Annotated in this window: 55 protein-coding genes and 1 other RNA gene (1 of these 56 only partly in view); 43 read left to right on the forward strand and 13 right to left on the reverse strand. The window is 46.9% G+C overall.

The genetic code is table 11. The features are described 5' to 3' along the window. Window positions 1-496: 496 nt before the first annotated feature. Complete coding sequence (locus ACV7NC_RS01480) at window positions 497-694, reverse strand: helix-turn-helix domain-containing protein (protein WP_458153667.1); 198 nt, start codon at window positions 692-694, stop codon at window positions 497-499. Between ACV7NC_RS01480 and ACV7NC_RS01485 the strand changes: the two genes are divergently transcribed. After that, a complete protein-coding gene (locus ACV7NC_RS01485) occupies window positions 684-1709 on the forward strand; it encodes a hypothetical protein (protein ID WP_458153668.1) in 1026 nt (341 codons plus the stop codon). The two genes, ACV7NC_RS01480 and ACV7NC_RS01485, sit on opposite strands and share 11 nt — an antisense overlap. A 70-nt stretch (window positions 1710-1779) precedes the next feature. On the opposite strand, the gene ACV7NC_RS01490 is transcribed toward ACV7NC_RS01485, so the two are convergent. The 6 genes from ACV7NC_RS01490 to ACV7NC_RS01515 form a co-directional block, all read right to left on the reverse strand. After that, window positions 1780-2991 (reverse strand): tyrosine-type recombinase/integrase, encoded by a 1212-nt coding sequence (locus tag ACV7NC_RS01490; RefSeq protein WP_458153669.1) that lies wholly within the window; start codon window positions 2989-2991, stop codon window positions 1780-1782. Window positions 2992-3154: 163 nt separating this feature from the next. Next, window positions 3155-3514, reverse strand: a transfer-messenger RNA (tmRNA) gene (gene ssrA / locus ACV7NC_RS01495). Between the two features lie 93 nt (window positions 3515-3607). Then, window positions 3608-4255, reverse strand: coding sequence for an HAD family hydrolase (locus tag ACV7NC_RS01500; protein WP_458153670.1), 648 nt, complete (start codon window positions 4253-4255; stop codon window positions 3608-3610). Between the two features lie 40 nt (window positions 4256-4295). Next, window positions 4296-5003: a bifunctional 2-polyprenyl-6-hydroxyphenol methylase/3-demethylubiquinol 3-O-methyltransferase UbiG gene (ubiG, locus tag ACV7NC_RS01505; protein WP_458153671.1), complete on the reverse strand. Its 708-nt coding sequence runs from the start codon at window positions 5001-5003 to the stop codon at window positions 4296-4298. A 12-nt stretch (window positions 5004-5015) separates the two neighbouring features. Then, window positions 5016-6350, reverse strand: a complete 1335-nt coding sequence (locus tag ACV7NC_RS01510) for a TRZ/ATZ family hydrolase (RefSeq protein WP_458153672.1) — start codon at window positions 6348-6350, stop codon at window positions 5016-5018. A 120-nt stretch (window positions 6351-6470) separates the two neighbouring features. After that, window positions 6471-7169, reverse strand: a complete 699-nt coding sequence (locus ACV7NC_RS01515) for an OmpA family protein (RefSeq protein WP_458153673.1) — start codon at window positions 7167-7169, stop codon at window positions 6471-6473. Between the two features lie 418 nt (window positions 7170-7587). Here ACV7NC_RS01515 and ACV7NC_RS01520 point away from each other — a divergent pair, with 418 nt between their 5' ends. From ACV7NC_RS01520 to ACV7NC_RS01565, 10 genes are all read left to right on the forward strand, one after another. Continuing rightward, window positions 7588-8316: an ABC transporter ATP-binding protein gene (locus ACV7NC_RS01520; RefSeq protein WP_458153674.1), complete on the forward strand. Its 729-nt coding sequence runs from the start codon at window positions 7588-7590 to the stop codon at window positions 8314-8316. A 16-nt stretch (window positions 8317-8332) separates the two neighbouring features. Further along, window positions 8333-9076 carry an ABC transporter permease gene (locus ACV7NC_RS01525; protein ID WP_458153675.1) on the forward strand — a complete coding sequence of 248 codons (744 nt, stop codon included), beginning with the start codon at window positions 8333-8335 and terminating at the stop codon, window positions 9074-9076. Window positions 9077-9095: 19 nt separating this feature from the next. Then, window positions 9096-10460: a GldG family protein gene (locus tag ACV7NC_RS01530; RefSeq protein ID WP_458153676.1), complete on the forward strand. Its 1365-nt coding sequence runs from the start codon at window positions 9096-9098 to the stop codon at window positions 10458-10460. Beyond that, a complete protein-coding gene (locus ACV7NC_RS01535; RefSeq protein WP_458153677.1) occupies window positions 10457-11332 on the forward strand; it encodes a DUF4340 domain-containing protein in 876 nt (291 codons plus the stop codon). The genes ACV7NC_RS01530 and ACV7NC_RS01535 overlap by 4 nt, the downstream gene beginning before the upstream one ends. Next, entirely contained in the window at window positions 11332-12162 is an 831-nt protein-coding gene (gene mutM, locus ACV7NC_RS01540) for a bifunctional DNA-formamidopyrimidine glycosylase/DNA-(apurinic or apyrimidinic site) lyase (protein ID WP_458153678.1), read from the forward strand. Before ACV7NC_RS01535 ends, mutM begins: the two co-directional genes overlap by 1 nt. A 38-nt stretch (window positions 12163-12200) precedes the next feature. Continuing rightward, window positions 12201-13013, forward strand: a complete 813-nt coding sequence (proC, locus tag ACV7NC_RS01545; protein ID WP_458153679.1) for a pyrroline-5-carboxylate reductase — start codon at window positions 12201-12203, stop codon at window positions 13011-13013. Next, window positions 12994-13143, forward strand: coding sequence for a hypothetical protein (locus ACV7NC_RS01550; RefSeq protein ID WP_458153681.1), 150 nt, complete (start codon window positions 12994-12996; stop codon window positions 13141-13143). The genes proC and ACV7NC_RS01550 overlap by 20 nt, the downstream gene beginning before the upstream one ends. 76 nt (window positions 13144-13219) lie before the next feature. Then, complete coding sequence (locus ACV7NC_RS01555; protein WP_458153682.1) at window positions 13220-13795, forward strand: YggT family protein; 576 nt, start codon at window positions 13220-13222, stop codon at window positions 13793-13795. A 12-nt stretch (window positions 13796-13807) separates the two neighbouring features. Further along, window positions 13808-14113 (forward strand): DUF167 domain-containing protein, encoded by a 306-nt coding sequence (locus ACV7NC_RS01560; protein WP_458153684.1) that lies wholly within the window; start codon window positions 13808-13810, stop codon window positions 14111-14113. Window positions 14114-14135: 22 nt separating this feature from the next. Continuing rightward, window positions 14136-14588 (forward strand): SixA phosphatase family protein, encoded by a 453-nt coding sequence (locus tag ACV7NC_RS01565; protein ID WP_458153685.1) that lies wholly within the window; start codon window positions 14136-14138, stop codon window positions 14586-14588. A 36-nt stretch (window positions 14589-14624) separates the two neighbouring features. On the opposite strand, the gene ACV7NC_RS01570 is transcribed toward ACV7NC_RS01565, so the two are convergent. Then, a complete protein-coding gene (locus ACV7NC_RS01570; protein WP_458153686.1) occupies window positions 14625-15572 on the reverse strand; it encodes a LysR family transcriptional regulator in 948 nt (315 codons plus the stop codon). Between the two features lie 126 nt (window positions 15573-15698). Here ACV7NC_RS01570 and ACV7NC_RS01575 point away from each other — a divergent pair, with 126 nt between their 5' ends. The 24 genes from ACV7NC_RS01575 to ACV7NC_RS01690 all read left to right on the forward strand — a co-directional run bounded on the left by ACV7NC_RS01575 (window position 15699) and on the right by ACV7NC_RS01690 (window position 43845). Continuing rightward, the gene (locus ACV7NC_RS01575) at window positions 15699-16589 is read left to right on the forward strand and encodes a pirin family protein (protein WP_458153687.1); all 891 of its coding nucleotides are present in this window, start codon (window positions 15699-15701) and stop codon (window positions 16587-16589) included. Window positions 16590-16603: 14 nt separating this feature from the next. Further along, window positions 16604-16978, forward strand: a complete 375-nt coding sequence (locus ACV7NC_RS01580) for a DoxX family protein (RefSeq protein ID WP_458153688.1) — start codon at window positions 16604-16606, stop codon at window positions 16976-16978. Between the two features lie 289 nt (window positions 16979-17267). Further along, window positions 17268-18062 (forward strand): PEP-CTERM sorting domain-containing protein, encoded by a 795-nt coding sequence (locus ACV7NC_RS01585; RefSeq protein ID WP_458153689.1) that lies wholly within the window; start codon window positions 17268-17270, stop codon window positions 18060-18062. 204 nt (window positions 18063-18266) lie between these two features. Next, on the forward strand, window positions 18267-19379 hold the full coding sequence (locus ACV7NC_RS01590; RefSeq protein WP_458153691.1) for a lipocalin family protein: 1113 nt from the start codon (window positions 18267-18269) through the stop codon (window positions 19377-19379). A gap of 35 nt (window positions 19380-19414) precedes the next feature. Then, on the forward strand, window positions 19415-19855 hold the full coding sequence (locus tag ACV7NC_RS01595) for a low molecular weight protein-tyrosine-phosphatase (RefSeq protein WP_458154810.1): 441 nt from the start codon (window positions 19415-19417) through the stop codon (window positions 19853-19855). Window positions 19856-20206: 351 nt separating this feature from the next. Beyond that, complete coding sequence (gene glmS / locus ACV7NC_RS01600; protein WP_458153692.1) at window positions 20207-22054, forward strand: glutamine--fructose-6-phosphate transaminase (isomerizing); 1848 nt, start codon at window positions 20207-20209, stop codon at window positions 22052-22054. A gap of 239 nt (window positions 22055-22293) precedes the next feature. Further along, window positions 22294-23592, forward strand: a complete 1299-nt coding sequence (locus ACV7NC_RS01605) for a polysaccharide export protein (protein WP_458153693.1) — start codon at window positions 22294-22296, stop codon at window positions 23590-23592. Window positions 23593-23613: 21 nt separating this feature from the next. Beyond that, window positions 23614-25887 carry a polysaccharide biosynthesis tyrosine autokinase gene (locus ACV7NC_RS01610; RefSeq protein ID WP_458153694.1) on the forward strand — a complete coding sequence of 758 codons (2274 nt, stop codon included), beginning with the start codon at window positions 23614-23616 and terminating at the stop codon, window positions 25885-25887. 12 nt (window positions 25888-25899) lie between these two features. Then, complete coding sequence (locus ACV7NC_RS01615; protein WP_458153695.1) at window positions 25900-27399, forward strand: MraY family glycosyltransferase; 1500 nt, start codon at window positions 25900-25902, stop codon at window positions 27397-27399. Window positions 27400-27471: 72 nt separating this feature from the next. Further along, window positions 27472-28752: a nucleotide sugar dehydrogenase gene (locus tag ACV7NC_RS01620; protein WP_458153696.1), complete on the forward strand. Its 1281-nt coding sequence runs from the start codon at window positions 27472-27474 to the stop codon at window positions 28750-28752. Beyond that, the gene (locus ACV7NC_RS01625) at window positions 28740-29849 is read left to right on the forward strand and encodes an NAD-dependent epimerase/dehydratase family protein (protein ID WP_458153698.1); all 1110 of its coding nucleotides are present in this window, start codon (window positions 28740-28742) and stop codon (window positions 29847-29849) included. Before ACV7NC_RS01620 ends, ACV7NC_RS01625 begins: the two co-directional genes overlap by 13 nt. Beyond that, the gene (locus ACV7NC_RS01630) at window positions 29846-30952 is read left to right on the forward strand and encodes a DegT/DnrJ/EryC1/StrS family aminotransferase (protein WP_458153699.1); all 1107 of its coding nucleotides are present in this window, start codon (window positions 29846-29848) and stop codon (window positions 30950-30952) included. The genes ACV7NC_RS01625 and ACV7NC_RS01630 overlap by 4 nt, the downstream gene beginning before the upstream one ends. A 1-nt stretch (window position 30953) precedes the next feature. Beyond that, window positions 30954-31523 (forward strand): acyltransferase, encoded by a 570-nt coding sequence (locus ACV7NC_RS01635; RefSeq protein ID WP_458153700.1) that lies wholly within the window; start codon window positions 30954-30956, stop codon window positions 31521-31523. A gap of 37 nt (window positions 31524-31560) precedes the next feature. After that, on the forward strand, window positions 31561-33021 hold the full coding sequence (locus ACV7NC_RS01640; RefSeq protein WP_458153701.1) for an MOP flippase family protein: 1461 nt from the start codon (window positions 31561-31563) through the stop codon (window positions 33019-33021). A gap of 128 nt (window positions 33022-33149) precedes the next feature. Continuing rightward, window positions 33150-34112, forward strand: coding sequence for a glycosyltransferase family 2 protein (locus ACV7NC_RS01645; protein WP_458153702.1), 963 nt, complete (start codon window positions 33150-33152; stop codon window positions 34110-34112). 8 nt (window positions 34113-34120) lie between these two features. Next, a complete protein-coding gene (locus ACV7NC_RS01650) occupies window positions 34121-34585 on the forward strand; it encodes an acyltransferase (RefSeq protein ID WP_458153703.1) in 465 nt (154 codons plus the stop codon). Between the two features lie 190 nt (window positions 34586-34775). Beyond that, entirely contained in the window at window positions 34776-35660 is an 885-nt protein-coding gene (locus tag ACV7NC_RS01655) for an ATP-grasp fold amidoligase family protein (RefSeq protein ID WP_458153704.1), read from the forward strand. Between the two features lie 21 nt (window positions 35661-35681). After that, window positions 35682-36089: a UDP binding domain-containing protein gene (locus ACV7NC_RS01660; RefSeq protein ID WP_458153705.1), complete on the forward strand. Its 408-nt coding sequence runs from the start codon at window positions 35682-35684 to the stop codon at window positions 36087-36089. Beyond that, entirely contained in the window at window positions 36086-37294 is a 1209-nt protein-coding gene (locus tag ACV7NC_RS01665) for a glycosyltransferase (protein ID WP_458153706.1), read from the forward strand. The genes ACV7NC_RS01660 and ACV7NC_RS01665 overlap by 4 nt, the downstream gene beginning before the upstream one ends. After that, window positions 37291-38385, forward strand: coding sequence for a glycosyltransferase family 4 protein (locus ACV7NC_RS01670; RefSeq protein ID WP_458153707.1), 1095 nt, complete (start codon window positions 37291-37293; stop codon window positions 38383-38385). The genes ACV7NC_RS01665 and ACV7NC_RS01670 overlap by 4 nt, the downstream gene beginning before the upstream one ends. A 156-nt stretch (window positions 38386-38541) precedes the next feature. Continuing rightward, window positions 38542-40509: an asparagine synthase (glutamine-hydrolyzing) gene (gene asnB / locus ACV7NC_RS01675; RefSeq protein WP_458153708.1), complete on the forward strand. Its 1968-nt coding sequence runs from the start codon at window positions 38542-38544 to the stop codon at window positions 40507-40509. A 113-nt stretch (window positions 40510-40622) separates the two neighbouring features. Further along, the gene (locus ACV7NC_RS01680; RefSeq protein WP_458153709.1) at window positions 40623-41642 is read left to right on the forward strand and encodes an EpsG family protein; all 1020 of its coding nucleotides are present in this window, start codon (window positions 40623-40625) and stop codon (window positions 41640-41642) included. Next, window positions 41639-42766 (forward strand): glycosyltransferase family 4 protein, encoded by a 1128-nt coding sequence (locus ACV7NC_RS01685; protein ID WP_458153710.1) that lies wholly within the window; start codon window positions 41639-41641, stop codon window positions 42764-42766. Before ACV7NC_RS01680 ends, ACV7NC_RS01685 begins: the two co-directional genes overlap by 4 nt. A 323-nt stretch (window positions 42767-43089) precedes the next feature. Continuing rightward, the gene (locus tag ACV7NC_RS01690; RefSeq protein ID WP_458153711.1) at window positions 43090-43845 is read left to right on the forward strand and encodes a YdcF family protein; all 756 of its coding nucleotides are present in this window, start codon (window positions 43090-43092) and stop codon (window positions 43843-43845) included. A 102-nt stretch (window positions 43846-43947) separates the two neighbouring features. Here the strand turns inward: ACV7NC_RS01690 and rfbB are convergent, their stop codons facing one another. From rfbB to rfbA, 3 genes are read right to left on the reverse strand one after another with little or no spacing between them, the layout of a single operon-like run. Beyond that, on the reverse strand, window positions 43948-45027 hold the full coding sequence (rfbB, locus tag ACV7NC_RS01695) for a dTDP-glucose 4,6-dehydratase (RefSeq protein WP_458153712.1): 1080 nt from the start codon (window positions 45025-45027) through the stop codon (window positions 43948-43950). 8 nt (window positions 45028-45035) lie between these two features. Continuing rightward, a complete protein-coding gene (gene rfbC / locus ACV7NC_RS01700) occupies window positions 45036-45608 on the reverse strand; it encodes a dTDP-4-dehydrorhamnose 3,5-epimerase (RefSeq protein ID WP_458153713.1) in 573 nt (190 codons plus the stop codon). Continuing rightward, on the reverse strand, window positions 45595-46482 hold the full coding sequence (rfbA, locus tag ACV7NC_RS01705; protein WP_458153714.1) for a glucose-1-phosphate thymidylyltransferase RfbA: 888 nt from the start codon (window positions 46480-46482) through the stop codon (window positions 45595-45597). Before rfbA ends, rfbC begins: the two co-directional genes overlap by 14 nt. 195 nt (window positions 46483-46677) lie before the next feature. Between rfbA and sdhC (ACV7NC_RS01710) the strand changes: the two genes are divergently transcribed. From sdhC (ACV7NC_RS01710) to sdhA, 7 genes are all read left to right on the forward strand, one after another. Beyond that, window positions 46678-47109, forward strand: coding sequence for a succinate dehydrogenase, cytochrome b556 subunit (gene sdhC, locus ACV7NC_RS01710; RefSeq protein WP_458154812.1), 432 nt, complete (start codon window positions 46678-46680; stop codon window positions 47107-47109). An 86-nt stretch (window positions 47110-47195) separates the two neighbouring features. Then, window positions 47196-47651, forward strand: a complete 456-nt coding sequence (locus ACV7NC_RS01715; RefSeq protein WP_458153715.1) for an NAD-dependent epimerase/dehydratase family protein — start codon at window positions 47196-47198, stop codon at window positions 47649-47651. Window positions 47652-47694: 43 nt separating this feature from the next. Further along, entirely contained in the window at window positions 47695-48177 is a 483-nt protein-coding gene (locus tag ACV7NC_RS01720; RefSeq protein ID WP_458153716.1) for an NAD-dependent epimerase/dehydratase family protein, read from the forward strand. Window positions 48178-48436: 259 nt separating this feature from the next. Continuing rightward, the gene (locus ACV7NC_RS01725; RefSeq protein WP_458153717.1) at window positions 48437-49627 is read left to right on the forward strand and encodes an ATP-binding protein; all 1191 of its coding nucleotides are present in this window, start codon (window positions 48437-48439) and stop codon (window positions 49625-49627) included. A 245-nt stretch (window positions 49628-49872) separates the two neighbouring features. Next, entirely contained in the window at window positions 49873-50262 is a 390-nt protein-coding gene (sdhC, locus tag ACV7NC_RS01730) for a succinate dehydrogenase, cytochrome b556 subunit (RefSeq protein ID WP_458153718.1), read from the forward strand. Further along, the gene (gene sdhD / locus ACV7NC_RS01735) at window positions 50256-50609 is read left to right on the forward strand and encodes a succinate dehydrogenase, hydrophobic membrane anchor protein (protein ID WP_458153719.1); all 354 of its coding nucleotides are present in this window, start codon (window positions 50256-50258) and stop codon (window positions 50607-50609) included. Before sdhC (ACV7NC_RS01730) ends, sdhD begins: the two co-directional genes overlap by 7 nt. 1 nt (window position 50610) lies before the next feature. Beyond that, a complete protein-coding gene (gene sdhA, locus ACV7NC_RS01740) occupies window positions 50611-52374 on the forward strand; it encodes a succinate dehydrogenase flavoprotein subunit (protein WP_458153720.1) in 1764 nt (587 codons plus the stop codon). Window positions 52375-52376: 2 nt separating this feature from the next. On the opposite strand, the gene ACV7NC_RS01745 is transcribed toward sdhA, so the two are convergent. Continuing rightward, window positions 52377-55103, reverse strand: a complete 2727-nt coding sequence (locus ACV7NC_RS01745; protein WP_458153721.1) for a cation-transporting P-type ATPase — start codon at window positions 55101-55103, stop codon at window positions 52377-52379. Between the two features lie 118 nt (window positions 55104-55221). After that, entirely contained in the window at window positions 55222-56007 is a 786-nt protein-coding gene (locus tag ACV7NC_RS01750; protein ID WP_458153722.1) for a thermonuclease family protein, read from the reverse strand. Window positions 56008-56372: 365 nt separating this feature from the next. Here ACV7NC_RS01750 and ACV7NC_RS01755 point away from each other — a divergent pair, with 365 nt between their 5' ends. Beyond that, a protein-coding gene (locus ACV7NC_RS01755; protein WP_458153723.1) for an alanine/glycine:cation symporter family protein crosses the window boundary here: on the forward strand, window positions 56373-57671 show its 5' portion. 150 nt of this gene lie beyond the right edge of the window; the window shows 1299 of its 1449 coding nt (coding positions 1-1299); the start codon lies at window positions 56373-56375; its stop codon lies off the right edge, out of view.

Here is a 57671-nt window from a genome sequence, read left to right on the forward strand (position 1 = left end):
GTTCAAGTGAAATCATTCATTCCAGTTGAGAGGAAATGGTCTCTAATTTGAGGGGAGAATAGGGTAACGAGAAAGTTGTGCGCAAAAGAATTCGAATTAGATGCGATTAGTCCAGTATTTGAACTGGAGCATACTATGATGGGAGCATTTTGGAGCTTGGAAATCAATGACAACAAGCAAAGGTAGGCTAGGGAGTACCAAGCGGACACTGTCGATCAGTGATTCCGGGATAGTGGGAAACTGACACAGAGACAAGAAGAAATTCGATAGTTTAGCCGCAGATCAAGCTGCTGGAGAGGGCAAAATACTAAAGGAAGCGGCGGTTTTTTCGCAAAAGAAACGAAGTGAAGTATTCGTTTATCGTCCAAAGGAAGAAGATCTATCCGGTTGGTTTGATGTGCCAACTCATAAGTTTGAATTGGAATGCCTACTATATTTATATCCGGTACATTCACAATTTTTTAAAAAATTTTAAGAGCTGATTAATTGCCTGGATTTATGATTTAATCAAAGAATTACGTACTTCGGAGGGAGTCAATCCATATCGTTGCTTGAAGATGCGGTTGAACCAGGAAATATTGTTGAACCCCATATCAAAAGCTAATGTGCTGATGCTTCTATCAATGTGTGAAGGATTGCACAGAAAACGATAAGTTTGCTCGAGACGTAATCCGGTAACGCGCTTGAATCGCACTTATCCCGGCAAAGCGGACACCGGTACTTTTATTCTGGATTTTTTCAATGAGCCGCAGGATATTCTCGATGCCTTTCAGCCCTATTACCAGACGGCGGAACTAGCGGATGTTTCCGACCCGGACTTGATTTTTGATCTGTTTGATAAACTCAAAGCTGCCGGTATATTCACTTGGAACGAAATAGAACAGTTCTGTGCTGCCTTCTTCACCAAAAACAAAAGCAATGCCGCCATTGCCAATATCTGCAAGCCTGCTGTAGAGCGCTGGCAGAAACGCTATCAATCAGCGCTGGAAGCCTACCGATTGGCGAAGGAAATGTTTGAGCGCAGCAAGAAAACCCGTGATGCAGTGCTAATCGCCAATGCGGAAAACAGCTTTAAGGAATGCAAGAAAGAGAAGGATGCGCTCGATATTTTTAAAAAGGATTTGGGTACTTTCGTGCGGTTCTATGAATTCATGTCGCAGATCGTCGATTACGACGATAAATCATTGGAAAAACTCAGCCTGTATGCGCGGCATTTACGCCCGATGCTGCGCGAAACCCTGATGGAAGAAGATGACATCGATTTAAGCGGCGTATTGCTCAGTCATTACCGCTTGTCCAAAATTCGCCAGCAGGACTTGAAATTACAACAAAATACCGGTGAATATCAGCTCAAACCCGGGGAGGGGCTGGGTACGGCCAGCGCTAAAGATAAGCAGGAAGAATTTCTGTCACAGATCATCAGCCGTTTAAATGAGCTTTTTATTACCGACTATCTGACAGAGAAAGACCTGGTGAATTACGCCTATACCATCCGGGATAAAGTCAGTGAGAATGCCTTGGTCATGAAGCAAATCGCCAATAATTCACCGGAACAAGCGATGCTGGGAGATTTTGTCGAAGCCGTGGATGACGCCGTCATAGATAGCGGCGAGGCGCATCAAAACCAGATGATGCAATTATTATCCGATCCTGCCAAATCAGCCCGTTTTGCCAAAGTGGTGTTTGATTTGTTGAAGCTGGCGAAGTGAGACTTGGTAGATTTGTTGAGCTTAGTTTTGCATAGTGATGTATGCATCGGCATTACACATGCAATTAGAATTAGGATTCTCGATGCATCGGTATAATTTCGGCACCGGTTTTTAGTTTATCCAGATAATCAGCCCATTGTTGCATCATCTTGCGTCGCTCAGGTAAGTGGGCTGTACGATTATAAGCGCGGCCATTAGGGTCACGTACCGAGTGAGCAAGCTGATGTTCGATAAAATCAGGGCGAACGCCTAAGACTTCATCAAGTATTGTTCGCGCTACTGCCCGAAAGCCATGTCCGCTCATTTCTTCTTTATCAATACCTAGGCGGCGCATTGCGGCAAGAATTGCATTGTCGCTCATCGGGCGGATAAAACTGCGTGCGCTCGGAAAAACAAACCGGCTGTTTCCGGTGAGTGGTTGCAATTCACGTAATATTTCTATGGCCTGGGTTGCAAGCGGAACGATATGCGGTGTATTGGTTTTAGTGACAAGGTAGCGCCATTCGGCTGCTTCAAAGTCGATATCCACCCATTGGGCGTTGCGTAATTCACCAGGACGTACAAAAACCAGAGGAGCAAGACGGAGAGCGCAGCGTACCGTAAGCGTGCCCGCATACTCATCCAATGCTCTAAGAATTTCCGCTACACGTTTTGGTTCAGTGGTAGCCGCAAAATGTGTGCCTTTGACTGGGGGTAATGCGCCTCGCAAATCACCGGATGGATCGCGTTGAGCGCGCCCGGTCGCCACGGCATAACGAAATACCTGCCCGCAATTACTCAACGCTCTATGTGCGGTTTCCAATGCACCCCGGTTTTCAATCCGACGCACTACAGTGAGTAGCTCAGGTGCATTAATCTCAGCAATAGGTCGTCCGCCAATCCAAGGAAAAATGTCTCGCTCAAATCGCCGGATGATACGGTCGCCGTGATGCGATGCCCAGGTTGAGGCGAATTTGGCAAACCATTCTCGTGCTATAACTTCAAAACTATTCGCAACTAGCTCTGCTCGTGCTGATTTCTGAATCTTGCGGTTTTCGCTTGGATTCACACCATTGGCGACCAATTTTCGAGCCTCATCCCGGCGCTCACGTGCATCTTTTAAACTGACGTCAGGATAAACACCCAGCGATAACAACTTTTCCTTGCCGTCAAACATAAAACGAAATCGCCACCACTTACCCCCGGTTGGGGTAACAAGCAGAAACAATCCTCGCTCGTCATATAGCTTAATTGGCTTCGCGCCTGGCTTTGCGTTACGAATTGAGGTATCAGTTAGTGGCATAGGGGTAACTCCTAAACATGAATTGGAGTTACCCCGGAGAGTTACCCCTATTAATTGCTGGATGCTATAGGATAATATTACCCAATATTGGACACAAATGGCAATAAAAAACCCGCACTTAGGCGGGTTCTAGGATGTTATTGGATTTCTTAAAACACTCAATTGGTGGAGACGGCGGGAATCGAACCCGCGTCCGCAAGCCCTCTACAGACAGTTCTACATACTTAGCCATGTTATTTAATTTGACCTGGCTACCGCCAACCGGCAGGCTGATGACAGGCGAGTCACCTATTATTTAACGTTCTATAAAGTGACCCTATAGAACGCGATCCCCGTTAGTGACTCTGCTGTCTGTTGCCAGACCCGGCGTTGAGGCCCACCGGTGCAGAGGCTAGCCGATTAAGCGGCTAAAGCGTAGTTTTCGTCGTTTGCGACTATTGTTTTCAGATGGATTTACGAGGTAATCTGATCCTCGGTATGCCCTGCGCTGCTTTGCAACCCACGTCGAAACCAGATCGTCCCCGGTATTCGTTTTGGTAGTGCATAGGATGGTGATGAAAGCTTAAAGTTCAAGTCCTATGCGTCGGCTATTCTAGCAGAAATAGCGCGCAATTCTTTAGAGATAAGCCAGAAGTTCTTCAGGGTGATCGATTAGATGCCGTGCACCCCAAGTTTCCGGCGGTTGTTCGTTACCGAGATAGCCGTAACGGGCGATAATCGGGTGCATGCCGGCAGCGAGGCTGGCTTGCACGTCACGAATGTCGTCACCCAGATAGATACAATTTGCGGGGGAGATATCAATTTTGCGGCTGGCGGTCAACAGCGGTTCCGGATGCGGCTTGGTATTGGCGATTTCGTCGCCGCAGATGATGCAAGCGACCTGTTGCGCCAGGCCAAGTGCATGGATTAACGGATGTGCGAACCGCGATGGTTTATTGGTGACGATACCCCACGGCAGGTTGCGTTTTTTCAGTTGACCGAGCAATTCATCGACGCCGGGGAACAGACGAGTATCGTGACAGAGCCGTTCGGTGTAAAAATCGAGAAATTCGTCGCGCATTGTTTCGTAACCTTGATCACCGGGTTTGATGTTGAAACCCAGTCCCAACAGTCCGCGGGATCCAGCGGAAGCCAAGGGGCGGATTTCTGCGATGGGCAATTCAGGCAAGCCTCGGGCAGTACGTTGCCGGTTCAAGGCATGGCCCAGATCGGGCGCGGTATCGGCGAGAGTGCCATCGAAGTCGAAGAGAACAGCTTTAATCATGGAGTAGGGGATATAGTAAAAAGCGAGTGTTCGGTACGGATTAACTGCGATACGCCATGATGTAGTTGACGTCGGTATCCTGCTCCAATGCATAGACTTTGGTGATCGGGTTGTACGTCATACCGATCAGTTGCTCATCGGTCAAACTGGCATTACGCGCCATGCGGGCGAGTTCGGATGGTTTGATGAATTTGGCGTATTCGTGCGTACCGCGCGGCAGCAGTTTAAGAATGTATTCAGCGCCGATGATGGCGAACAAGTAGGCTTTTGGATTGCGGTTGATGGTCGAGAAGAAAACCCAGCCGCCCGGTTTGGCTAATTGCGCGCAAGAACGGATTACGCTCATCGGGTCCGGCACGTGTTCGAGCATTTCCATGCACGTAACCACATCATAATGCTGCGGTTGTTCTTTAGCCAGCGATTCCACGGTGATCTTGCGGTAATCAACGCGATGCCCGCTTTCTAGCAAATGCAGTTTCGCGACTTTGAGCGCCTTGTCGCTGAGGTCGATGCCGGTGACATGCGCACCCATCGAGGCCATGCCTTCGGATAAAATGCCGCCGCCGCAGCCGACATCCAATACGGTTTTTCCGGTTAATCCGCCAACCAGGTCATTGATGTAGTTAAGACGTAACGGATTGATCTCGTGCAAGGGTTTGAATTCGCTGTTTGGATCCCACCAGCGGTGCGCGAGCTGGCTGAATTTTTCCAATTCAAGCGGGTCTACGTTGATGCCATCATTTTCCATATCTACATTCCCTTAATTTTTAGCTGAATTCCCGATGCGCTCTTGCCAGAAAGTCGCGCGGTATCTGAGTTCCCGGGGATTCAGTGTTGTCAATTCACCATTGTTCAGCAGCATTTTACCATTTACCCAGACATGACTGACATGCTCGCGCCCTGCGGCATAGATCAAATGTGATACCGGGTTGTAACAAGGAGCGAGATTGAGATCGGAAAATTTGACCGCTGTGATATCGGCGGCCTTGCCGATGGTCAGTGATCCGATAATATTATCCAAGCCAAGTGCTTTCGAGCTATTCAAGGTTGCCATCCTCAAAACTTGGTGCGCAGGGAGGATTTCAGCGCGATGACTGGTGATTTTTGCCAGTAATGCCGCGAGCCGCATTTCTTCAAACAGATCCAAGCGATTGTTACTGGCCGCGCCATCGGTGCCAAGACCGACATTGATGCCTTGGTTCAATAATGTTGCAACCGGAGAGAAGCCGCTAGCCAGCTTCATGTTTGAAGACGGGCAATGAACAATGTTGCAAAGATGTTGATGCATCAATTTGATTTCATAATCGGTCAGATGTGTCATGTGCACCGCGATCAAATTAGGGCCGAGTAACCCGAGATGGTGCAGGCGTTCTATCGGTCGCATCCCAGTTGATTTCAGGCTCAGGCGAATTTCTTCTTCGGTTTCATGCAAGTGAGTATGGATTGGCACATTGAGTTGTTCGGCATAGGTCAGAACGCTACCGAATGTTTTATCGCTAACGGTATAAGGTGCATGAGGTGCAAAGCAAAAAGACAGCAACGGATGATTTTGATAGCGATCGCGCAGCTCAAGGCCTTTTGCGAGATAGTCGTCGGCATCGCTGGCATAGGCGGTTGGAAAATCGATGACCACCATGCCGATAGTGGCGCGCATGCCGGCATTGATAGCGGCTTCTGCGCTGGATTGAGGAAAGAAATACATGTCATTGAAGCAGGTGATGCCGCCCTTGATCATCTCAGCGCAGGCGAGTTGCGCGCCGTCGAAAACAAATTGCGCATTGACATGCTGATTTTCAGTTGGCCATATGTGTTGATGCAGCCATTCCATTAGCGGTAAATCGTCGGCAAACCCGCGCATCAACGTCATGGCGGCGTGCGTGTGCAAATTAATCAGGCCAGGGATTAGCACATGATCGTCGAGCATTATTGTTTGGTGTGGCTGGTAGCGCTGTTTGGCTTCCGGCAACGGCAAAATATCCTGAATGATTCCTTGGTGCACTGCTATGGCGTGGTGATTGAGAATTGTATCTGCGGGCTCAACCGGAATAATCCATCGGGCGGAGATGAGCGTATCGATTTCTGTCCGATCATTCATGAAAACATTAGTATCAAAAAACAAAAAGCCCTGTATTTCAACAGGGCTTTAAAGTGAAAATAGATAAGGTTTTTTTTGTAATTACCATTCAATCACGTTATGGTGATTGAAGTTGCTTGATTAATTACTGTCCTTAATAGTTCTTCTTGTTCCGGCAACTTCAATTTCAACACGGCGATCAGGTGCCAAGCAATCGATCAATGCTTTGGTTTTTTTCTCGCCGATGCAGCTGTTTCCGGTAACTGGATTTGCTTCGCCTTTACCGTCGACAAACACGCGATCAGGACTGATGCCTCTGGATACGAGGTGAGCCTTTACAGCTTCGGCACGGCGCAATGACAAGTTTCTGTTGTATTCATCCGAGCCAATACGATCAGCGTAACCAACCGCAATAATCAAGTCATATTTAAGATCACTGATACCACCGACAAATTCATTTAATGATTGAACGCCAGCCGGTTTCAATTTTGCGCTATCAAAATCAAATAATGCATCGGCAGAGAACGTAATTTTATCCGGTGCTGTAGTGCCAGCGTCTGCCGCGGCAGCAGCAGCGGCAGGAGCAGCTGCAACTTCATCCGGTTTTTTAACCAAATCCGGATCGCATTCATGGATAGCCATGGCCGGGGTCCAGTAACCCGTCCGCCAGCACAAGCCAGTAGTGTTTCTTGCAACGATACCGCGATCATCAATGCCGTATGCTTCCGGTTTTTTGACCGTGCTATCAGCGCCTGTTCCCTGTGCCAAAACAGCACCAGAAAACATTGCTGATGAGAGAATCATTCCTATAATGGTATTTTTAGCTGATATTTTCTTCATGCTGTTGTCCTTTTAATGAAAACTCCGATTCATAGAGTTCTTTTGATTATACAAAAATGATTTGCAATCATATTCTAAAAGCCTTTTCAATTCTACTACTTCAAGCAAACTCGTGTGTAATATCTCGTTTTAAATATATGAATAACCGAACCGTTGTGTTGCAATAACGCAACATTCGAGTCTTTGAAATTGCCAATCAAATCGCAAAATGTGATTGATGGCCGGGTAATCGATGGGCTCATAAGAAACAGGATCCGGGTAATTTACGTTTGTCGTGCAGGCCTGGTGTCTGGGATAATCGTGCAGAAAGCGACGAATTGCCCAATAATCGGACGTATACTTGGATTGATTGGCTTTTGGGCTTGAACTGATCTGTTCCTCATTATTTTGTGAAATTATCTAATTGCCGGGACATCGCATGATTGAAACTGCAGCAGAAATTTCTTTGTCGGCTCGTGATTTATGTCGTGAATATGATCGCTATGTGGCGGTCGATCATGTGAATCTGGAGTTACATCGAGGCGAAGTGTTAGGATTGCTCGGGCCGAACGGCGCTGGAAAAAGCACGACCATGCGCATGTTGACCGGCCTGTTGGCTCCCAGCAGCGGTAGCATACAGATTTGCGGTATCGATCTTTTAGAGCAACCCACCGCAGCGAAAGCGCAGGTGGGTTTTTTACCGGAAATACCGCCGCTGTATCTTGATTTGACCGTTGACGAGTATTTGCGATTGGCTACGCGATTGCATCGTGTGCCAAAAGCGGAAGAGTCTGCCGCGTTGGCAAGTGTTAAACAGCGCTGCGGGTTGAATGATTGTGGCAATCGCTTGATTGGCGTTTTATCGAAAGGATTCCAACAACGTGTGGGAATTGCACAAGCTATCATCCATAAGCCGGCTGTCATTATTTTGGATGAACCCAGTGTTGGGCTGGATCCAAACCAAATGCGTGAAATCCGTCAATTAATACGGGATTTGGGTAAAACCAGCAGCGTTATTTTATCAACCCATCTGTTATCGGAAGTTGTCAGTGTCTGCGATCGCGTGCAGATCCTGCATAAGGGCCAAGTGGTGTTCAATCAGAGTATGCCGGAAATACAACAGCGCGATATTCATTTGGAATCGATATTCACGCAACTTACTCAATAACATTAGGAATCGCCTCATGATTGCGATCATCATCCGCAAAGAATTAACAATGCTGTTTATTTCTCCGCTCGCATGGGTAATATTAGCCGCGATTCAATTTATTTTGTCTTGGTTCTTTTTTGTGCGGCTTGATGCGTTTCTTGAGATTCAACCGCAAATGCTGCAGATTGCAAATCCTCCGGGTGTGACCGAAATGATTGTGTCGCCCGTTTTTGCGCTGGCCGCCATCGTCTTGATGATGATTGCTCCTATACTATCGATGCGTTTACTCGCGGAGGAACGCCGCAATCATACGCTTAGTTTTCTGATCGCCGCGCCGGTTTCTATTGCCACTATCGTTCTCGGAAAATTTTTTGCGCTCATGATTTTTTTTACCGTCATCGTAACCCTGATCGCGTTATTATCCGTGTCCCTACTACTTGGCGGCGTGTTGGATATGGGTTTGATCACGGCTAATTTGCTCGGGTTGTTTTTTTTGACCGCCTGTTTTTCCGCGCTCGGATTGTATTTCTCGAGCCTGACAGCCCAACCCGCTATTGCTGCAGTTGCTTCATTGACAGCGTTACTCGGACTCTGGATGATCGATCTGGCTGCCAGTGAGACCGAGGGATGGTTGCATTATTTTTCATTGCTCAAACATTTCCGCCACTTTAATCAAGGCTTGATCGATACTTTGGGAATCAGCTATTTCCTGTTGTTTATGATTTTATTTCTGGTGCTGACGATCCGCCGCCTCGAAGGGGAGCGGCTGCATGACTAATCTTATTTGATCATAAGCCATGACCGGAATTAATCATAAACTGCGCAGACAACATCGGATTCATCACGGTGTTTTTGTAATTCTGTTATTGGCGCTAATGGGTGTGCTGGGTTATCTTGCAACGCAATATCGAATGCAATGGGATATCAGTCAAAATCAGCGGAATAGCTTGAATGCAGCCAGTATCGAGATTTTGCAAAAATTGCCCGGACCGGTGCAGGTAACTGCGTATGCGACGGAATACCAGGCGGAAATCGGAGACATTCGCAAAGTGATTGCCGATTTTGTGGCGCTATATCAGCGGGCTAAACCTGATTTGGCATTGCAATTCATCGACCCGGTGGAGCAGCCCTTGCTCGCCCAAGAAGCAAATGTGCAGGTCAACGGTGAGATCGTGATTACCTACCGGCATAAAACCGAGCATCTCGCGGTGATCAATGAACAGACTTTCTCTAACGCGCTGATGCGATTGGCGCGCTTGGAAGATAAATTGATTCTCGAATTAAGCGGACATGGTGAACGCACACTAGATGGCGCTGCGAATTTTGACTTGGGAGAATTTGGAAAATCTTTACGAAGATCCGGATTTGGCAATCAATCGCTGAACCTGGCCATCGAACAGGAGATTCCATTGGATGCGGATCTGCTAATCATTGCTTCGCCGCAAGTGGATTTGTTACCGGGCGAAGTGGATAAGCTGCTGGACTATATCGACCGGGGCGGCAATTTATTATGGCTAGTCGATCAGGAATCGTTGCGCGGCTTATTACCGCTCACTGAGAAATTACGCCTAACCTTAACGCCCGGTGTTGTGGTCGATCCGCATGCGCAACAACTGAAAGCCCCCATAACTTTTTCATTAGGCGCGGTATACGGACAACATCCGGTTACCAGCGGCTTTCAATATATTACGGTGTTTCCGTATGCGCGCCAGATTACGATTGACGATAACACCGACTGGAATAGCGTTTCGCTGGTTGAAGTGGCGCCGAATGGATGGGTTGAAACCGGCGATTTGAATGCCGAGATCGCATTTGACGAAGCGGCGGATGTGCCGGGTCCTATCAGTGTTGCTGCAGCATTATCCCGCAATATCAACGATCGCGAGCAGCGCATCGTGATTGTCGGTAGCGGGCACTTTCTGGCGAATACTTATCTGGGAAACGGTAATAACCTGGATTTTGGAATAAATTTAGTGAATTGGCTGACTGGTGATGAAGAAATGATGATCATTCAACCCCGTGCAGCGCTCGATGGTAATCTGGCGTTGAGTCAATCGCAATTGACGTTTATCGCCGTGGGATTGATGGTGGCATTACCGTTGCTGTTTCTGGCAATCGGAATCAGTATTTGGTGGTATCGCAGGAGAAAAGCGTCGCCATGACACATCATGCCCGTCTTAATTGGATCATGTTTGTCACCATCGCAGGTTTGCTGGTGTTCTTATACTTCAGGCCCTCGTCGCAAGAGACCCCGGATTACCCGATTGTCAATAAGCCCATATCATCCGTGCAGAGCATGCGCATCATCCGGCGTCATCAGGAAGAAATCGCGCTTGAACGTTCCGGTGCTCAATGGCGCATGATAAAACCGGTAATGGCCGCAGTTAACGAGCAGAAAATCCTGGCAATTTTTGAGATTCTGAATGCACGCAGCGAGCATCGGCTTCCCGCCACCGACCTGGGGCGTTTTGGTTTGCTGCAACCCAGTGTGCAGCTTTTTTTCGACGATCAATCGATCAGTCTTGGCGGTTTTGCTCCGGTCAAACATCAACAATATGTGCAGACAGAGCAACATGTTTATTTGATTTCGCCACGCTACGGCTTGTCATTGCCGCGTAACGCCACCGAATTGATCAATCCTATCTTGTTGCAGCCGAATGAGAATCCGATAAAACTTGTTTTGCCGCAATTTGAAGTTGAGCGGCAAGAAGGTCAATGGCAGATCCTTTCTCTCAAACAGGTCGAATCAGTCGATCAGGAAACCATTGCGCAATGGATCGAGCGTTGGCAATCGCTACCGGCAAGTGAAATGACAATCGGCGATCTCGCCGAAGCCGGATCAACAGAAAGGAGTCGGATCGGAATTGAATTGCAAGATGGACGAACCATTGATTTTCAAGTATTGCAAAATGAATCATCCATCATTGTGCTGAGATCGGACAATGGAGTCGGTTATCAATTTCCAATCGAGACCGGCCGGCAATTGCTTGATCCGCATGTCTTTCAGCAGCAATCGTTAATACCCAGCCACTGATGCCGGAATTACCAGAAGTCGAAACAACGCGGCGCGGCATTACACCTTACTTACAGGGACAGACAATCGCGAAAGCCGTCGTCCGCAATGCAAAACTGCGCTGGCCGATACCGGATAATCTTTCGGCATTAGTCAGCGGACTGGCCATTCAGGATATTCGCAGACGGGCCAAATATTTGCTGCTGGAATGCGAAACTGGCACATTAATCATTCATCTTGGCATGTCGGGCAGCCTGCGCGTTTATCCATTGATAACTGCACAAAAGGCCGAACTGCCCCAACAACATGATCACTTTGACTTGGTTTTGCACAATGGAACGGTATTGCGATTACGAGACCCGCGTCGTTTTGGCGCAGTATTATGGCAAGCAGGGGATGCATTGCTTCATCCTTTGCTGATCAATCTGGGACCGGAACCGTTGACACCGGAATTCAATGCCAGCGGATTGTTTGCTCAAACCCGCGGCCGCGTTACCAGCATCAAACAGACACTGATGAATCAACAAGTCGTCGTGGGAGTCGGGAATATTTATGCCAATGAAGCGTTGTTTACCGCTGGAATACATCCTAAAACTCTAAGTGGCAGGATCAGCAAAATCCGCTATGAAAAATTGGTTCATGCGATTAAGCAGACATTACAGCAAGCAATCGAAGCGGGGGGGAGCAGTTTGCGCGATTTCGTTCACAGCGACGGAACCCCAGGGTATTTTCAGCAGCACTATTGGGTTTATGGGCGGGAAGGGCAGCTTTGTAAAAAATGCGGGAACCTGATTAAACAAATCAGGCAGAATCAACGCTCCAGCTATTATTGCCCGGCCTGCCAGCATTGAGATGATTTGATTTAGTAAATGACACAACAAGGGACATCATGAAAATTACATTTGTCGGCGGCGGGAATATGGCTTCCGCATTAATCAGCGGATTATTACGGCAGGGTTTTTCCGCGCAGCAATTGCTGGTGATTGAAATTAATCCTGAGAACCGTGAAAAATTAAAACAGAATTATGGGATTTCTGTATTTGAGAATCTTGCAGAAGGTATCGCAGACTGCGATATCATCGTGTTATCAGTGAAACCTCAGCAGTTACGTGATCTTACGCGAGATCTTGTGCCAGTATTGGATAATCAATTAGTGATATCGATAGCCGCCGGCATTCGCGCCAGCGATATCGTACGCTGGTTAAATGGCCATAACAGAGTTATCCGTGCCATGCCGAATACGCCTTCGCTCGTGGGAAGCGGGGTCGCCGGTTTATACGCGACGCCGGGAATCGATCAACAAGACAAGAAAAATGCCGAATCGATTATGGCAGCGGTTGGTTCGACGCTTTGGGTGGGTGAAGAAGAGTTATTGCATGCCGTTACCGCGATTTCGGGTAGCGGACCGGCCTATGTTTTCTATTTCATTGAAGCCATGCAACAAGCAGCCGTTGAGTTGGGCTTAACAACTGAACAAGCCAGGCAGTTGAGTTTGCTGACTTTTGCAGGTGCTAGCAAATTAGCTAATTCGAGTGATGATGACGTGGCTCTTCTGCGAGCGCGAGTGACCTCGAAAGGCGGTACCACCGAACAGGCAATTCTAACGATGGAAAAAAATGAGATTAAGTGTAAGATCATAGCCGCCATTCATGCAGCGAATGACCGCTCTCGCGAAATGAGCGATGAATACGGCAAGATATAATGCTTGGGAAACGCTGATTAATTCGGCGGACGAGATGAAGTACGAGGCGCACGGAACACAGCAATCGAGACATATCGCCAAAATAGGCGAGGAAGCGAGTACCGCGCAACGAAGTGATTTGCTCGTATAGTCATTTAATCAGCGTTTCCTTTAATGTTGTCAGTGGGTAATGCATTAACTAACAATTCGTTTTCTGGAAAATTACTATGTCCAATCAGATTCTAGTTTTTCTTATCGATACCCTCCTGGGCTTATTTTCATTAGCATTGTTGTTGCGATTTTATTTTCAGCTGTTGCGAGTGCCTTATTACAATTCGGTTTCGCAATTTTTAATTGCAGTCACAGATTTTATGGTTAGACCGGCGCGTCGTGTAATTCCCGGATGGGCGGGCATGGATATGTCGACGTTGGTGCTTGCCTGGCTGTTAGAAAGCATCATTGTAACCAGTGTCTATGTCGTGCAAGGTTATGATTTCGACGCCAACCTCATTTTTTCGCTGGGTATAATGGGAATGTTGGGGATTGTTTCCATCGTAAAAACAACACTCTATATCATTTTGGTTATGATCATCATGCAAGCGGTGTTGTCATGGGTTAATCCGAACAGTCCCTTGGCGCCGTTACTGGACAGTTTTACCCGGCCGTTTTTGATGATTTTTCGCAGACGCATCGCACCAATTGCCAATGTGGATTTATCGCCGTTATTCGTCCTGATTGTGATTCAAGTGCTACTCATGATTGTGGCGGGTTTTCATATGGAAATTTCGGCATTGCTGCAATAAATATGTAATCGAATGACACCATGGTATCGCTACGACAAGGCGAACAATTTGATACTCACGCTGCATATTCAAACTGGCGCAAAAGTTACCGGGGTCGCAGGCATTTACGGTGATGCATTGAAAATCAAGCTTGCTGCCGCGCCAGTGGAGGGTAAAGTCAACGCGATGTTGTTGAGCTATTTGGCGGATCGGTTCGATGTGCCGCTGAGTCAGGTGATTCTCAAGCAAGGTGACAAGTCGCGTCACAAATTGGTTGTGATTCAGCAGCCAATAGCGAATCCGGAGCAGCGATTGAACCAATTGCAGCAGCCTTTGTGAAACTCCAAAAAGATAAACGATCATGGAATTAATTTTATGGCGGCACGCCGAAGCTGAAGATACCTACCCCGATGCATCGCGCGAATTGACCAATAAAGGATTGGATCAAGCACAGCGGATGGCCAATTGGCTCCGGACAAAGCTTCCGGAATACACCCAAGTGATTGTCAGTCCCACAAGACGGACGCAGCAGACAGCGACCGCCTTGACAGAACATTTTATAACCGATGGTACCGTTGGGCCAGGTGCAAATGTCCAGGCGGTGCTTAATGCCGCAGGCTGGCCCAGTGCATCCGGCGTAGTCGTGATTGTGGGGCATCAACCGACGATCGGTGAGGTTGTCCATCATTTGATTCCGGTCGTGCCGGCGGGATTGCGTGTGAGAAGAGGATCGGTCTGGTGGATTCGTTGTCAGGAAAAGGACATGGGGATCGAGTCAGTATTGCATACCGTCATGTATCCCGACATGCTATGAAGTTTCGTACGGATAGCTTTAACCATTTTGGCTGAATTAGAGTTCTTGCGAAATATTTTCTTTTTCAATTTTATTCATACACTTATCCCAATAAGGCAAACCTTCGAAGCGTTTCACCATAAAATCTACGAATGCCCGGACGCGCTGTGACAAATGGCGGGTCTGCGGGTAAATCGCGTAAGCGGCAAGCGGCAGGCACTGATAATCAGCTAATAACGGTACTAGTGTGCCTTGCTCGATTTCCTGATAGACAATAAATGTTGGTAATAGCACGATACCCAAACTGGCGGTGGCAGCGTCGCGCAGAAATTGACCATTGCCGGCTTTCAAATAGGGTTTGATTGGTACTTTAATTAATTGACCGCCCGCATCGTGAAGCTGCCATTGCTCGATGTTGCTGATCAGGTTGTACGCCAGGCAACGGTGCTGATGCAGATCTGCCGGTGTTTGCGGTGTGCCATTACGTGCCAGATAGTCCGGGCTGGCGCACAGGATCGTTTGGATGGGCGCAAGGTGGCGCGCGATTAAGCTTGAATCAGGCAAACTGGCAATGCGAATGGCGAGATCGAAGCCTTCTGCCAGTAAATCGACTTGCCGGTCGTTGAAGTCCAGATCGAATTCAATGTCTGGGTGCTGTTGTAAAAATTCGTTGATGGCCGGTCTCAGATGCATCAGACCAAAGCTCAGCGGCACGGCGACTTTGAGATTGCCTCTCAATGCGCCGTGTGATTGCGATGTGGCGAGCTCGGCTTCGAGAATATCTGCGAGGATTCGAACCGCTTGCTGATAAAACGCCCGGCCGCTGTCGGTTAAATTCATCTGCCTCGTGGTGCGATGAAACAGTTCCACTCCCAGATGCGTTTCGAGTTCTTTCAAGCGGCGGCTTACGACGGACTTAGCGACATCCATACGATCCGCGGCGGCACTGATGCTACCGGTCTCGACCACGCGCACGAACGTGTTCATATTTTCGTATCGATCCATAAAAGTGCCTTATTGTTGCTATTATGAGAACAGTTATTTCTTTTGGAAGATATTTATTCTTATTATAACAACGATGATAATGCTCTCCATCAATTAAATAAACATACAGATTAATAGGAGGGAGTCATGGATACTATGACAGTCAATGCAGCACGAATCATCCCGGCAGTGGCAGTGCCGGAAGGCGCCGGAGTCACAGTGTACCGAACGATTGGCACACCCGTGATACGCAATTACGATCCATTCTTATTGCTGGATCATATCAGCAGCGACAAACCGGAAGATTATCTGGCCGGTTTTCCATCACACCCGCATCGCGGTTTCGTTACTTTTACCTATATGATCGATGGTCACATGGAGCACCAGGACAGCATGGGTAACCGCGGCGATTTGGGACCGGGATCGGCGCAATGGATGAAGGCTGCCAGCGGCGTGATTCATTCGGAAATGCCGAAACAGCAAAACGGCTTAATGCGCGGCTTTCAATTGTGGATCAACCTGCCGGCGGCGCACAAAATGGATCATCCGGAATATCAGGAATACGCCGCCGAAGCTTTTCCGGTGGTCGATGCGCAAGATTACCGGGCTAAAGTGCTAATCGGCCGTTATGCCGGCGTGCGGTCACCCATTATCGATCCCGTTACCGATGTTTCTTATTTCGATGTGAAAGTACAACCCGGCAAACATTTCCAACATCGTTTGTCCGCAGGACACCACAGTTTTCTGTATGTATTCGAAGGTGATGGGCATTTACATCAGCAATTTGTCGCAATGCATTCTCTGGCGGCATTGAGCGGCGCTGATGAGACTTTTGATTTTACCGCAGGAAGAAAGGGGGCGCGGTTGTTGGTTGTTAGCGGTAAACCGGTCGGCGAGCCGGTAGTGCAGTACGGCCCGTTTGTGATGAATACCCGTGAAGAAATCGATCAAGCGCTGCAAGATTTTCAAACCAACAGTTTCGTGCGCAATCGCGCGTGGATAAAAAAACGTCACGATTATTCCCATTCAACCATTTAAATGAGGAGATTCAAATGGAAAAAATTGCTCAACTGATAGCACGGCTATTTCTCGCACAAATCTTTTTTCTATCAGGGATTTTTAAGATTAGCGGCTACGAAGGCACGCAAGGTTATATGGAAGCCATGGGTATTCCTGGCATGTTGTTACCGCTCGTAATCGCACTGGAAATTGGCGGCGGCCTAGCACTTATTGCTGGTTGGCAAACGAAATGGGTATCGCTGGCATTGGCTGGTTTCACGCTAGTGGCTGCGGTGATTTTTCACAATAATCTTGCTGACCAGATGCAAATGATCATGTTCATGAAAAATATAGCGATTACAGGCGGATTGTTGCTGCTGGCGATACAGGGCGCTGGAAGCTACAGCCTGGATAGCCGCCGCATTTAGTAAATCCAAACCAACATTCAAAAAGTCGGGTTGTAACACATTTGATTTTCAAGTGCGAGGGAAAAAATAGTACATTTGTACTATAAAAACAGGAGGGGCTCCTATATACTACGAATTGGTTAAACTTTATATTAAAAAAGTGTAACTATTAGCAATAATAGATACTACATATCTGTATTTGAAATGAAATTTTTGATTTTTTCATTTTGCGATGTTAAATGCAAATGTGTTTCAAAATGATCAAACTTTAGTGATTTAGTTTATTGTATTAATAAAAAAGGAAGAAAAAATGAAGAGACTATTCAAGATCTTTAGTATTGCGGTAATTTCGTCAGCAGTATTAGGTTTTAACACAGCGATTGCTAGTACCACTTATACATTTAATAGTGCGGCAACATCAGACCTAATTACTGAAAATAGTGGTACGTATAGTGGTTCGATTGGTTATACGCCATTATGGAGTCCAGGCACAGTAACATCGGCTACATTGACCTTATTTTTGTCTGATGATATTTCAACTACATTGAAAGGATTTGGTGCGATTGATATTCCAAGGGAATGGGCACAAGTGACAAACGTCAGTGATGGTGCTTTTAATACCGGTTCGCATTCAGCTGTTGAAGTGGAACAAACCAATCCTTTATTTGATACAGCGAACTCGTTTCCGTTTAATACTACTTTTTCTGGAAGCGATGGCTTTGAGAGTCCTTTAACTTCAAACCCTATCAGTGAAGCTGCATTAATTGCAGCGGCGTTGGGCATTGGCCTAGTAGAACCAAGCGTGGCAGCATATACTTTTGATGTGACCGGCTTGATGAATAATGCAGGTTTATCGGGAAATTTATCTTTTGATCTAATAGCTCTTAACTTATATGACCCAGCTTCTTTACCTCCAGCTTTTGTTGCTGCAGCAGCAATATTTGGATTCAGTACAGCACTTGTACAAACAACTTATGAAGACTTTCTTTTCACAGGCGCGCAATTAACAGTCTCTGCTGTTCCTGAACCATCGATGTATGCGTTATTAATTTTAGGATTGTTCAGTATGTTTATGTCTAGAAAATTGTTTGGACGTAATAACTAATTTTTTAGCTTAATCTAATAAACTTATTCTTGAATTTTTGAGGCTATAAATAGTTAAAACTTTTTACTTTGTACCAATATTATTCGAATAAATATATTGGTAAAATTTTTAAGAATAACTATAAACTGTTAAACAGCGCACTTACTGATTAAGGTGCGCTGTTTTTTTATATGCTCAATTGCATCTAAAAGTACAACAGAAATAATGATGAGAAAAATTCGAAAAACTCACGCAATCTTTAGTAGTTATCATTTCTCTAAAAGACGACTAATTTTATTAGTTTTTCTAGCTGCGGTTGGAATTTGTGTTACATGGATTTTTTACGAAGTATTTTTTACCAAAACATCTGATGACTGGTTTGAAAGCATTGCGCGCAATAGCAGTTTAATAACATTACCAAAAGATGATGCGCCGCATCATGCTGAAATGGAATGGTGGTACTACAACGGCTATTTAAGTACTGAGTCGGGGAAACAATATAGTTTTCACTATACTGTTTTCTTGCTAAACAATGTTGTTCATCATATGGTAAGTCATACCTCCATCAATGATTATCAAACTGGTAAACACCTGACTGCTCAGCGAAGAACTGCGGGCAATCCATCAATAAACAAAGAAAATGGTTTTGAATTTATCCAAGGTGATTGGTTGATGGCAGGAGGTAATGGTACCGATCAGCTAAAATTTAACATCGAGAATATAAGTCTTGTACTAGATGTAATTAGTACACAGTCGCCGATTATCCATGGCGAGAATGGCATTATTTCGTTAGAAGATGCGGGCGATAGTTACTATTACTCACGCTCGCGTATGAAAATATCGGGGGCTTTGAAAATAGGGAATACTGTAGAAAAAGTAACAGGGATTTCCTGGTTTGATCATCAATGGGGCGATTTTTCCGTGGGGCGATTGACATGGGATTGGTTCAGTCTTCAGTTGAGTGATTCCATAGATCTGATGATCTATCAACTACGCGATAAGAAAACAAATGACAAAATTCTCTATATGGGCACCTTTAATCAGAATGGAAATATTGAAACGCTATCTGCAGAAGATTTTAATGTTACCCCTAAGAAAGGGTGGACCAGCAAAAAGACAAATATCGTTTATCCGATAGAATGGGACATTGAAATACCATCCAAGAATATCAAAATCACGATTAAGAGCAGGAATGAAAGTAATGAATTCGATGCTAAGTTAACGACTTACAATATCTATTGGGAAGGTGCCGTGAGTGTGCAAGGCACGCACACAGGTTTTGGCTTTATGGAGCTTTATTACATGGATGCTAAGAATTCTGAACTTCATAAGTCTTAGATATTTGATAATAACAGTCATTGGATAAATTAAATTTGTTTGATAATATACTTGTCTTATGTGTCGGAAATATATGCAGAAGCCCAATGGCTGAAGCATTGTTTAGACAAGCTTTTGTCGAAGTCAATAATTTCGACAGTCGGATAAGATCGGCGGGTCTTGGTGCATTAGTTGGTCATCCGCCAGATCCAAAAGCAATTCAATTGATGATGGAAAAAGGGATAGATATTTCTGATCATCGAGCTCGTCAGCTCAACCAAGAGATGATTCGCAAATCAGATCTCATATTAGTAATGGAGCTCGACCAGAAAAATAGGATTGAAGAAATTGAGCCGACTGCAAGAGGTAAAGTTTTTCGATTAGGTGAATGGGGAGGATTCGATATTCCTGATCCCTATCAAAAAGAAATACATATTTTTGAAGAAACGTTAAGTTTAATCGAGCAAGGCGTATCTCAGTGGATTAAGAAATTGTAATTTGCTAAGTTCATCGATAATCAGTTCATACAAAGTTGGGATATTTTATTCATAATAATGAATCCGTTAGGGACAAATGACTTCATTAAATCAGATTATCTTCTGATAAAATTATAAAAAACTAGAATAAATCTTTGCTTTTTACATCTTGAATGAGAATTCGTGGTTACGTAGTCAAGCAAAAGATGTTATGCCTCAAAAGAATCAATGTGTGCATTCGTGCATTATTATTTATAAGCCGTGATCAAGAATAGGATAGTTCAAAAATTTTCAAGAATTGAAAGAATTATCCTATAGAACTCTGTTTAATTAAGCTTTATCCTTTTCATATCATGAGGAGATAAATCATCGATGTGTGGAATTATTGGCGCGATTGGAAAGGCAAACGTGATTCCTGTTCTTTTGGAAGGATTGCAGCGTCTGGAATACCGGGGTTATGATTCCGCCGGTCTTGTATTCACTAACCATGGCCTAAAAAGGGTGCGGACTACCGGTCGAGTTAATGTATTAGGCCAGCTCGTTGAACAACAGAAAGCTCATGGATTGTCGGGTATCGCACACACACGCTGGGCGACTCACGGCGAACCCTCGGAACGTAATGCGCATCCGCATTTTTCCGGGGATGAGTCGCGCATTGCAGTGGTGCACAATGGCATCATTGAAAATCATGAAATTATCCGCACACAGCTCAAGCGCTTTGGCTATCGATTTTTATCCGACACCGATACGGAAGTTATCGCGCATCTAGTCTCTTTTAAGCTTAAAGAAGCAAACGATTTATTTGAAGCGGTTTGCTTGGCAGTGGCGGAGTTGCATGGCGCTTATGCTATTGCAGTCATGGAAGAAGGGCAATCCGATCGAATCGTTGTCGCACGCCACGGCGCACCGTTGATACTCGGTGTTGGCAAAGATGGTAATTATGTCGCATCAGATGTTTCCGCCTTACTGCAAGTGACTCGTGATGTGATCTACCTCGAAGATGGTGATATCGCTGAGCTAAGTAGTCATGGATTCAACATTGTTAATTGTCTGGAAAACCGGTTAGGCGATCCAGTCAGCCGCCCCGTGCATGAATCGCATTTATCCAATGAAGAAATCGGATTAGGTTCGTATGCGCATTTCATGCAGAAAGAGATTTTTGAGCAGCCCAGTGCGGTTGCTAACACGCTGGAAATGTTATCGAATACTCAATCGATCACTCCCAATTTATTTGGCAGCGAGGCGGAAATAGTATTCAAAAACACCGAACAAATACTAATTCTGGCGTGCGGTACTAGTTATCATGCCGGCTTGGTTGCTCGTTACTGGATGGAGAAGATTGCTGGATTGGCCTGCAATGTAGAAATAGCCAGTGAGTACCGTTACCGTAATCCTGTTGCAGATCCTGCCACATTGGTTGTTGCCATTTCGCAATCCGGTGAAACCGCCGATACGCTGGCAGCCTTCGAATATGCTAAGAAATTGGGCCATCGTTACAGTCTGGCGATTTGCAATGTGCCGGAAAGCGCATTGATCCGTCAGGCTGACTTACGCTTTCTGACTCGCGCCGGTCCGGAAATCGGTGTGGCATCGACCAAAGCATTTACCACTCAACTCGCTTCGCTGCTGTTGTTGACCATTACATTAGCTAAGATGCGTAACAAACTGAGTGAACAATCCGAGCACGAAATGATTGCGGCCATGCGCCATTTACCGAATGCATTACAACATGCGCTGCAAGTAGAGGATCAAGTCAAATTATGGGCGCAAAGTTTCGCGCAGAAGCACCATGCGTTATTTCTAGGCCGCGGAGTGCATTACCCGATAGCAATGGAAGGCGCGCTCAAACTCAAGGAAATCTCTTATATTCATGCTGAAGCATATGCAGCTGGTGAACTTAAACACGGTCCACTCGCATTGGTCGATAGTGAAATGCCGGTAATTGCCATCGCTCCGAATGATCAACTACTCAGTAAACTCAAATCCAATTTACAGGAAGTGCAAGCACGGGGGGGCGAATTATACGTATTTGCCGATGCAGATTCTCTGATCGTACCGAATGATCATCTGCACGTTATCCGTCTGTCCGAGCATGCAGGATTACTAAGCCCGATTTTGCATACGATTCCATTGCAATTGCTTGCTTATCATGTCGCACTCGTAAAAGGCACGGATGTCGACAAACCGAGAAATCTAGCCAAAGCGGTAACAGTTGAATAATTACAATCGAATTGAACTAATTGATGTGTTAAATCATGCACCTAATTCAAAATACAGTGAATGTGACAAAAGTCCCAAAAGATCAAATACATCCAACTTTGGCCTCGTTTTAAAGCAATTGCATCACTTACTTAGCAGGATAAAATGCATTCAATATTCCATTTGAGTACTTAGCTTCCAATGTTTGCGAAGAGAAGCATTGACAAAGATTAGGAAAGTTTTTTTTCATTCTTGAACTGATGGTTGTTCTTTTAAAAGTTTTTTTGTGTTGCAATAAAAACGAGGATTTAAGGTTGAGGTTATATAAGCCATTGCATATAGAAGAAATAATACTCAAGCGAGTAAGTCTTTTTCTTTTTCTGGTGATAGTGAGTCAACTGACAGCTTGCACTCTGATCCCGGGCCAACATATGAGGGCATTTGCGACTAAATCAAGCGTGGAAATGCCAGTTGACGAAGATAATGAAACAATTCTAAAAAGACTCAATATTCAAACGATTAATGCGCAGCTAATTATTGATATGGAAAAGGATATCAATAATCGCAGCCTCGGGCCTGACAATGTTGCCAATCATTATTTCGATTACCGTATCGGTTCCAAAACTATAAAAGGTACTCCAGAAGTAGAGCCTTATGATCAATACCGGGTGGGGCCTCGGGATATTCTGAATATTACTGTCTGGGGACATCCGGAATTAACGATTCCGGCGGGCGAATTCCGCAGCGCTGAAACGGCCGGGAATGTGGTGGGCGAGGACGGTACTTTTTTTTACCCCTACGCCGGTGTCATTCGAGCGGCAGGCAGAACAGTCGAAGATATTCGCGATGAATTAACGTTCAAACTTTCCAAGTATATTGAAAATGTACAGCTTGATGTTCGCGTGGCAGGTTATCGCAGTCAACGGGTTTACGTGGTGGGTGAGGTTACGCAACCTGGAATTCATTTAGTTAGAGACATACCGCTAACCGTTCTGGAAGCGATCAATAGTGCCGGTGGTGTAACACCGAGAGCGGATCTACGCAATATCACTTTAACGCGGAATGATAAAACCTACAGCATAAATCTATTAAGCCTTTACGAAGGTGGTGATGTTAAGCAAAACGTATTGCTCAGGCATGGTGACGTTCTCAACGTTCCGGACAACGATTTTAATAAGGTTTTTGTATTGGGTGAGACCAATCTGGGGCGCGGTTTTGGTGCCCGACCACGGAGTGTCGTGATGAATAAAGCGCGAATGACATTGACCGAAGCGTTAGCTGATTCTGGTGGTTTAGATCAGGAAACTTCGGATGCCGCAAGGGTTTTTATTTTCAGAGGCGCTTTGGGAAAGTCCGCCATCTACCATTTGAATGCGAAATCGCCCGATGCGTTTATCTTGGCGGATCGCTTCCCTCTACAGCCGCGTGACGTGGTTTTTGTAGACCGGGCAGAAGGTATCCGTTGGAATCAAATCATCGGACAAATTCAACCAACCGTCGATTTGTTGAATTTATTTGACGGATCCCTGCGTGTTCAGCCATTCAGAGCAGTCCCTTGATAATTTACTTGCATACCGCCCATGCCTAATTCGCAACCAGAGAACACTCATCATGTCACCCAATTCGACCCGGATAACGAGGGCGATGTAATCAATTTGGGTGAGTTGCTGAGTATTATGATGGATGGGAAATGGCTTATTCTGGCCACAACCTTTTTTGTTTTTTTTATAGGCATTGGCAAAGCCTTTATTGATACGCCGATTTATAAAGTCGATGCGATGCTACAAGTGAACGAGAAATCACAGTCAATGATAGGTGTTGAACCGTTAACCGATATGTTCGGAACGAAACTTCCGGTAATGGCTGAAATTGAGCTGATTAAATCCAGAAAAGTGCTTGGGACCGTCATTAATAATCTGGATCTGGAAGTTATTGCCAAACCGAAGTTTTTCTCTTTTGCAGGCGAGGCAATTGCAAGAAGATTCGTGCAGCGTAATTCAGATAATGCAGTGTCCAGTGCGTTATTTGGCCAGGCCGAATATGCCTGGGGTGGGGAAGCGATACAAGTTGGCTCGCTGACGGTACCGGATGCATTGAGAGATAAGGAATTCACATTATTGGCAGGAAATCAAGATCAATTCCAGCTTTTCTTGAACGATGAATTAATTGCTGAGGGTGAAGTGGGAAAACTGATAAATCAGAAAATTGACAATCATCAGCAACCTATCCATCTATTTGTATCGCTATTGAAAGCTCGGCCTGGCACGCAATTTACGCTTATTCGGCAATCCTCAAATAATGCAATACGACAACTTAGAAATAGTTTGACGGTATCGGAGAAAGGTAAAAATACAGGAATCCTGGAATTGACGCTGGAATCGGACAGTGCTGAGTATGCAATCCGGGTATTGAATGAAATTGCCAACATTTATGTACAACAAAACGTTGAATATAAATCCGCCGAATCGCAGAAGACATTGGAATTTCTCGATAAACAATTGCCGATCATCAAAGAGCAGATGGAGGCTTCGATAATTGCCCTGAATGAATATAAAAACCAGAAAGGTTCTGTCAACCTGGATATTGAGACGCAGCATACCTTGGCAGGAGTTGTCGAAATAAAGACGCAAATTACCCTCTTGCAACAAAAACGTGATGAATTGCGGCAGAAATTTACCGAATCCCACCCGAATGTGATTGCGGTAGATAAGCAAATCGCACGGCTGCAAGCACAACTACAATCACATAATCAAATGATCAAGTCGCTACCTGAGACACAGCAAGTTACTCTGGATTTATCGAGCGATGTTAAGGTAAGCACCAATCTATACACCACATTACTCAATAATGCGCAGACATTGCGTGTAGCGAAAGCAGGTACTGTAGGCGATGTGAGAATTATTGATTACGCGGTTCTGCCTGATAAAGCGATTAAGCCGAACAAACCTCTAATTGTTGGCGTGGCTTTTGTTCTGGGTTTGTTCCTGGGAATCGTGGGGGTTTTTGTTCGTAAGTCGTTGTTGCGCGGCATCGAAGACCCGGATTTGATCGAGAAACAACTGCACATTCCCGTGTACGCCACTATTTACCATAGCAAGGATCAAGACTTGCTCAACAAAGAATTGAGCAAATCCGGTAAATCCATCCGGCATAGCAGACCGGCGGTTCTATCGCTTCGCAACAGGGATGATGTAGCAATCGAAAGCCTCCGGAGTTTGCGCACGACGATCCATTTCTCTTTATTGGAAGCACAAAACAATATTATCGTGATTACCGGGCCAAGTCCGGGCGTTGGTAAATCATTCGTCGCCGCGAACCTTGCGATAGTCATGGCCGATGCCGGCAAGAAAATATTATTGATCGACGCCGATATGCGCAAAGGCGAAATCAACAAATCATTTGGGATAACTCGTGAAAACGGTTTATCCGAAGTCATACTCAATACGCAGTCAGTTCAAGACGCGACGCGGGAAATACTGTCAGCCCATATCGATTTTATTCCAACCGGAACTATTCCGCCTAATCCATCTGAGTTATTGCTGCATGAACGTTTTGGCCAGCTTCTGGATGGATTTACCAAACAATATGATCTGATCATTATCGATTCCCCACCTATTTTGGCGGTTACCGATGCCGCGATTATCAGTCGGCTAGCAGGCGCGGCGCTCATGGTGATAAAAGCTGGATCACATACCAAACGCGAACTGGAACAGAGTATTAAAAGATTTTCCCAATCGGGTACCCCGATTAAGGGCATTGTATTCAATGATATGCCGCAAGCCTCTTCTCGTTATGGCTACGGCTATCATTACGGCAAGTATGTCTATCAATATCATTACCAAAAATCAAAGTAGTTAGTTGTAATTATGGATATCGACCTGGTTTTTGTACTCTTATTCAGTACTTTTTTGTCAATTTTGTTTATCCGTTTGACTGTTTATTTAATGTATTCCCTTAATTTGGCAGATAAACCGGATGCTGCGCATAAATTGCATGATATGCATACACCGTTTGTAGGTGGAGTTGGCGTGTTTGCAGCGCTATGTTTCGCGTTCATTATTTTGATTAATCATTATCCTGAGCATTTGCAGAAATGTATTGTTTTAGCGACTTGCTCCATTCTAATTTTTATCACCGGTTTTGTTGATGATGCAATTAAGCTCGGTTACAAATTACGTTTTTTAATTCAAGCAATTGTTGCGCTTCTCATGATTTTTTTGGGTGGAATTGTATTGCACGAACTCGGCGGGCTGCTATTTGGATTTCCTTTGCAACTTGGAGTCTTTGGTATTGCTTTTACTTTGATTGCTACCATTGGTGGAATCAATGCGCTGAACATGATTGACGGGATTGATGGATTGTCCGGTTCCATTGCTCTTACAAGTTTGTTGTTAATTGGTGTGACCGCGTATTTAGCTGAAGATCATCATAATCTAATACTGATCTGTGCGCTTGCAGGAGGAGTGATTGGTTTTTTATATTATAACCTCCGGCATTTTTATCAACACCGTGCACGGGTTTTTCTTGGCGATAATGGCAGTATGTTGCTGGGATTGATGTTTGCCTGGTTGCTGGTTGATCTTTCTCAGAATCCCAATCCAGCAATTACGCCGGTAACAGCAATTTGGCTCTTTTCTGTTCCTCTGATGGATATGTTCGGGGTCATGTTGCGCCGGATGAGTGCCGGACAATCTCCTTTTGCTGCGGATCGACAACACTTGCACCATTTACTGATGAGATCCGGCTTCAGAGTCATGGAAATCGTTTTCACAATGGTTTTTTTACACGGTCTGCTTGGAATAATTGGACTAGCGGGTATGTATATGGGTGTTCCGGAATTTACCATGTTTCTTGGTTTTCTCCTGATATTGACTGGATATTTCTACTTGACGCATCACCCTGAAAGTTTTATATCACTTCTCAGAAATTTTGACATATTGCTTAATACGCGATTGAAGTTTGCACCCGTTTCCCACAGTAATAACCTTATTGGTAGTTACTCTGCTAAAGAAATCGAAGTGCTTGCTAAAGCAATTAGTGATGAATTGGGATCGGAGATGAATTTCTGGATAAGAGTTTTTAGAAAACCATCAGAATCCCATCATTTAGGCAATCGCTATGCGACTACACTTCATATATGGGTTGACAAAAATATTGATCTCTCAAAAGAAAACATTAAGCAGTATATAGCATCACTACAATGGCGATTAATAGAACAACGAGGCATTCACTTGCATCGATTTTCCAGTCGTAAAACGGATTTCGATCCGGCAATTTATAGTCAAGGAAGTCCCTTCGGTGAACCTAAAGCTATGAGTCGGCGGGAACTGGGACCACAAGCGTTGTCTTTCGAGATTTTACGCTGAAAATATAATGACATTTGTTCGGCTGCTTCTAAAATATCTACCGAGTTTACATATTCAATTGAGGTTTTTTTCATGAAAATAGCCGTTGTTGGTCTTGGTTATGTTGGATTGCCTCTGGCAGTCGAGTTCGGCAAAAAATATTCTACGATCGGAATTGATCTTTCGGCAGGTAAAATTGCGGCCTATCGCAATTTCGTTGACCCGGCCGGCGAAGTCTCATCGGAGAATTTGCGTGCCGCAACGCAACTGAGCTATCACAACGATCCACAGGCATTAAGCGATGTGGATTTTATTATTGTGGCCGTTCCCACACCCGTGGATAAAGCAAATCAACCAGATTTCACAGCGCTGATCAAAAGCTCCGAGACCGTTGGAAAATACATCAAGCGCGGTGCGGTCGTGGTGTATGAATCTACCGTATATCCTGGCGCAACCGAAGAAGTATGCATCCCAGTGATCGAAAAACATTCTGGTCTGAAATGGAAATTAGATTTCTTTGTTGGTTACAGTCCAGAGCGCATTAATCCGGGGGATAAAGAACGGACAGTTACGAAAATCATTAAAGTTGTTTCCGGCGACACGCCGCAAACATTAAAGACTATTGCTGAAGTTTACGGCTCAATTATCACCGCAGGTGTGTATTCAGCCAGCAGCATCAAAGTGGCAGAAGCAGCCAAGGTCATCGAAAATACCCAACGCGACTTGAATATCGCCCTGATGAACGAACTGGCGATTATTTTCGATAAGATTGGAATCGATACGCTGGAAGTGTTGAAAGTGGCAGAAACCAAATGGAATTTTCTGTCCTTCCGGCCTGGCTTGGTTGGCGGACATTGCATCGGTGTTGACCCGTATTACCTGACTCATAAAGCGGATATGGTCGGGTACCACCCCCAAGTTATTCTGGCAGGGCGTCGCATTAATGACAGTATGACGGCCTACGTGGCGCAGCAAACTGTTAAGCAAATCATCCAGGCAGGTGGCGCAGTCAAAGGATCTAAGGTTATCGTGCTGGGACTTACTTTCAAAGAAAATTGTGCGGATTTACGCAACAGCAAGGTTGCTGATTTGGTGAGAGAATTGCGGGAATTTGGGTGCGAAGTCAGCGTGCACGATCCATTAGCTGATCCGGAAGAGGCGATTCACGAATATGGAATTACCCTCACCGAGTGGAGAGCGCTTCCGGAAAAGGCGGAAGCGATAGTGGCAGCCGTAGCCCACACGGCATATATCAATAAGCCGATCAATGAGTTTTTATTCAATTTAAAGAAGGGAGGAGTATTGATTGACGTCAAGTCTGCGTACCCTCAAGAAGCAATTGAAGCAGCTGGATACAAGTTATGGCGTTTATAACGATGATTGATCCGTATAGCCAACTTATCAATCGACTTGCTAGCGAGCCACACACATGGCTTGTTACCGGCGTAGCGGGGTTCATTGGCAGTAATCTGCTCGAAACTTTGCTCAAGCTCAACCAGCGCGTGGTCGGATTGGATAACTTTGCCACCGGTTACCAGCGCAATCTGGATGAGGTCGAATCATTGGTATCCGCCGAGCAGTGGGCGAACTTCAACTTTATTCCAGGTGATATCCGCAATCTCAATGATTGCCGCCGTGCGATGGCTTTCCGTCATTCTCGCGAAGGCGGGAATCCAGATCGTCAAGAAAGCGTTCCTGTCGAATACGTGCTCCATCAGGCCGCCTTGGGTTCAGTTCCGCGATCTATCGAAAATCCCATCGCCACCAATGAAACCAACATCAGCGGCTTTCTCAACATGCTGGTTGCCTCCCGCGATGCCAAAATAAAGCGCTTCGTCTATGCAGCAAGCAGCTCCACCTATGGCGACCATCCTGGCTTGCCCAAAGTGGAAGATGAGATCGGTAAGCCGCTATCGCCCTACGCCGTCACCAAATACGTCAACGAACTTTATGCCGATGTCTTCGCGCATACTTATAGTTTCAACGCCATAGGCCTGCGCTACTTCAACGTCTTTGGTCCGCGCCAGGATCCCAATGGGGCTTATGCAGCCGTCATTCCCAAATGGATTGCCAGCATGATCAAAGGCGAACCGGTATTTATCAACGGTGATGGCGAAACCAGCCGCGATTTCTGTTACATTGATAACACCGTGCAGGCCAATCTGTTCGCTGCCACCACGGAAAATCCGGAAGCCATCAACCAGATCTATAATGTGGCTGTGGGAGACCGCACCACGCTAAACCAGCTCTATGATCAGCTACATATCAATCTGCTGCCCAGCTACGCTCGCCTGCAAGGCGTGAAGCCCGTGTATCGTGATTTCCGCGCAGGGGACGTGCGCCACTCTCTGGCTGACATCAGCAAAGCCCTCTCGTTATTAGGATATCAGCCAACCCATCGCATCGGAGAGGGTTTGAAAGTGGCGATGCACTGGTATGTGCAACATCTAAAACAACAAGGAAAAGTATGAGTAAACCTATCTATGTAACCCAGCCCTATCTTCCACCATTAGAGGAATTCATTCCCTACCTGGAACAAATCTGGGAAAAAAAAATCCTTACCAACGGCGGCCCCTTTCACCAGCAGTTGGAGAAGGCGTTATGCGAATACTTGAGTGTGGAACATCTTTCCCTGTTTTCCAACGGCACCATTGCGTTGATCACCGCACTGCAAGCGCTGCGCATTACGGGCGAGGTTATCACAACACCGTATTCATTTGTCGCCACCGCACATTCCTTGCTTTGGAACGGCATCAAGCCGGTGTTCGTGGACATCGATCCGAACACGCTTAATATTGATCCGGCGAAGATTGAGGCGGTCATCACCCCGCAGACCACGGCCATTTTGCCGGTGCATTGCTACGGGCATCCTTGCGATGTCGAGGCTATTCAGAATATTGCCGATAACTACAATCTGAAAGTTATATACGATGCGGCACATGCCTTTGGCGTGCAGGATGAAGGTGGTAATATACTTCGACATGGCGACCTATCCGTTGTAAGTTTTCATGCAACTAAAGTGTTCAACACTTTCGAAGGTGGCGCAATCGTGTGCCCGGACGCCAAGACCAAGCAGCGCATACACCACCTGAAAAACTTTGGCTTCGTTGACGAAGTGACCGTGGTCGCTCCGGGTATCAACGGCAAGATGTGCGAGTTCAATACTGCCCTAGGTCTGCTGCAGCTCCAACATGTCGAACAGGCATTGACTCGACGCAAAGAGATCGATGTGACCTACCGCGAGCAACTGGCCGACGTGAAAGGCATCCACTGTCTGAGCGATGCGGGAGAAAAAGTGGTCAATCACGCCTATTTCCCAATCCTGGTTCAGCCGGGCTATCCGCTGAGCCGCGACGCTCTGTACCAGAAGCTGAAGGATCAAAATATCTACGCACGCCGCTACTTCTACCCTCTGATTACGGACTTTCCGATGTACCGCGGTATGCCCTCCGCGCAGCGTGGCAACCTGCCCGTGGCAGCAGATGCTGCGGGCATGGTGCTGTGTCTGCCAATCTACCCAGATCTGCCGCCGATGGAACAGCAGCGCGTAATCGATATTATCAAGGAGGCCTGAAATGGCAATGCTGAGCCGCAGTGCGATCGAAAAAATGGGATTTGTCACCGTGGGCGATAATGTCCAGATTTCTGACCGCGCTTCGTTCTACGGTGCACACCGGATTGCTTTGGGAGACAACGTGCGAATTGATGATTTTTGCGTCCTGTCTGCTGGTGTGGGGGGAATCAGTATCGGTCAGCATGTGCACATTGCCGTTTATTCGTCTTTGATTGGCGCAGGAAAAATAACCCTCAGCGATTTCTGCAATATTTCGTCACGTGTCTCCATCTATTCCAGCAGCGACGACTTTTCTGGAGCCACCATGACCAATCCTACCGTACCCAGTAAATACACCGGCGTGACTCATGCCGATTTATTCTTTGGTAAGCATGTCATCGTGGGCAGTGGCAGTGTCATCCTACCTGGCACTATTCTGGAAGAAGGTGTTGCTGTCGGCGCACTGAGCTTGGTAACCAAGCGTTGCGAAGCGTTTGGTATCTATTCTGGTAACCCGGCGCGGCGCATCAAGGAACGCTGTCGTGACTTGCTTGAACTTGAGAAGGAGTTCTTGGCTGACAAGATGAATTAAGCGAAATCCATGTTTGCCCACCATAACATTGTCGCCAATGCTTAAGCAAAAAGCTATTACAGCCACTCTATGGAGTGGTGCTGACATCTTCTTGCGGCAGGGTTTGCAATTCATCATAGCCATCGTCTTAGCTCGCCTGCTTACGCCGGAGGAGTTCGGCACGATTGCGTTGCTCTATCTTTTCGTTGGCTTAGCGAGCGCTTTTGTAGACAGCGGGTTCTCGGCAGCACTGATCCAGCGCCAGGATGTCACCCACACTGATGAATCCACTGTGTTCTGGTTCAATCTGGGCATGGGGACAGTGATGGCGACGGGACTCTGGTTGTTGGCGCCATGGATAGCGCATTTCTACAATCTGCCGGTCTTGATACCCCTGACCGGCTTACTTGCGTTTAACCTGCTTGTCAGTGCTTTGGGTTCGATCCACGGAACCTTGCTGACCAAGCGCCTCGATTTCAAAACACCGTTGAAGATTGGTGCTATTGCGACAACCATTTCAGGAGTGGGGGGTGTCGTCATGGCATGGCAAGGCTATGGTGTATGGGCGCTGGCGATGCAAACGCTGGTCTCCACCTTTTTGACAACAACCCTGCTTTGGATATTCAACAAATGGCGTCCAGGCCTTGAATTCAGCATGGGTTCTGCACGGAAGCTGTTCGGATTCGGTGGCTACCTGCTCATGTCCGGTCTTTTGGATATTGCTTATGAACGTATTTATACCTTACTGATAGGAAAATTTTACGGTGTTCGTGAACTTGGCTTTTATAACCGCGCGGACGGAACAAAACAACTCCCGGTCGGCGTACTTACCGGGATCCTATCACGCGTGGCGCTCCCCATTTTTTCTGTTGCCTCGGATGATAAGGAAAAGCTACGCCGGGGCGTGCGCCATGCCCTGCGCGGCATAATGCTGATCAACATCCCGATGATGTTAGGCATTATGGCAACAGCCGAGCCGTTAGTGGAGACCCTGTTTGGCACTCAGTGGTTGCCTTCTGTTCCCATCCTGCGAGTACTGTGCCTTGCCGGCATGCTCTGGCCTTTGCATGTCATCAATCTGAATGTCTTGATGGCGCAAGGTCACTCAAAACTTTTTTTTCGGTTGGAAGTAATCAAGAAAATCGTTGGAGCCGGTTTGCTGATTGTTGGCACCGCCTATGGGGTTATGGGCATCGCCTGGAGTCAGGTTGTATTTGGTGTGCTAGCTTTTGGTATTAATGCACATTACACTCGCATTTATCTCAATTACAATACTTGGCAGCAGATTGCGGACTTCTTGCCCGCGCTATCAGTAGCCACTTTTATGGCATTGCTGGTATATGGTTTAGGATACCTGCTATCTTGGGATGCGAGTCTGAAACTTCTGGTCCTGGTGTTGGCAGGCGTCGCAATTTTTATTTTGGTTTGTCACTTGTTCCGTTTGCAGGCATACCGCGATGCGCGGGCAATTCTCGGCGATCGATTTACCAAGTCGAGCGCAGTGAGGAAAAGTGTATGAATAGAAAAACACAATCTCAACTCAATTGGATTAGATCGAAATCAGCGACACATCGCAATTGCTTGAAAAGCCCGCAGTTAATATATTGATGTTCGCTCGACATGGAAATGCTTTGAAAAGAGTTAGAAATGAAAAATATTGATGAGAATAGACCGAAGGTTTCGGTTTGTATAATCACTTATAATCATGCTTCGTATATTACAGAGTGCATTGAATCAGTGCTCTCGCAACAATGCGACTTTTCCTTGGAAGTTATCGTTGGCGATGATGGATCAAATGACGAAACCACCAATATTGTTACTGAGTTTTCTGCAAGACATGGCAATATACGTGCATTAACTGGCGAACCAAATGTTGGAGTAAAGAAAAATCTCAAGAAAGTTCTGAGTCTTGCATGTGGACAATACATTGCGGTTTTAGAAGGAGACGATTATTGGCATGACGTCAAGAAACTTCAGAAACAAGTTGATTTTATGCAAGCTAATCAGAATGCTATTCTCTGTTTCACCTCAGCGAGGGTAGAGATAGAATTATTAGGCATCGTAAAGACATCGGTAATGCCAAGTTTATCTAATAGGAAGCAAGCTGAAATTCGAAAAAATTTATGGGAAGGCTGGTTTGGTATACACACTTGCACTATGATTTTTACAAATGAATTTATTAAGCAACATCTAAATTCAAATTTTTTCCGAGAAGACTTGATTAGTGGTGATTGGCCATTAGCAATGCATGCATCAATTATCGGCGAAATTGGATATTTGGTGGATTGTACTGCAACATATAGGATTACACCTAATTCGATAATGAACTCTGGAATTGCGACAAGGGTATGTCTGATACAGCAGCAATCGGAATGGTGGAATATATTTAAGTCAAATTCAGATAACCAATTGATAAAAAAAACATCAGCATCGGAGCTAATAATGCAGAAGATGAATGAGATTGGCTATAGACCCTGCACTCGCAGCAGGAACACAGTTTTTATTGATAGAGTTGGCTACTTCCGACTTTCAAGCTTCCGTTACTTTTTGTTTAGACTGCGTCGCTATTTTTCATTAATTCGATTTTGGGTTAAAGGCAATAGAAAGTGAAATGTAAAATGATAATAAAGACTTTTAGATTTATTGAAAGAAAGATTCTGCTTATTTATTCCTTCTTGATTTTTAAAAAGAGAGTAAATTGTCATGGTTTTTTTAAAGTTTTGAGACCAGAAAATATTAAGATAGGTTACGATTGCCATATCAATTATGGCGTTTTCATTCTTGGCCATAACCGGGTGCAAATTGGAAATAGAGTTGTACTTTCTGTTCGTGCAATGATAATTGACTCAGGCTTGGATTTGGACTCAATCCAAAGGGAACATATTTATGACCATGTAATAATTCAAGATGATGCATGGATAGGTGCCGGCGCAATCATCCTCCCTGGGGTTACAGTTGGAAAAGGGGCGATTATCGGCGCCGGTAGTGTAGTAACTAAAAGTGTCCCGTCTTATTGTCTTGTGGCTGGAAACCCTGCACGAGTCATTAGAGAATTAAAGCCAACTGCCAGTAAGTGCCCATGAATTGAATCTTTTATGTCAGGTGCGAAGTAAACTTAGGCCCCGTAGGTTGTGACTCTAAGGAAGCGGTGAAAATAATCAGCATTCTTTTCTTAGTACTATAAAAGTATACGAAATCTCCACACCCAGTACAGAGGGAATCAAACTGCTGTGTAATATATCAATTTTTTGCTCAATCTAATCTTGAAGTTAAATGAAAATAAAGAAAATCATTGGTAAAGTCTTGTTTAAGCTGCCACCATGGAATATTTTTGATCGCGCTATCGCGTTAGCGTATTTCTGGGTTGCGCATCACCGTCTGCCGTCAAGAAAGAGCGGGCTTTTTAATGATTATCTATATTTCCTAAAAACCTCCATTGAAATAGAGTATCCGCTGCGTCAGTTTGTTTCTGATAAAGACCTGGTTAAGATTTTCTATCGGGGTATTTTTCAGGAAGACGTTGCGCCTCGCACCTTAATGAAGTTTACCGATTTTGACTCGTTTATGAAAGCCGATCTGCCGGATATCTGTATTTTGAAGCCTACACACTTATCTGGGGGCATCTTTATCAACTCCGGAAAGTCGTCTCTTAGCCAAGACCAACTCGAGCTGGTGCGTGTCTGGTTTAGCACGAACAGTTATGACGACATCGGTCGGGAGCGCAACTACAGATTGCTAAAGCCTTCAGTTATCTGTGAGGAGGTCATTGCAAGTCAAGCTGATGTTCGTGACTACAAGATCTTTTGCTTTCATGGCGAACCTAATCTGATTCAAGTTGATATCGATAGACATTCGAACCATAAGAGAAGGCTCTACACACAAGATTGGTATCCACTGCCATTCTGCTACAACAAACCACTTGCTGAAATCGAACCTCGACCAGAAGGGCTTGATCATGCGCTTGAGCTTGCGAAGTGTGTTGCCAGCTACTTCGATTTCATTAGGGTAGACACGTACCTCATCGATGGACGTGTTTATTTGGGAGAACTAACAAATATTCCTGAGAATGCCCATGGCCGATTTGATAACAATGAGTCCGAATGCATGTTCATGGACATATTAAAGTCGGGGGCATTCTCTAATAATTATAATAGATAAAATATCGGCAAAGGCGATAGAATGAAAGACACACTTCTATACGAGTTTTTTGACAGCAGGTGGTCAATAAATTTATTCAAACCCAACACTGACGATATGCGCGCGGCCCCAAGTCGAATACTGATGGAGGCACTGTGGCAAGCCGACGCCACGGTGCAGGCGTTTGACCCGGTGGCCATGAAGGAAACTGCGCGTATTTTCGGCCAGCAAGCCTGTCTGAGTTTGTGTGCCGATAAATATGCCGTGCTGAAGGACGCCGACGCGCTGGTCATCTGTACCGAATGGCAGCAGTTCCGTACCCTAGATTTTGACGAAATAGAAGCCCGGATGCTCAGCAAAGTTATCGTGGACGGACGCAACCTGTATGAGCCGAAAAAGCTGCAGACCGATGGATGGACGTATATCTCTATCGGACGAGCGACAACATGATGACTGGTGTTCTTTATATTTCCTACGATGGTATGTTGGAGCCGCTAGGCCAGTCCCAGGTTCTCGGTTATCTCAAGCGGCTGGCTGCTGGTCGGCGCATTCACCTCATCAGCTTCGAGAAGTCGGAAGATTGGGCCAATGAGGTCGAGCGCCAGCAAATTGCACAAGACATTGCTGATACGGGTATTGTCTGGCACCCGCTACGTTACCACAAACTGCCCACGGCTTTGGCTACCGCATGGGATATTGCCTGTGGCATAACGGTTGGTTTTTTTCTGGTGCTGCGGTACAGATTAGGCATTGTTCATGCGCGTAGCTATGTATCATCGATTATGGCGTTGGTCATTAAACGCATGACGGGTGCGAAGTACCTGTTCGATATGCGCGGTTTCTGGGCCGATGAGCGGGTGGATGGCGGGTTGTGGCCATCCGGCGGGCGGCTTTATCGAATGGCCAAATGGTTCGAGAGGCACTTTCTGCTAAATGCGGATTGTGTGGTGTCATTGACCCAGTCAGCGGTAGATGAGATGCGTACGTTTTCCTATTTGCAGGGGCGTATGCCGCGCTTTGAATTGATTACCACCTGCGCCGATCTGGAGCTCTTCAGGCCTGCCTCAGATGATGCTGTCAAAATAAAAAATTCATTTACCCTAGGTTATGTCGGCTCAGTCGGGGTCTGGTATATGTTTGATGAAGCCCTGCGTTGTTTTCAATTACTGCGTGAACGGATGCCTGATGCTCGGCTGCATATTCTCAACAAGGGGGGGCACGAGTATATCCGGGAGCGTATGATGATGCTGAATATTGATCCGACTGCTGTCTTGATTGAGTCGGCAAACCACGCGGGAGTAGCTCGCGCCATGCAACGGATGGACGCAAGTATCTTTTTTTACAAGCCGACTTATTCAAAAAAGGCGACTGCACCTACTAAGCTGGGAGAATTTCTCGGTTGTGGCGTGCCTTGCCTGGGTAATACCGGCGTCGGGGATATGGCTACGATTCTGGAAAAAGAGCGGGTGGGTGTGGCCCTGAGTCGTTTTGATGAACCCTCCATGTGCGAGGCGATCGATCGTCTGCTGCAACTGACGCAGACGCATGGCATCGAGGCGCGGTGCCGGGAGGTTGCCCTGCGCTATTTTTCTCTGGATGAAGGGGTGCGGGCCTACGACCAGATATACCGCAAACTTGACGCAGTGGACGCATGAGTCAGCAACGGCCCAGTGTAATATTTCTGACCAAGTACGCCCGCAACGGCGCTAGTAGTCGCTACCGCACTTTTCAATACCTGCCCTGGCTGGAGCAGGTTGGGTTTGATTGCCAAGTGACGCCACTGTTTGATGAAGCCTATCTCGAACATCGTTACAAATCCGGGCGGGGCAATATTCGCGATATCTTGCGGGCTTTTCTGCAGCGGCTGATTGTTCTGGTAACTGTGCGCCGCTTTGACTTAGTGGTTTTTGAATACGAGTTGTTGCCCTATTTTCCTGCTTTGTTTGAGCGGTGGCTGGGCTGGATGGCGGTGCCTTATGTGGTCGATTACGATGACGCACTATTTCATCAGTATGATAAGCATAAAAGTTGGTGGGTGCGTCGCCTGCTGGGCAGGAAGATTGCTCGCGTAATGCGCGGTGCCCGCCTGGTGACAGTAGGCAATGCCTATCTTGCTGACTACGCACGTCGCGCCGGGGCGGTACGTATCGAGATTATTCCGACAGTGATTGATTTGGAAAAGTATTCTCCAGCTTTTGTTACACATCGCTCATCTACGCCTTTTACCATTGGCTGGATCGGTTCCCCTTCAACGGCCAAGTACCTACAGGCGATTGCTCCTGCTTTAGCTGAGGTATGCGCGAGCGGTAAGGGTGTTGTGCGGCTCATCGGCTCAGGCCAAATCTATCTGCCAGGTGTGCCTGTAGAGGTGCTTCCGTGGGAAGAGACTACCGAGATTAATGAATTGAAACAGTTCGATGTGGGCATCATGCCCCTGCCTGATGAACCCTGGGAACGCGGCAAGTGCGGCTTCAAGTTGATTCAGTACATGGCGTGCGGTTTACCGGTTGTGGCGTCGCCTGTTGGGGTAAATATTAAAATTGTCGAACAGGATGTAAACGGATATTTGGCCGAAACGCTGGCTGAATGGGTTCTGTCATTGAATGCGTTGTTGCTGGATACAGATCAGTGCCAGCGCATGGGCCAGGCGGGACGGAAAAAAGTGGAGCAGGAATATTCGTTGCAGATGACGGGGCCAAGACTGGTTGGTTTGATCAGATCTGTTGTTGAATCAGCAAAGGAGTAATCATGGCAGTAATTCAAAGTTTGCAAGTATTTTGGAATCTTTTGCGCTTGCTGTCGTTGCACACCACAGTATCATCAGTACGAATGCGTTTGTTGGTTTAGTGTCTGCGCAAATCGAATCTGTTATGGAGGTGGATATCTTTAATCGGCAAAGTTTATGTGCGGCGTTGTAGGTTTTATAGCACCGGGTCGTGGGCTTGAACGCACAGTTCGCCAAATGGCAGAAAAGCTGCACCACCGCGGACCGGATGATAGCGGGGTGTGGGTGGACGAAGTTGTGGGCATTGCACTCGGACATTGTCGCCTATCGATCCTCGATCTGTCACTGGCTGGATGCCAACCAATGGCATCGACCTGTGGACGGTATGTGATCGTTTTCAACGGTGAGGTTTATAACCACCTGGAACTGCGTCGGGAGTTAGAAAAAATCGTCCCTGATCCCTCTTTTCCAGGGCGGGACATGGTATGGCGCGGGCATTCGGACACCGAAACTTTGCTAGCGTGTTTTGAGGCCTGGGGAGTGGTAAAAACCCTTGAAAATGCTGTGGGCATGTTTGCGATTGCGCTGTGGGATCGTGAAGAAAGGGTACTGACGCTGGCGCGCGACCGTATGGGCGAGAAACCGTTATATTACGGTTGGCAGGGCAACACCTTTCTGTTCGGTTCCGAGCTGAAGGCGCTGAAAGCGCATCCAGATTTTTTGGCTGAAATTGACCGGGATGTGATCTGTTTGTATCTGCGCCATTGCACTATCCCCGCGCCGTACTCGATTTACAAAGGCATTAAGAAGCTATTACCCGGTACTTACCTTCAGTTACCACTGGGTCGTGATGCCGATGATTTGCGTGCGGTGCATCCAAAATATTATTGGAGTTTGGCCGAGGTGGCTGCGCAAGGACAAGCAGCCCCCTTCGTGGGGAGTGATACGGATGCCATTGCGGCATTGGATTGCCAATTAAAACAGTCCGTCGGTTTGCAGATGATGGCGGATGTGCCGCTGGGGGCATTTTTATCGGGTGGAGTGGATTCTTCTACCGTAGTCGCCTTGATGCAGGCGCAGTCTATTCGTCGTGTCAAGACATTTTCGATCGGGTTTGATGAACAGGGTTATAACGAAGCAGGTTATGCCAAGGCAGTCGCTCAGCATGTGGGGACGGAGCACACTGAGCTTTATATGTCGTCTGCAGAGGCAATGTTGGAGATTCCCATGCTGGGTAAGATATACGATGAACCATTCGCAGATTCGTCGCAAATTCCAACTTTATTAGTGTCGCAAATGGCACGGCAACACGTGACGGTATCCTTGTCGGGTGATGGAGGGGATGAGTTATTTTGCGGTTATAATCGCTATGCGCTGGCAGATACTTGGAAGCGGATTGAGAAAGTGCCATTTGGGATAAGGAGATTGGCCGGTCATTTAGTTAAATCAGTTTCGCCGGGCACTTGGAATGAGCTTCTTAGGCTAGCAGATAATTTCGTTAAATTGCCGGTCAATATGGGAGAAAAGCTGAGCAAGCTGGCTGCACAGTTAGAGAATGTGGATGGTGTTAATGAGCTTTACTATAGCCTGGTTTCTGAAATTGATCACCCAAAACACTTAGTGATTGGCGCTAAGGAGCCAGCATCGTGGTTGACGGAAGTGGGCATGAATTCTTCTTTTTCCGATCCAAAGCTTCACATGATGTTTATGGATACTATGACTTATTTGCCAGATGATATTCTGGTCAAGGTTGACCGAGCTGCGATGGCGAACAGCCTGGAGACTCGCGTTCCTTTGCTGGACCATCGTGTGGTTGAGATGGCTTGGTCATTACCCATGGGTATGAAAATGCGCGGTGGTAAAAGCAAATGGATATTACGCCAGGTGTTATACCAATACGTGCCTGAAAAGTTGATTGAACGTCCTAAAGCAGGCTTCGCCATTCCTTTGGGTGATTGGCTGCGTGGGCCGCTTAGAGCATGGGTAGAAGAGCTTCTGGACGTGACTCGCTTGCAGCAAGAAGGCTTCTTTAACGCGGAGTGCATTCGCGCAAAATGGCAAGCGCATCTGGAAGGGAAGCGCAATAATTCGACTTTCCTCTGGAATATCCTGATGTTCCAAGTTTGGCTGGAAGAGAATAAATGAGGGGATGATGTTTGTTGGTTGATGTTGTTGATCCCGGTTTTTGTCTTGTTTTATCCGTTGCAGATGACTGAACTTTGATTCCTTATTGGCTAATATTTTTATTTCCGGCATGGTTGGCTATCACACGGTTACGGTCGGCGCAGAGCCAATCTAACCACTGGACTGGCTCATGGCATGCGGTTTTTTGGCTGTTGGTGCTGATGATCGGCTTGCGTCACGAAGTGGGTGGCGATTGGCATACTTATATTGATCATATTGATATGGTTACAAATATCTCTTTGCAAGAAGCGCTCAGCCAAGGAGATCCGGCTTACAGTCTGATGAACTGGTTGGCCGCCGAGACCGGATTGGGGGTTTACTTTACTAATTCCGTGTGCGCACTGCTGTTTACTTTGGGCTTGATCGTTTTCTGCCGCGCGCAGCCGCGCCCCTGGCTGGCACTGGTGGTGGCTGTGCCTTATCTGTTGACGGTCGTGGCCATGGGTTACACGCGGCAAAGTGCCGCAATTGGTCTGGCTATGCTGGGATTGGTAGCGCTGTCTGATCGCAAGACGCTACGCTTTGTGCTGCTTGTGGTGCTGGCAGCGACGTTTCACAAATCCGCCGTAATCTTGATGCCGCTGGCTATTATGGCTGGCACCAAACGCAAGATCTGGACGGCTTTCTGGGTGGGTTTGTCCACCTTGTTGTTTTATGAGTTGCTGCTGCAGGAATCGGTGGAGACGCTGACTGTCAACTACATCGAGGCTCAATACGATTCTTCAGGTGCGGCTATCCGTGTGGCCATGAATGCGGTTCCGGCGATTCTGTTCCTGTTTTATCGCAGGCGTTTTGTTATAACCCAGGCTGAGCGCACGTTCTGGATCTGGATGTCACTGGGGGCGCTGGGTTTTGTGATACTCCTGGTGGTGTCGCCATCCTCTACGGCAGTGGACCGCGTGGCTTTGTACTGGATTCCATTGCAATTATTTGTGCTGTCTCGTTTGCCCAATGCGATAGGCGATCCAAATGGTTTGAATAGCCTGTTGGTAACCGGGGTGGTGGCCTATAGCGCGGCAGTGCTGTTCGTCTGGCTGTTTTTTGCAACCCATGCCTATGCATGGCTGCCATACAATAATTTGGCTTGGTCATGAGTCGAAAAATTGTTATTGCGCTCAACACCGCGTGGAATTTGGTCAATTTCCGTGCCGGATTGATTCGCGCTTTGGTTGCTGAGGGCTATATGGTGGTGGCAGTTGCTCCGCATGATGAGTATGCATCACGTTTGGCGGAATTGGGTTGCCGGTTTATTGCATTGCCGATGGACAATAAGGGCACGCATCCGGGGCGCGATTTGTTATTGTTCTTTCGTTTCTTGAATTTGTTGCGGCGCGAGCGCCCTGATGTATTCTTGGGCTATACCATCAAGCCTAATGTCTATGGGTCGCTCGCTGCCCATGTGTTGGGTATTCCGGTAGTGAATAATATTGCCGGATTGGGTACGGCCTTTATTCGTAATAACTGGCTGACCCGTTTGGTGCAACTGCTTTACAAGACGGCCTTTTCGCGTTCGCACCATGTGTTTTTCCAGAATAACGAAGATTTGCAGATGTTTGTGGAGCGGGGTTTAGTCCCGGCAGATAAGGTGAGCCGATTGCCAGGTTCTGGGATTGATTTGGGTGTTTTTCATTTTGTACCGATGTTGTCCCTAGAAAATCGGTCTTTTTGCTTTTTGCTGGTTGCACGCATTTTGTGGGACAAGGGCGTGGGCGAATATGTTGAAGCGGCGCGAATGGTTCGCCGAAAATATCCGGCAACAACGTTTCAGCTATTAGGCTTCCTGGATGTTAAAAATCAGACAGCGGTTTCCATTGCGCAGATGGACGATTGGGTTAATGAGGGTGTGGTCGAGTATCTTGGCGCGGCGGATGATGTGAAGCCTTATCTGGCCGCCGCTGATTGCGTGGTGTTGCCTTCCTATCGCGAGGGTGTGCCACGTTCTCTGCTGGAGGCTGCGGCCGTAGGCAGGCCGATCGTCACAACAGATGCTATTGGGTGTCGCGATGCGGTGGTTGATGGAGTAAATGGATTGCTCTGCTGTGTGGGCGACGCAAGTGATTTGGCTGAGAAAATGCAAAGTATTGTCGAAATGTCTCCGAACGAGCGGGCGTTAATGGGGAATGCGGGCCGGAAAAAAATGGAACTTGAGTTTGACGAGAAAATTGTGATTGATCGTTATCTGCGTGTTATTGGTGATATCGTTTCAAATCGTGTTTAACAGGCCGTCGAAAAACTATCTGCGTTGCCGCTACGGTGTTAAAAACAAGCTCAAAATGCTCTTTTATTACGCATAAACTGCGCTTTTTCGCCTGTTTTTGCCTTGTATCGGTTGCCTCGAAAACGTTTTTCAACGGCCTGTTAAATTTAGAGATTTGAAGTTAACCTATCATTTCGAGCATAGCGAGAAATCTATATTGCAGATTAACAAAGATTCCTCGCTGCGTTCGGAATGACAAGCGGACCTGTAAGCCCAACTAGTTGATGATATCAATAGCATATAATTATGGAGGTATTAATCAGCGACATGTGTAATCGTTTTTTATGTTCTTGATTGAAAAGACTGTCGCACTTTTTATGATGCCTTTAGGTATGGGATTGTTATTGGGTGCGTTGGCTTTAGTAGCTAGCATGATGCAATGGCGTAGGCTGGGTTGGGTGCTCGGGTGTTTAGCCGTGGCATGGCTTTATTTATGGTCGACTCCCTGGTTGAGTATATATGCGCGCGCGTCCATTGAATCCGCTCACCCGGCTCGATTGGCTGTTGATGTGGAGGCTACGCCTGTGGCGGTTGTGCTGGGCGGCGGCGTTGCTTCGCCAGTACCCCCTGCGCGATTTATGCCCGATCTAGGCCGTGCAGCAGATCGCGTCTGGTTTGCGGCACAGCTTTTTCATGCTGGTAAGATTGAACAGATTGTGCTCAGTGGTGCTGTTGATTCTCGTCCCGGTGGACTTTCCGAAGCGGAGTCGATGCGTATATTTATCCTGGATTTGGGTGTACCTGACGCTGCAATTTACTTGGAAAGTACCAGTATCAATACTCGTCAGAATGCTGAGCATGTGGCGCATTTGCTCAATGAGTGGGGAGTAGACAGACTGCTTCTTGTGACTTCGGCATTGCACATGCCCAGAGCAAAGCGACAATTCGAAGCGCAAGGGCTGGTAGTGTTTCCCGCCGCGACAGATCATGAGGCCGTAGACACTGCATGGGATATACGTAAGTTGCTGCCGGATTCCGATTCGCTTGACGGCAGTGGGAGAGCTATCAAGGAATGGCTTGGTTTGTGGCTGAGCAAATGATAGAAATAAGCTTCATACAGTACCGGAGATTCCACCATCACTTGTTATGCAAATGATGGATGAGGAGATTGAGCAACTAATCCTGTTTTAAAACCCTATTATTTACGACAGAGTTCTTTTATCTGAATAATTCTTATCAATCCATTGCTTGTAACTGCCATCCAAAATACCGCGCCACCAGTCTTTGTTATCGAAATACCACTGAATTGTTTTGCTGATCCCCGTTTCAAAGGTTTCTGCAGGTTTGTAACCCAGCTCACTCATAATCTTTGTGGCATCAATGGCATATCTGCGATCATGTCCAAGGCGGTCGGTGACATGGGTGATTAATTGGGTATGCGGTGCGCCTTGGGGATGGTGTTTGTCCATTTGCTTGCAAATTAGGGTAACAATGTCGATATTTGTCCATTCATTGTTGCCACCGATATTATAGACCTCACCCACTTTACCGCTCACTAGGATGCGTTCTATACCTCGGCAATGATCCTCAACGTAGAGCCAATCCCGGATCTGTTTACCATCACCATAAATCGGTAAAGGTTTACCCTCGAGGCAGTTGACGATAATCAAGGGGATCAGTTTTTCTGGGAAATGGTATGGGCCGTAGTTATTGGAGCAGTTGCTGATAGTGGTGCTGAGACCGTAAGTATGATGGTAGCTGCGCACTATGTGATCCGATGCTGCCTTGCTGGCGGCGTACGGCGAATTAGGCAAATATTGATGCTGCTCCGTAAATGCAGGGGCGTCAGGTGTGAGTGTGCCATATACTTCGTCAGTGGATACATGGTGAAAGCGATGAGGTGTTTCGCCTGCATCAAGCCATATTTTTTTTGAAGCCTTGAGCAGTGAATGCGTGCCTTCGATATTGGTTTTAAGAAAGGCATCTGGACCATGAATTGATCTATCCACATGGCTTTCCGCAGCAAAGTGCACTATGGTGTCAATGGAGCCATTGTGAAGTAGTTTTTCTACCAGTGCTGTGTTAAGTATGTCACCGTGAACAAAACTATAAAGCTTATTTTCTTGGATACTCGATAGATTCTGTATATTTCCCGCATAGGTGAGTCCATCCAATACGGTAACCTGGTTGTCAGGGTGTTCCCGTAGCCAATAATGGACAAAGTTAGAACCAATAAATCCAGCACCGCCGGTCACCAATAAATTCTTAGGTTGATAACTCATTTTATATTCTATTTAATGCAACATAGTTCGTTGTAGCTTGGCAAATTTTCTGCTGGTAGTTGCGAAAGGCTGCGTGCAGATCGATCTTTTGCTGAAAGAGAGACATCGTTGATAGGCCACTCGATGCTAATATCAGAATCGTTCCAGATAATACATTGCTCTGACTCTGCATGATAATAATTAGTACATTTATAGATAAAGTCCGCTACTTCTGAAAGGACAACAAATCCATGTGCGTAGCCTGGTGGTACATACATCATACGCAACTCTTTATCGTCCAATACAGTACCAACCCATTGCCCAAAAGTTGGTGAACCTTTTCGCACATCAACAGCTACATCAAAAACTTTTCCATACGATACACGCACTAGCTTGCCTTGTGGTTGGACTAGCTGATAGTGAAGGCCACGCAATATGCCTTTTGATGATCGGGAATGATTATCTTGGACAAAGATTTGATTGATTCCTGCTTCGCGTAGAGTCGTTTCTCGAAATGTTTCTACAAAGAAGCCGCGCTGATCGCTAAATACTTTTGGTTCTAAAATCACGACGCCAGGAAGTTTGGTTTCAATGACATTCATCTTGCAGGATTTCCATTAGATATTGTCCGTAACCACTTTTCTCTAGTGGAGCGGCAAGCTTCAGCAATTGTTCGGCGTTTATGTATCCTTTACGATAGGCAATCTCTTCCGGGCAGGCCACTTTTAATCCTTGTCGTTCTTCAATAACTTGCATATAGTTTGCTGCAGATAAAAGTGAGGCATGAGTGCCGGTATCCAGCCATGCAAAACCACGACCCATCAGTTCAACATTTAAATCACCACGTGCCAAATAAACTTTATTCACATCGGTAATTTCAAGCTCACCACGCGCTGAGGGTTTTATAGTTTTTGCGATATCAATGACATCATTGTCATAAAAATAAAGTCCAGTAACGGCGTAATTACTTTTAGGTTTCTCGGGTTTTTCTTCTAAATCAGTGGCTATGCCATTAGAGTCAAACGATACCACACCATAACGTTCCGGATCTTTTACACGATAGCCAAATACAGTAGCGCCTTTTTTATTGTTTACAGCATTTGCCAATAAGTCACTCATGCCGTGACCATAAAAAATATTGTCCCCTAATATAAGACATACATTATCATTGCCAACAAAATTCTCCCCAAGAATAAATGCTTGCGCTAGCCCATCAGGGCTTGGTTGTACTGTATAAGTAATGTCTATTCCCCAGTCTCTTCCGTTACCAAGTAATCGTTCAAATTGTGCTAAATCTTGTGGCGTTGTTATGATGAGAATCTCACGAATTCCTGCGAGCATTAGTACTGAGAGGGGGTAATAAATCATTGGTTTGTCATAAACGGCCATTAACTGCTTGCTTACCGAGTGAGTAAGTGGGTGTAGTCTTGCACCTGAGCCGCCTGATAAAATAATTCCTTTATAATTTGTATTCATTTTTATTTTTTCGATTCATTTTCTCTTAAAGTCAACTGTTTGTATCCAATGACAAAATAGTTGGCGATTATAACAGTTTATTTGCTCACTATATCTCCCTAGTTCATGCTTGTAACACGCAGCGTAACCGACTAAACCTCGTTGCTAGGTTAGTGACTGAATTTTCTAAGTTAGAATTTCCCGCATGGAAGCAAAATACACCCTAGACGTTCCAAGCATCTGAATCTGTTCAAGATCAATCAACCGTTACCCGCAGTGGTTTCCATACTGCATCGAATCAGCGGCACTTTGCTGTTTTTCTCCGATATACCCTTGGTATTGTGCGGCATGCAGCTATTGTTGCAGTCACCGGAAAGTTACGAAATATTAATTGGTTACTGGCAGACACCGGCGATCAAGGGGCTACTGCTGTTATCGCTGTGGTTCTTTTTGCACCATTTATGCGCCGATATTCGATTTTTATACTGGACAAGTAAGACGTTCTCATCCATTTTTTCAACGGATGGGACTGGAATGGCTGCCCAGACTGATTCAGCAACCCCGGCGGTTATGGCGGCAATGTTTATATCAGCACCAATTTTTGTTTGGCATGTATTTTCTCAGTGGTTGAGTGTGAAGCGGCAGTAGCAAATTTTAAGCGAGCAAGTTTTTGCGGCAAACTATTGGATTGCCAATTTACAGTTGATTAATTCAATTATTTTTGGGATTGGGTAATGACAAAAATTTATGTGGCTGGGCATAGCGGCATGGTGGGATCGGCAATTGTCCGGCTCTTGCAAAAAAGAAAGCAGAAAGACGAATCAATTGAATTAATAACCCGCACACATGCAGAACTCGACTTAACCGAACAAGCTTCTGTCAGGGATTTTTTTTCGGAAGCAAAACCAGATGTGGTTATACTGGCTGCAGCGAAGGTGGGTGGAATATATGCCAATAATACATATCCGGCAGATTTTATTTACCAAAACATGATGATGGAATGCAATGTTGTGCATCAAGCATGGATGGCTGGTGTGAAGCGTTTGTTGTTTCTGGGAAGTTCATGCATTTACCCCAAATTTGCACCGCAACCGATGCGAGAAGATACTTTGCTAACAGGAACGCTGGAATCGACCAACGAACCTTATGCGATTGCGAAGATTGCGGGTATCAAGTTGTGTGAGAGATAACCGGCAATACGGAGCAACGCATGGCGTGGATTATCGTAGTGTAATGCCGACTAATCTGTATGGGCCCGGAGATAATTTTCATCCGGAAAACAGTCACGTGGTACCAGCTTTGATACGGCGTTTCCATGAGGCTGTAATTTCAGATGCGCCTGAAGTTGCCATTTGGGGCAGTGGTAAACCTTATCGCGAATTTCTGCACGTCGATGACATGGCGGAAGCATCACTCTTTGTACTTGATTTATCAAAACAAACATACGAAGCCAATACACAGCCGATGCTGTCTCACATTAACGTGGGAACAGGCCAGGAAGTTTCCATTGCCCAACTTGCAGAATCAATTGCCCAGGTAACCGGCTTTACTGGAAAGATTGTATTTGATTCAACTAAGCCGGATGGCACGCCGAGGAAATTAATGGACGTTTCACGGCTAAAACAGATGGGGTGGTCTGCAAAAATTAGTCTAAAAGATGGTCTGCAAGATACTTACCGTTGGTATCAGCAAGCTACTTTAGTGCGATCTGCGTGAACGCAGTAATTACAATGTAATTTCTTCACAAATTCCATCCATTAACAGGCCGTTGAAAAACTATCTGAATTGCCGCTACGGTGTTAAAAGCAAGCTTAAAATGCTCATTTATACCGCATAAACTGCGCTTTTTCGCCTGTTTTTGCCTTGTATCGGCTTCCTCGAAAACGTTTTTCAACGGCCTGTTAAAGGCGCTTTTTTTATTCTGACCCTAACATTCTTTCTGCCATGAAATATCGGAGTATAATTCCGGATTTTCATGGATAAGGTGCTGATGATTCAACGAGCTCATCATCTTGAATCGCTTAAGTGGCAACTTGCAAACTTCCCCATAGTCGCTATTCTGGGTGCGCGTCAGGTAGGGAAAACAACGCTTGCTCGCCAATTAGAAAGTGATTGGGATGGCCCCAAGCGGCATTTCGATCTGGAAGATCCGGATGATCAAGCGCGGCTTGCTGATCCTGCGTTTGTTTTGCGTGAACTTAAAGGATTGGTGGTGCTCGACGAAATTCAACTGCGTCCGGATATTTTCTCGTTGCTGAGAGTACTGGCTGACCGGCCGGATTTGCCCGCGCGTTTTCTGATTCTGGGGAGCGCGGCTCCTGAGTTGCTGAAGCACGCAGCGGAAAGTTTGGCGGGGAGGGTGATTTTTCATGAACTGGATGGATTGTCATTGCGTGAGATTGCACAAGCGAATACTTCCTCCGCTTGTCTGAACAATCGCTGGCTGCGTGGCGGTTTTCCGAGGGCTTTGCTGGCGGATACCATGCAACTCAGCCGGGAATGGCGTGATGCTTTTATTCGCACATATCTTGAACGCGACTTGCCGCAACTTGGCATCAACCTTCCTGCATTAACGCTACGCCGCTTCTGGACAATGCTAGCCCATTATCACGGACAAACCTGGAACGGGAGTGAGTTGGCGCGGTCGCTGGGGGTCAGTGACAAAACGGTATCACGTTATCTGGATATTCTGGAAGGAACTTTTATGGCTTACCGGTTGATGCCTTGGCATGCCAACGTAGGAAAGCGGGAAATTAAATCGCCTAAGGTTTATGTGACGGATAGCGGTTTGCTGCATAGCTTGTTAGGTATTGGCGATGAGGATGCCTTGCTGGCGCATCCCAAATGCGGTGCTTCTTGGGAAGGATTTATTCTGCGAGAGATTATCCATCGCATGAATGTTAAACGGGGTGAAGCTTATTTCTGGGGCGTGCATTCAGGAGGTGAACTCGATTTACTGATAGTTCAGGACGGGCGGCGCTTGGGGTTCGAGATTAAATTAACCAAATCGCCTCAAATGACTGTATCAATGCGTTCTGCAACAGAAATATTAAAGTTGGACCATTTGTATGTGATATGTCATAGTGAAGGTGAACCTTGGCCAATGTCCGAAGGTGTGACGGCAATGCCTGCTTCCTGCTTGGCTTCGGAGCAATGGTTGTCTTGAGATGGCGATGATAAATTATGCAGGTAGGTAAGTCAGTCAGGTGAATTGTCACTGGCGATACATGGCGCAGAAAGCTACAGCCTGGATAGCCGCCGCACTCATTAAATCAGAATTGCTATTCCTAAAAACCCGGCAAGCTAAGGCCGGGTTATTTAACTCCCAGTTAGCGCTTGTAACGTGCAGCGTAACCGACTAAACTTGGTTGTAAGGTTGGTGACTGAATTTTCTACGTTAGAATTTCCCGCATGGAAGCGAAAATACACCCTAGACGTCCCAAGCATCTGAATCTGTTCAAGATCAAGCAACCGTTACCCGCGGTGGTCTCCATACTGCATCGAATCAGCGGCGCTTTGCTGTTTTTTCCCGGTATACCCCTGGTATTGTGCGGCATGCAGCTATTGTTGCAGTCACCGGAAAGTTACGAAATATTAATCGGTTACTGGCAGATGCCGGTGATCAAGGGGCTACTGCTGTTATCGCTGTGGTTCTTCTTGCACCATTTGTGCGCCGGTATCCGCCATGTATTGCTGGATTTGCACATCGGTGTCGCATTGCCGCAGGCGCGAATGGGCGGTATTGTGGTTTTGATTACCGGATTTTCGTTGACGGCGTTAGCGGGAGTGCTGTTATGGTAAGACCATCTAAATTGGCAGTCACCGGCGCGCATTACGGTCTGAAGGATTGGCTGGCGCAACGCGTGACGGCTGTGCTGATGGCCTTATATTTGGTTGGCCTGATTGTTGTTTTGTATATTGCAGCACCGCAGGATCACGCCGCTTGGAAAGCCTTATTCAGTCATCATGGATTGCGCATCGCAACGCTGGTGTTTTTCATTTGCCTGCTCTGGCACGCTTGGATCGGGATGCGCAATATTTTGATGGATTACGTGCATCCGGTAGCAATCCGCTTACCCGTGCAAATCGCAGTGATTACCGCGCTGCTGTTTTATTTGGTATGGGCGGCGGATATTTTATGGGGTTGATGTGGCGATAACCAAAAGAAAATTCGATGTAGTCATTGTCGGTGCGGGCGGTGCCGGCATGCGCGCAGCGTTGCAATTATCCGAGGCGGGGTTAAAAGTCGCAGTACTGTCCAAAGTTTTCCCTACACGTTCGCACACAGTATCGGCACAGGGCGGCATTGCCGCGTCGCTGGGCAATGTTACCGAAGACAATTGGCATTGGCACATGTACGACACCGTCAAAGGTTCGGATTATCTCGGTGATCAAGATGCCATCGAATTTATGTGCCGCCAGGCCAATGAAGTGGTCTACGAACTAGAACATTTTGGCATGCCGTTCGATCGCCTGGAAAACGGCAAAATATACCAACGCCCGTTCGGCGGGCAATCGCAAAATTTCGGTGGCGCCCAAGCCACGCGTTCATGCGCAGCGGCAGACCGTACCGGTCACGCGCTGCTGCACACATTGTATCAACGCAATGTCAGCGCCAATACACAGTTTTTTGTCGAGTGGATGGCGTTGGATCTGATTCGCGATGAGCAGGGTGACGTGCTCGGCGTAATTGCACTGGAAATGGAAACCGGCGAAGTATCGATCCTGCAGGCACGAGCCACGTTATTCGCTACCGGTGGCGGCGGGCGCATTTTTCAAGCCAGCACCAATGCTTTGATCAACACCGGCGATGGGCTGGGGATGGCGGCGCGTGCCGGGATTCCGCTCGAAGACATGGAGTTCTGGCAATTCCACCCGACCGGTGTGTATGGGGTCGGCGTGTTGATCAGCGAAGCAGTGCGCGGTGAGGGCGGCTATTTGCTGAATCGCAACGGTGAGCGTTTCATGGAACGTTACGCGCCGAATGCCAAGGATCTGGCGAGCCGCGACGTGGTATCCCGGGCGATGACGACGGAAATTAAGGACGGTCGCGGCTGCGGCGAGGAGAGCGACCATTTGTTGTTGAAGCTCGATCATCTCGGCGCGGAAATCATCAAGACGCGTTTGCCTGGTATCCGTGAATTGGCGATGAAATTCGCGCATGTCGACCCGATCAATGAACCGATTCCGGTGGTACCGACTGCACATTACATGATGGGCGGCATTCCGACCAATTATTTCGGGCAAGTCGTCGCACCGTATAAAACCGGCCCGGAAGAGATCGTGTCCGGCTTTTATGCTGTCGGCGAATGTGCGTGCGTATCAGTGCATGGCGCCAACCGCCTGGGAACAAATTCGTTGCTCGATCTGGTGGTTTTTGGCCGTGCTGCTGCCAATCAAATTCTCGAAGATCTGAAAACTAATCCGCATCATAAGCCGTTGCCGGACAACGCCGCGGATAAAACCTTGGCGCGCCTGGCACGACTGGAAAATCAGAAAGACGGCGAAAATGTTGCTCAAGTGCACGCAGCATTGGCTAAAACCATGCAAACCTACTGCGGCGTTTTCCGTTTTGAGGATATGCTGATGAAGGGCGTGGAAAAGATCCTGGAAGTGGGCAAGCGCGTCGAACAAACCGAAATCAAGGATAAAAGCAAAGTCTTCAACACCGCCCGCATCGAAGCACTGGAGCTGGATAACTTGAAAGAAGTTGCCACCGCCACCATGACCTCCGCCGAAGCCCGCCGCGAAAGCCGAGGCGCCCATGCGCGCGACGATTTCCCCGAACGTGACGATGTTAAATGGTTAAAGCACACGCTATTTTTCAGCGAAGGCAACCGCTTGGACTATAAGCCGGTGCGCTTAAAACCATTGACCGTTGAATCGTTTCCGCCGAAAGCCAGAACCTACTGATATTATTGGCTGCTTCGTGCTTTAAGCCGCAAGCGGATTTGTTTTTCGATTTCGATAATGACAAATAGCGCAATACCGCAGCCAATCACCAGCAATCCTTCGAAGAACGGTACTGCGGTCGTGCCGAATATGGTTTGCATCAGCGGCAGATAGGTAAAAGCTAACTGCCCGGCAGTGACGATTGCAAGCGTAAGCCATATGATTTTAGTACCGCGAATAGCTTTCCAAGTGAACGAAGTGCCGTAAATGTTGCGGATAAAAAATAAATAGAAAATTTCCAGTACCACAATCGTATTTACAGCGAGCGTGCGCGCCAGTTCGATCGAATGTCCTTGCGCAATGGCGTACGAGAAGATGCCATAAACGCTGCAAAGGAACAAAAACGATACCATGACAATTTGCCATATCAGTTCGCCGCTGAGCAGCGGTTCTGCCCGCGCACGCGGCGGACGATGCATGGTATTTTCTTCGGTCGGTTCAAAAGCCAGCGCGATGCCTAAAGTCACCGCAGTGATCAAATTAATCCATAAAATCTGAATAGGCGTGATCGGTAATACCATACCGAAGAGCAACGCGACAATGACGGTCATTGCTTCTCCAGCATTGGTTGGCAGAGTCCAAGTGATGACTTTCCTGATATTGTCGTAAACAGTCCGGCCTTCCCGCACCGCATTGGCGATAGAAGCGAAATTGTCGTCAACCAGCACCAGTTCCGCAGCTTCCTTGGCAGCTTCGCTGCCTTTTTTGCCCATTGCAATACCCACATCGGCGCGTTTGAGCGCTGGCGCATCGTTAACGCCGTCGCCGGTCATGGCGACAGACAAGCCATGCGATTGCAACGCCATTACCAAGCGCAATTTGTGTTCCGGGCTGGTACGGGCAAAAATATCGCAAGTCATTACTGCGGCTTTTAATGCATCATCGCTCATATTATCCAAGTCTGCACCGGTCAAAACCGTTACCGGGTTTTGCAATCCGATTTGGTGGCCAATGGCCGCAGCTGTTTTTGCGTGATCGCCGGTTATCATCTTGACGCGAATGCCTGCGGTATGGCAATCCGCAACGGCAGTGATTGCTTCGGCGCGAGGCGGATCGATCATACCCGTCATCCCGAATAACACGAAATCGCTTTCAGTATCAGAAAACTCAAGGATGGTATGTTCCGGCTTGACTGTCTTGGCGGCGAAAGCCAGTACCCGCTGACCAAGCGCGGCAATGTTGTCGGCTTGCTCCAGCCAATAATCTTTATTCAGCGGTTCGGTGCCGTGACTTGCACTTTGTTGTGAGCACATGGTAAGAATTTGTTCGGGAGCGCCTTTTATAAAAATGCAGGCATGATGCTCGTGATCATGATTCAGGGTTGCCATGAAACGATGTTTGGCGTCGAATGGAATTGCATCGGTACGAACCCAATTAGCTTGTTCTTGATGGATATCGATGCCGAGCTTGCTGGCAAAAGCCAGCAAAGCACCTTCCATAGGATCGCCTTCGACAGTCCAAGTACCGTGAAGATTGTGGAGCGATGCATCGTTGCATAACGAAGCAGCACGGGCGAGTTCATCCAGAACAGCGTATTCGTCTGGTGAGACTTCGGTGTTTTCCAGCAACAAAGCGCCCTGTGGCTCATAACCGTTGCCTAGCAGCGTGAACAGATGCTGATGGGTGAGCACCGATGCGACCATCATTTCATTGCGGGTCAAAGTACCGGTCTTATCGGTACAGATAACCGATACCGAGCCAATGGTTTCTATTGCAGGTAAACGACGCACGATGGCATTGCGTTTTGCCATTGACTGCACACCGACTGCCAGCGTGATCGTCAATACAGCAGGCAAACCCTCGGGAATGGCCGCGACCGACAAACCCACCACGGCCATGAATAGTTCCGAAAACTCATGGTGCTCGGAAAAATAGCCATACGTGAGCAAGAAAGCTGCAATCACTAAAATAAAAGTGGTGATCCATTGGGAAAACACGCCCATCTGTTTAACCAACGGCGTGGTTAAGACTTCCACTTCCGCTAACAGATTGCTGATGCGGCCGATTTCAGTCGCAGCGCCGGTAGCGACTACGATTCCTGTGCCTTGACCGGATGTCACCAAGGTGCCCGAATACACCATGCAAGTGCGATCTCCAAGCAGCGCATTGTTGGCAACGACGGAGACTTGTTTTTGCACCGGCATGGATTCACCGGTGAGGATCGCTTCTTGCAGTTGCAGTCCATGCGCTTTCAGTAGCCGCATATCGGCAGGTACTTTGTCACCGGCTTCCAGTATCACGATATCTCCGGGTACCAGCTTTTCTCCGGCGATGCCGCGGCGTATGCCATTGCGTAGCACCGCTGCAGTCGGCGCGAGCATTTGCCGGATGGCGTCCATTGCTTTTTCGGCTTTACCTTCCTGTACAAAACCGATGATGGCATTGGCAAATACCACCGCCAGAATCACAGCCGTATCCGCCCAGTGCGCCAGCGATAAGGTAATGAATGCGCAGCCGAGCAGGACATAAATCAAAATATTGTGAAATTGCGATAGAAAACGGACGAAGGCGCTGCGTTTGGGAGGATCCGGCAGCCGGTTGGCACCAAAGGTATGCAAGCGCGATTCGGCTTCCTGGTCGCTTAAGCCCGATGGCGTGGTGTTGAGAAATTCCAGCACTTGGCCGATCGCGGTATGGTGCCATGCGGGTGGGTTATTTTCAGCGGGCGCGGTTATATTCTCATTCTGCATAGGCGTCGGATTTTTGTGAGGGTAAATTGCTGTGGTTGATCCGAAAGCAATGATAAAAGTTTCGTAAACAATCAACTTGCAAACAAGAGAGGCGAGGTAACAGCAGTATACTACAGGCTTATTGTGGTACTAATGCGCTCGGGTGTTGTATCAACATTGTGTAATTGTCTTTTTTTCGCGATACCCAGCCGCGAATCTCCAGCAATTTTCCGACGTAGCTATCCAGCGGCGGGAATAGATCGAGATTGGCGTTGGAAACACGAATGTCGGTCTTGTCGTCGAATATCAATCGCGTGTATTTGCGGTTTTTCTTGATGCGCGCGGGGATGCCGGTAAATCGCTGCCAGCCTTTGTTGTGCCTGGCGATTTCCGTAATCGGACGCGGTTGATACTCCGGCATGGACCAGATGCCCAATTTCTGCTTTTCGGCTTTCTGCTGCGCGCGTATCAATTGCTCGGAGTAGCGGCCATTGGGAGGAATGATGCTGACTACCGCCAAGCCGTTTTCCAACAGCATCAAATTCAGATGTTTGCCATCCGGGGTAAACACATGTGCGAGCAAACGCTTATATTTATCGCGCCGCACTTCATCAAATTCCAAATAGACTTTTTTATCCTGTAATTGTTTTTGCAGCCATTGCTTAGCTTCATCGCCGCCGGGTTCCTGATCGCGCACGCGGCTTTGAATTTCCGGCGTGTTGATGCCGAGTAAACGGACTTGCTTTTTATCTTCCAGGATGATGGTGTCACCGTCGTAAACTCTGGCAACATTATATAAATGACGGCTCGGCTGGCTGGTGATCGTGAGTTGCTGTGCGCCGTCTGAGGGCTGGTCCGAATAGGTGACGCGTCCTTGACTGTCGATACTGCGGTAAATCTCGCTTGCATTGAGTGATACCGGCATCAATGCAAAGATGCAGCATTGTAACCAAACGAGTTTGTTAAAAATGTTCACGCAAGCGCCTGTGCCGGACTGAAGATCACAGGATAATCCCGCTCAATCGCCATATGCTTGGAATGCGCATCATCCGGAATTATGGCAAAATGAAAAAATTTATTGTTAAGCGGTTGCGGCATAGCAAGAAATATGAGGTAAGCAGAAATGAAATACTATCAGCTAAATGAAGACCAGAATAAATGGGATTAAACAGTATTATGATCCTTATTCCACAACCTTAATCGTCTTTGAACGCAATCCAGTTGCATAAATTATTGCATGAAACATGCCGAAACACTGGCGGTTTTTGTGATAGGAGACTGCTTTAACCCATGGAAATTGATAAGTTAATTGATGCCGCGTTTGAACCCGTTTCAAATGCGGTCGCTTCCGTAATTTTTTACAGCATTCGGCTATTGGATCTTGAAATCAAACTGATCTTGATCTGGCTGGTAATCGCCGCGTTGTTTTTTACCTTTTACCTGGGGTTCATTAACATCCGCTGTTTTGGTCATGCCATTGAGGTATTGCGGGGAAAACACGATAACGGCGATTCAACCGGTCATATCAGCCGGTTTCAAGCATTGATGACTTCTCTGTCGGCGACGGTTGGTCTGGGCAATATCGCCGGCGTGGCGGTGGCTATCTCCGTTGGAGGGCCTGGCGCCGCGTTTTGGATGGCGGCGATGGGCATTTTTAGCATGTCGACCAAATTTGTCGAAGTCACGCTCGGTATCAAATACCGTCAGTGTAATAACAGGAACATGATTTCCGGCGGTCCCATGCACTATTTATACAGCGCTTTTGAGCGGCGAAAAAATCTGCAAATGGGTAAATTCATGGCCGGATTATTCGCGTTGTGTTGCATAGGCGGCACGATTGGAGCCGGTGGCTTATTCCAGGCAAATCAAGCGTATCAGCAGGCACTGATTGTAACCGGCGGCGATGCCGGATTTTTAGCCGATAGAGGTTGGTTGTTCGGTTTGTTCATGGCTATTCTGGTGGGAATGGTGATCATTGGCGGGATTCGCTGGATAGCCGCGGTAGCAGGACGTGTCGTTCCTATCATGGCGGTCATTTACATTGTGGCTGGAATCATTGTGATAGGCGTGCACTATGAAGCCATTCCCGGCGCATTAAGCACCATTATTGAAATGGCGCTTTATCCCGAAGCCGGATTGGGCGCTTTAATGGGAGCCTTATTGATGGGCGTGCAGCGCGCTACGTTTTCCAATGAAGCGGGACTCGGATCTTCAGCCATTGCGCATTGCGCGGTAAAAACGCACGAACCGGTCAGTCAAGGCATGGTGGGTATGCTGGGGCCATTTATCGACACCGTGATTATTTGCATGGTCACAGCGTTGGTAATTGTCATTTCCGGTTCTTATGTCGAAGGCAGCGGCATCGAAGGCGTGGAATTGACTTCCCGGGCCTTTGCCTCCGGTATTTCCTGGTTCCCCTACGTGTTGTCGCTGACCGTGTTTCTTTTTGCCTATTCGACGATGATTTCCTGGTCTTATTACGGCCTGGTTTGCACTACGTATTTGTTCGGTGAGCGAATGGCGATTGAATGGATTTACAAGCTATTATTCTGTATGTTTATTATCGTTGGAGCTTCGGCGCAATTGTCG

The organism is Nitrosomonas limosa (assembly GCF_054188085.1).

Coding starts and splice junctions, on each gene's coding strand:
- ACV7NC_RS01645 (WP_458153702.1), top strand. CDS start 33,150: ATGAAAAATATTGATGAGAATAGACCGAAGGTTTCGGTTTGTATAATC.
- ACV7NC_RS01610 (WP_458153694.1), top strand. CDS start 23,614: ATGCCTAATTCGCAACCAGAGAACACTCATCATGTCACCCAATTCGAC.
- ACV7NC_RS01550 (WP_458153681.1), top strand. CDS start 12,994: ATGAATACGGCAAGATATAATGCTTGGGAAACGCTGATTAATTCGGCG.
- ACV7NC_RS01620 (WP_458153696.1), top strand. CDS start 27,472: ATGAAAATAGCCGTTGTTGGTCTTGGTTATGTTGGATTGCCTCTGGCA.
- ACV7NC_RS01670 (WP_458153707.1), top strand. CDS start 37,291: ATGAGTCAGCAACGGCCCAGTGTAATATTTCTGACCAAGTACGCCCGC.
- ACV7NC_RS01635 (WP_458153700.1), top strand. CDS start 30,954: ATGGCAATGCTGAGCCGCAGTGCGATCGAAAAAATGGGATTTGTCACC.
- ACV7NC_RS01580 (WP_458153688.1), top strand. CDS start 16,604: ATGGAAAAAATTGCTCAACTGATAGCACGGCTATTTCTCGCACAAATC.
- ACV7NC_RS01665 (WP_458153706.1), top strand. CDS start 36,086: ATGATGACTGGTGTTCTTTATATTTCCTACGATGGTATGTTGGAGCCG.
- ACV7NC_RS01690 (WP_458153711.1), top strand. CDS start 43,090: ATGTTCTTGATTGAAAAGACTGTCGCACTTTTTATGATGCCTTTAGGT.
- ACV7NC_RS01590 (WP_458153691.1), top strand. CDS start 18,267: ATGATGAGAAAAATTCGAAAAACTCACGCAATCTTTAGTAGTTATCAT.
- ACV7NC_RS01500 (WP_458153670.1), bottom strand. CDS start 4,255: ATGATTAAAGCTGTTCTCTTCGACTTCGATGGCACTCTCGCCGATACC.
- ACV7NC_RS01530 (WP_458153676.1), top strand. CDS start 9,096: ATGACCGGAATTAATCATAAACTGCGCAGACAACATCGGATTCATCAC.
- mutM (WP_458153678.1), top strand. CDS start 11,332: ATGCCGGAATTACCAGAAGTCGAAACAACGCGGCGCGGCATTACACCT.
- asnB (WP_458153708.1), top strand. CDS start 38,542: ATGTGCGGCGTTGTAGGTTTTATAGCACCGGGTCGTGGGCTTGAACGC.
- ACV7NC_RS01490 (WP_458153669.1), bottom strand. CDS start 2,991: ATGCCACTAACTGATACCTCAATTCGTAACGCAAAGCCAGGCGCGAAG.
- glmS (WP_458153692.1), top strand. CDS start 20,207: ATGTGTGGAATTATTGGCGCGATTGGAAAGGCAAACGTGATTCCTGTT.
- ACV7NC_RS01510 (WP_458153672.1), bottom strand. CDS start 6,350: ATGAATGATCGGACAGAAATCGATACGCTCATCTCCGCCCGATGGATT.
- ACV7NC_RS01650 (WP_458153703.1), top strand. CDS start 34,121: ATGATAATAAAGACTTTTAGATTTATTGAAAGAAAGATTCTGCTTATT.
- ACV7NC_RS01535 (WP_458153677.1), top strand. CDS start 10,457: ATGACACATCATGCCCGTCTTAATTGGATCATGTTTGTCACCATCGCA.
- ACV7NC_RS01570 (WP_458153686.1), bottom strand. CDS start 15,572: ATGGATCGATACGAAAATATGAACACGTTCGTGCGCGTGGTCGAGACC.
- sdhC (WP_458153718.1), top strand. CDS start 49,873: ATGGAAGCGAAAATACACCCTAGACGTCCCAAGCATCTGAATCTGTTC.
- rfbB (WP_458153712.1), bottom strand. CDS start 45,027: ATGAGTTATCAACCTAAGAATTTATTGGTGACCGGCGGTGCTGGATTT.
- sdhD (WP_458153719.1), top strand. CDS start 50,256: ATGGTAAGACCATCTAAATTGGCAGTCACCGGCGCGCATTACGGTCTG.
- proC (WP_458153679.1), top strand. CDS start 12,201: ATGAAAATTACATTTGTCGGCGGCGGGAATATGGCTTCCGCATTAATC.
- ubiG (WP_458153671.1), bottom strand. CDS start 5,003: ATGGAAAATGATGGCATCAACGTAGACCCGCTTGAATTGGAAAAATTC.
- ACV7NC_RS01525 (WP_458153675.1), top strand. CDS start 8,333: ATGATTGCGATCATCATCCGCAAAGAATTAACAATGCTGTTTATTTCT.
- ACV7NC_RS01660 (WP_458153705.1), top strand. CDS start 35,682: ATGAAAGACACACTTCTATACGAGTTTTTTGACAGCAGGTGGTCAATA.
- ACV7NC_RS01625 (WP_458153698.1), top strand. CDS start 28,740: ATGGCGTTTATAACGATGATTGATCCGTATAGCCAACTTATCAATCGA.
- ACV7NC_RS01555 (WP_458153682.1), top strand. CDS start 13,220: ATGTCCAATCAGATTCTAGTTTTTCTTATCGATACCCTCCTGGGCTTA.
- rfbC (WP_458153713.1), bottom strand. CDS start 45,608: ATGAATGTCATTGAAACCAAACTTCCTGGCGTCGTGATTTTAGAACCA.
- ACV7NC_RS01630 (WP_458153699.1), top strand. CDS start 29,846: ATGAGTAAACCTATCTATGTAACCCAGCCCTATCTTCCACCATTAGAG.
- ACV7NC_RS01515 (WP_458153673.1), bottom strand. CDS start 7,169: ATGAAGAAAATATCAGCTAAAAATACCATTATAGGAATGATTCTCTCA.
- ACV7NC_RS01585 (WP_458153689.1), top strand. CDS start 17,268: ATGAAGAGACTATTCAAGATCTTTAGTATTGCGGTAATTTCGTCAGCA.
- ACV7NC_RS01575 (WP_458153687.1), top strand. CDS start 15,699: ATGGATACTATGACAGTCAATGCAGCACGAATCATCCCGGCAGTGGCA.
- ACV7NC_RS01640 (WP_458153701.1), top strand. CDS start 31,561: ATGCTTAAGCAAAAAGCTATTACAGCCACTCTATGGAGTGGTGCTGAC.
- ACV7NC_RS01615 (WP_458153695.1), top strand. CDS start 25,900: ATGGATATCGACCTGGTTTTTGTACTCTTATTCAGTACTTTTTTGTCA.
- rfbA (WP_458153714.1), bottom strand. CDS start 46,482: ATGAATACAAATTATAAAGGAATTATTTTATCAGGCGGCTCAGGTGCA.
- ACV7NC_RS01685 (WP_458153710.1), top strand. CDS start 41,639: ATGAGTCGAAAAATTGTTATTGCGCTCAACACCGCGTGGAATTTGGTC.
- ACV7NC_RS01720 (WP_458153716.1), top strand. CDS start 47,695: ATGCCGACTAATCTGTATGGGCCCGGAGATAATTTTCATCCGGAAAAC.
- ACV7NC_RS01565 (WP_458153685.1), top strand. CDS start 14,136: ATGGAATTAATTTTATGGCGGCACGCCGAAGCTGAAGATACCTACCCC.
- ACV7NC_RS01560 (WP_458153684.1), top strand. CDS start 13,808: ATGACACCATGGTATCGCTACGACAAGGCGAACAATTTGATACTCACG.
- ACV7NC_RS01750 (WP_458153722.1), bottom strand. CDS start 56,007: ATGCCGGTATCACTCAATGCAAGCGAGATTTACCGCAGTATCGACAGT.
- ACV7NC_RS01725 (WP_458153717.1), top strand. CDS start 48,437: ATGGATAAGGTGCTGATGATTCAACGAGCTCATCATCTTGAATCGCTT.
- ACV7NC_RS01655 (WP_458153704.1), top strand. CDS start 34,776: ATGAAAATAAAGAAAATCATTGGTAAAGTCTTGTTTAAGCTGCCACCA.
- ACV7NC_RS01605 (WP_458153693.1), top strand. CDS start 22,294: ATGGTTGTTCTTTTAAAAGTTTTTTTGTGTTGCAATAAAAACGAGGAT.
- ACV7NC_RS01715 (WP_458153715.1), top strand. CDS start 47,196: ATGACAAAAATTTATGTGGCTGGGCATAGCGGCATGGTGGGATCGGCA.
- ACV7NC_RS01745 (WP_458153721.1), bottom strand. CDS start 55,103: ATGCAGAATGAGAATATAACCGCGCCCGCTGAAAATAACCCACCCGCA.
- ACV7NC_RS01520 (WP_458153674.1), top strand. CDS start 7,588: ATGATTGAAACTGCAGCAGAAATTTCTTTGTCGGCTCGTGATTTATGT.